General features: G+C 70.5%; 49 protein-coding genes and 3 rRNA genes (1 of these 52 only partly in view). 15 read left to right on the top strand and 37 right to left on the bottom strand.

The features are described 5' to 3' along the window. The 3 genes from cmk to aroH all read right to left on the bottom strand — a co-directional run. Window positions 1-610, bottom strand: partial view of a (d)CMP kinase gene (cmk, locus tag OG440_RS29470; protein ID WP_406009799.1) — the 5' portion only. Its footprint begins 77 nt before the window's first position; the window shows 610 of its 687 coding nt (coding positions 1-610); its start codon is at window positions 608-610; its stop codon lies off the left edge, out of view. Window positions 611-741: 131 nt separating this feature from the next. Continuing rightward, window positions 742-1827 (bottom strand): prephenate dehydrogenase, encoded by a 1086-nt coding sequence (locus OG440_RS29465; RefSeq protein ID WP_406009798.1) that lies wholly within the window; start codon window positions 1825-1827, stop codon window positions 742-744. Next, entirely contained in the window at window positions 1824-2186 is a 363-nt protein-coding gene (gene aroH / locus OG440_RS29460) for a chorismate mutase (RefSeq protein WP_020128171.1), read from the bottom strand. Before aroH ends, OG440_RS29465 begins: the two co-directional genes overlap by 4 nt. Before the next feature lie 201 nt (window positions 2187-2387). Here aroH and OG440_RS29455 point away from each other — a divergent pair, with 201 nt between their 5' ends. Genes OG440_RS29455 through OG440_RS29445 form a run of 3 tightly spaced genes read left to right on the top strand, consistent with a single transcriptional unit; the run spans window position 2388 to window position 4097 of the window. Then, on the top strand, window positions 2388-3053 hold the full coding sequence (locus tag OG440_RS29455) for a hypothetical protein (RefSeq protein ID WP_406009797.1): 666 nt from the start codon (window positions 2388-2390) through the stop codon (window positions 3051-3053). Window positions 3054-3090: 37 nt separating this feature from the next. After that, window positions 3091-3681, top strand: coding sequence for a DUF6529 family protein (locus tag OG440_RS29450; RefSeq protein WP_406009796.1), 591 nt, complete (start codon window positions 3091-3093; stop codon window positions 3679-3681). Then, entirely contained in the window at window positions 3678-4097 is a 420-nt protein-coding gene (locus OG440_RS29445) for a Rieske (2Fe-2S) protein (protein WP_406009795.1), read from the top strand. Before OG440_RS29450 ends, OG440_RS29445 begins: the two co-directional genes overlap by 4 nt. Before the next feature lie 48 nt (window positions 4098-4145). On the opposite strand, the gene OG440_RS29440 is transcribed toward OG440_RS29445, so the two are convergent. The 11 genes from OG440_RS29440 to OG440_RS29390 form a co-directional block, all read right to left on the bottom strand. Further along, the gene (locus OG440_RS29440; protein WP_406009794.1) at window positions 4146-5168 is read right to left on the bottom strand and encodes an ADP-ribosylglycohydrolase family protein; all 1023 of its coding nucleotides are present in this window, start codon (window positions 5166-5168) and stop codon (window positions 4146-4148) included. Continuing rightward, window positions 5165-5893, bottom strand: coding sequence for an NUDIX hydrolase (locus OG440_RS29435; protein ID WP_406009793.1), 729 nt, complete (start codon window positions 5891-5893; stop codon window positions 5165-5167). The genes OG440_RS29440 and OG440_RS29435 overlap by 4 nt, the downstream gene beginning before the upstream one ends. Window positions 5894-5966: 73 nt before the next feature. Then, entirely contained in the window at window positions 5967-7160 is a 1194-nt protein-coding gene (locus OG440_RS29430; RefSeq protein WP_406009792.1) for a pseudouridine synthase, read from the bottom strand. Continuing rightward, window positions 7157-7729 carry an SMC-Scp complex subunit ScpB gene (scpB, locus tag OG440_RS29425; RefSeq protein WP_385568347.1) on the bottom strand — a complete coding sequence of 191 codons (573 nt, stop codon included), beginning with the start codon at window positions 7727-7729 and terminating at the stop codon, window positions 7157-7159. Before scpB ends, OG440_RS29430 begins: the two co-directional genes overlap by 4 nt. A 53-nt stretch (window positions 7730-7782) precedes the next feature. Continuing rightward, window positions 7783-9000: a segregation/condensation protein A gene (locus OG440_RS29420; protein WP_406009791.1), complete on the bottom strand. Its 1218-nt coding sequence runs from the start codon at window positions 8998-9000 to the stop codon at window positions 7783-7785. A gap of 18 nt (window positions 9001-9018) precedes the next feature. Then, window positions 9019-9600, bottom strand: coding sequence for a hypothetical protein (locus tag OG440_RS29415; RefSeq protein ID WP_406009790.1), 582 nt, complete (start codon window positions 9598-9600; stop codon window positions 9019-9021). Beyond that, window positions 9585-10721 carry a ParA family protein gene (locus tag OG440_RS29410; RefSeq protein WP_406009789.1) on the bottom strand — a complete coding sequence of 379 codons (1137 nt, stop codon included), beginning with the start codon at window positions 10719-10721 and terminating at the stop codon, window positions 9585-9587. Before OG440_RS29410 ends, OG440_RS29415 begins: the two co-directional genes overlap by 16 nt. 415 nt (window positions 10722-11136) lie before the next feature. Then, the gene (gene ald, locus OG440_RS29405) at window positions 11137-12261 is read right to left on the bottom strand and encodes an alanine dehydrogenase (RefSeq protein WP_406009788.1); all 1125 of its coding nucleotides are present in this window, start codon (window positions 12259-12261) and stop codon (window positions 11137-11139) included. A 137-nt stretch (window positions 12262-12398) separates the two neighbouring features. After that, window positions 12399-14618, bottom strand: coding sequence for a tetratricopeptide repeat protein (locus tag OG440_RS29400; RefSeq protein ID WP_406009787.1), 2220 nt, complete (start codon window positions 14616-14618; stop codon window positions 12399-12401). Between the two features lie 239 nt (window positions 14619-14857). Further along, window positions 14858-15484 carry an NUDIX domain-containing protein gene (locus tag OG440_RS29395; protein WP_406009786.1) on the bottom strand — a complete coding sequence of 209 codons (627 nt, stop codon included), beginning with the start codon at window positions 15482-15484 and terminating at the stop codon, window positions 14858-14860. A gap of 92 nt (window positions 15485-15576) precedes the next feature. Continuing rightward, entirely contained in the window at window positions 15577-17241 is a 1665-nt protein-coding gene (locus OG440_RS29390; protein WP_406009785.1) for a CTP synthase, read from the bottom strand. A gap of 469 nt (window positions 17242-17710) precedes the next feature. Here OG440_RS29390 and OG440_RS29385 point away from each other — a divergent pair, with 469 nt between their 5' ends. The 3 genes from OG440_RS29385 to OG440_RS29375 all read left to right on the top strand — a co-directional run bounded on the left by OG440_RS29385 (window position 17711) and on the right by OG440_RS29375 (window position 22629). Then, window positions 17711-19513: a glycoside hydrolase family 15 protein gene (locus OG440_RS29385; protein ID WP_355705094.1), complete on the top strand. Its 1803-nt coding sequence runs from the start codon at window positions 17711-17713 to the stop codon at window positions 19511-19513. A 68-nt stretch (window positions 19514-19581) separates the two neighbouring features. Next, window positions 19582-20964, top strand: coding sequence for an FAD-binding oxidoreductase (locus OG440_RS29380; RefSeq protein ID WP_406009784.1), 1383 nt, complete (start codon window positions 19582-19584; stop codon window positions 20962-20964). A gap of 21 nt (window positions 20965-20985) precedes the next feature. Then, entirely contained in the window at window positions 20986-22629 is a 1644-nt protein-coding gene (locus OG440_RS29375) for a PucR family transcriptional regulator (protein WP_406009783.1), read from the top strand. Window positions 22630-22632: 3 nt separating this feature from the next. On the opposite strand, the gene OG440_RS29370 is transcribed toward OG440_RS29375, so the two are convergent. From OG440_RS29370 to OG440_RS29345, 6 genes are all read right to left on the bottom strand, one after another. Further along, window positions 22633-23760 (bottom strand): glycosyltransferase family 4 protein, encoded by a 1128-nt coding sequence (locus OG440_RS29370; RefSeq protein ID WP_406009782.1) that lies wholly within the window; start codon window positions 23758-23760, stop codon window positions 22633-22635. Between the two features lie 209 nt (window positions 23761-23969). Next, on the bottom strand, window positions 23970-24731 hold the full coding sequence (locus OG440_RS29365; protein WP_406009781.1) for a hypothetical protein: 762 nt from the start codon (window positions 24729-24731) through the stop codon (window positions 23970-23972). 83 nt (window positions 24732-24814) lie between these two features. After that, on the bottom strand, window positions 24815-26533 hold the full coding sequence (gene recN / locus OG440_RS29360) for a DNA repair protein RecN (protein WP_406011490.1): 1719 nt from the start codon (window positions 26531-26533) through the stop codon (window positions 24815-24817). 155 nt (window positions 26534-26688) lie between these two features. Further along, on the bottom strand, window positions 26689-27594 hold the full coding sequence (locus tag OG440_RS29355) for an NAD kinase (protein WP_406009780.1): 906 nt from the start codon (window positions 27592-27594) through the stop codon (window positions 26689-26691). Continuing rightward, a complete protein-coding gene (locus tag OG440_RS29350; RefSeq protein WP_406009779.1) occupies window positions 27591-28406 on the bottom strand; it encodes a TlyA family RNA methyltransferase in 816 nt (271 codons plus the stop codon). Before OG440_RS29350 ends, OG440_RS29355 begins: the two co-directional genes overlap by 4 nt. Window positions 28407-28460: 54 nt before the next feature. Then, entirely contained in the window at window positions 28461-28766 is a 306-nt protein-coding gene (locus OG440_RS29345; RefSeq protein ID WP_406009778.1) for a hypothetical protein, read from the bottom strand. 42 nt (window positions 28767-28808) lie between these two features. Here OG440_RS29345 and OG440_RS29340 point away from each other — a divergent pair, with 42 nt between their 5' ends. Next, complete coding sequence (locus OG440_RS29340) at window positions 28809-29156, top strand: SCP2 sterol-binding domain-containing protein (RefSeq protein ID WP_406009777.1); 348 nt, start codon at window positions 28809-28811, stop codon at window positions 29154-29156. Here OG440_RS29340 and OG440_RS29335 read toward each other — a convergent pair. The 4 genes from OG440_RS29335 to OG440_RS29320 form a co-directional block, all read right to left on the bottom strand. Next, a complete protein-coding gene (locus tag OG440_RS29335; RefSeq protein WP_406009776.1) occupies window positions 29140-30024 on the bottom strand; it encodes an ABC transporter ATP-binding protein in 885 nt (294 codons plus the stop codon). The two genes, OG440_RS29340 and OG440_RS29335, sit on opposite strands and share 17 nt — an antisense overlap. Further along, window positions 30021-31082 carry a FecCD family ABC transporter permease gene (locus OG440_RS29330; RefSeq protein WP_406009775.1) on the bottom strand — a complete coding sequence of 354 codons (1062 nt, stop codon included), beginning with the start codon at window positions 31080-31082 and terminating at the stop codon, window positions 30021-30023. Before OG440_RS29330 ends, OG440_RS29335 begins: the two co-directional genes overlap by 4 nt. Beyond that, a complete protein-coding gene (locus OG440_RS29325) occupies window positions 31079-32122 on the bottom strand; it encodes a FecCD family ABC transporter permease (RefSeq protein WP_406009774.1) in 1044 nt (347 codons plus the stop codon). The genes OG440_RS29330 and OG440_RS29325 overlap by 4 nt, the downstream gene beginning before the upstream one ends. Window positions 32123-32238: 116 nt before the next feature. Beyond that, window positions 32239-33267 carry an HAD hydrolase-like protein gene (locus OG440_RS29320; protein WP_406009773.1) on the bottom strand — a complete coding sequence of 343 codons (1029 nt, stop codon included), beginning with the start codon at window positions 33265-33267 and terminating at the stop codon, window positions 32239-32241. A gap of 73 nt (window positions 33268-33340) precedes the next feature. Here OG440_RS29320 and OG440_RS29315 point away from each other — a divergent pair, with 73 nt between their 5' ends. After that, window positions 33341-34624, top strand: a complete 1284-nt coding sequence (locus OG440_RS29315) for a DUF1015 domain-containing protein (RefSeq protein WP_406009772.1) — start codon at window positions 33341-33343, stop codon at window positions 34622-34624. 66 nt (window positions 34625-34690) lie between these two features. Here the strand turns inward: OG440_RS29315 and OG440_RS29310 are convergent, their stop codons facing one another. The 5 genes from OG440_RS29310 to OG440_RS29290 form a co-directional block, all read right to left on the bottom strand. Beyond that, window positions 34691-35533, bottom strand: coding sequence for a hypothetical protein (locus OG440_RS29310; RefSeq protein ID WP_406011489.1), 843 nt, complete (start codon window positions 35531-35533; stop codon window positions 34691-34693). Between the two features lie 1406 nt (window positions 35534-36939). Further along, a 5S ribosomal RNA gene (rrf, locus tag OG440_RS29305) occupies window positions 36940-37056 on the bottom strand. Between the two features lie 101 nt (window positions 37057-37157). Beyond that, a 23S ribosomal RNA gene (locus OG440_RS29300) occupies window positions 37158-40280 on the bottom strand. Window positions 40281-40594: 314 nt separating this feature from the next. After that, window positions 40595-42119 (bottom strand): 16S ribosomal RNA (locus tag OG440_RS29295). The 16S, 23S and 5S rRNA genes sit together here, the layout of an rRNA operon. Before the next feature lie 539 nt (window positions 42120-42658). Then, window positions 42659-43300, bottom strand: a complete 642-nt coding sequence (locus OG440_RS29290) for a DNA-3-methyladenine glycosylase (RefSeq protein ID WP_406009771.1) — start codon at window positions 43298-43300, stop codon at window positions 42659-42661. Window positions 43301-43451: 151 nt separating this feature from the next. Between OG440_RS29290 and OG440_RS29285 the strand changes: the two genes are divergently transcribed. From OG440_RS29285 to OG440_RS29275, 3 genes are all read left to right on the top strand, one after another. Next, window positions 43452-44234 (top strand): sporulation protein, encoded by a 783-nt coding sequence (locus tag OG440_RS29285; RefSeq protein WP_406009770.1) that lies wholly within the window; start codon window positions 43452-43454, stop codon window positions 44232-44234. Window positions 44235-44354: 120 nt separating this feature from the next. Then, window positions 44355-44894, top strand: a complete 540-nt coding sequence (locus OG440_RS29280; RefSeq protein WP_406009769.1) for a YbhB/YbcL family Raf kinase inhibitor-like protein — start codon at window positions 44355-44357, stop codon at window positions 44892-44894. A 197-nt stretch (window positions 44895-45091) separates the two neighbouring features. After that, a complete protein-coding gene (locus OG440_RS29275) occupies window positions 45092-45598 on the top strand; it encodes an HNH endonuclease (protein ID WP_020130380.1) in 507 nt (168 codons plus the stop codon). A gap of 68 nt (window positions 45599-45666) precedes the next feature. Here the strand turns inward: OG440_RS29275 and OG440_RS29270 are convergent, their stop codons facing one another. The 3 genes from OG440_RS29270 to OG440_RS29260 form a co-directional block, all read right to left on the bottom strand. Then, window positions 45667-46641: an SPFH domain-containing protein gene (locus tag OG440_RS29270; protein ID WP_406009768.1), complete on the bottom strand. Its 975-nt coding sequence runs from the start codon at window positions 46639-46641 to the stop codon at window positions 45667-45669. Between the two features lie 142 nt (window positions 46642-46783). Continuing rightward, the gene (locus tag OG440_RS29265) at window positions 46784-47215 is read right to left on the bottom strand and encodes an NfeD family protein (protein WP_406009767.1); all 432 of its coding nucleotides are present in this window, start codon (window positions 47213-47215) and stop codon (window positions 46784-46786) included. A gap of 53 nt (window positions 47216-47268) precedes the next feature. Beyond that, window positions 47269-48066, bottom strand: a complete 798-nt coding sequence (locus tag OG440_RS29260) for an ABC transporter ATP-binding protein (protein ID WP_406009766.1) — start codon at window positions 48064-48066, stop codon at window positions 47269-47271. Between the two features lie 153 nt (window positions 48067-48219). On the opposite strand from OG440_RS29260, the gene OG440_RS29255 reads away from it, so the two are divergent. Next, on the top strand, window positions 48220-49008 hold the full coding sequence (locus tag OG440_RS29255) for a hypothetical protein (protein WP_406009765.1): 789 nt from the start codon (window positions 48220-48222) through the stop codon (window positions 49006-49008). 180 nt (window positions 49009-49188) lie between these two features. Here the strand turns inward: OG440_RS29255 and OG440_RS29250 are convergent, their stop codons facing one another. The 4 genes from OG440_RS29250 to OG440_RS29235 form a co-directional block, all read right to left on the bottom strand. Next, window positions 49189-49428, bottom strand: coding sequence for a chaplin (locus tag OG440_RS29250; RefSeq protein WP_406009764.1), 240 nt, complete (start codon window positions 49426-49428; stop codon window positions 49189-49191). Between the two features lie 192 nt (window positions 49429-49620). After that, on the bottom strand, window positions 49621-49866 hold the full coding sequence (gene chpE, locus OG440_RS29245) for a chaplin ChpE (RefSeq protein ID WP_351764605.1): 246 nt from the start codon (window positions 49864-49866) through the stop codon (window positions 49621-49623). Window positions 49867-50056: 190 nt separating this feature from the next. Then, window positions 50057-50698 carry a response regulator gene (locus OG440_RS29240; RefSeq protein WP_406009763.1) on the bottom strand — a complete coding sequence of 214 codons (642 nt, stop codon included), beginning with the start codon at window positions 50696-50698 and terminating at the stop codon, window positions 50057-50059. After that, complete coding sequence (locus tag OG440_RS29235; protein ID WP_406009762.1) at window positions 50691-51836, bottom strand: GAF domain-containing sensor histidine kinase; 1146 nt, start codon at window positions 51834-51836, stop codon at window positions 50691-50693. Before OG440_RS29235 ends, OG440_RS29240 begins: the two co-directional genes overlap by 8 nt. A gap of 241 nt (window positions 51837-52077) precedes the next feature. Here OG440_RS29235 and OG440_RS29230 point away from each other — a divergent pair, with 241 nt between their 5' ends. The 3 genes from OG440_RS29230 (at window position 52078) to OG440_RS29220 (ending at window position 54927) form a co-directional block, all read left to right on the top strand. After that, window positions 52078-52773, top strand: coding sequence for an SDR family NAD(P)-dependent oxidoreductase (locus OG440_RS29230; RefSeq protein ID WP_406009761.1), 696 nt, complete (start codon window positions 52078-52080; stop codon window positions 52771-52773). After that, window positions 52770-53876: an S-adenosylmethionine:tRNA ribosyltransferase-isomerase gene (locus OG440_RS29225; protein WP_406009760.1), complete on the top strand. Its 1107-nt coding sequence runs from the start codon at window positions 52770-52772 to the stop codon at window positions 53874-53876. Before OG440_RS29230 ends, OG440_RS29225 begins: the two co-directional genes overlap by 4 nt. Window positions 53877-54177: 301 nt before the next feature. After that, complete coding sequence (locus OG440_RS29220; protein ID WP_406009759.1) at window positions 54178-54927, top strand: transglycosylase SLT domain-containing protein; 750 nt, start codon at window positions 54178-54180, stop codon at window positions 54925-54927. 71 nt (window positions 54928-54998) lie between these two features. Here OG440_RS29220 and OG440_RS29215 read toward each other — a convergent pair whose 3' ends face one another. Continuing rightward, window positions 54999-57524: an FHA domain-containing protein gene (locus tag OG440_RS29215; RefSeq protein ID WP_406009758.1), complete on the bottom strand. Its 2526-nt coding sequence runs from the start codon at window positions 57522-57524 to the stop codon at window positions 54999-55001. Window positions 57525-57671: the final 147 nt, after the last annotated feature.

The following is a 57671-nucleotide window of genomic DNA, read 5'->3' as shown; positions in this document are numbered from 1 at the left end:
CCACCTCGACGGCGTCGTCCGCCTTGGCGAGCGGGGAGGTCTTGCGGGAGGAGTCGGCCGCGTCCCGCTTGATCAGCGCCTCGCGGGTGGTGCGGATGTCCGCGCCCTTCAGTTCGCCGCTGCGCCGGGCGGCACGGGCCTCCGGGGACGCGGTCAGGAAGATCTTGAGGTCGGCGTCGGGCAGCACGGTCGTCCCGATGTCACGGCCCTCGACGACGATCCCCTTGTCCATGGAGGCCGCCAGCGAGCGCTGCAGCTCGGTGATCCGGGCCCGCACCTCGGGTACCGCGCTCACCGCGCTGACCTTGGCGGTGACCTCCTGGGTCCGGATCGGGCCGGCCACGTCGACGCCGTCGACCGTGATCGTCGGAGCCGCCGGGTCGGTGCCCGAGAGGATCTCCGCCTTCCCGGCGACGGCGGCGATCGCCGTGGGGTCCTCGATGTCGATCCCGTTGGTCACCATCCACCACGTGATCGCCCGGTACTGGGCGCCGGTGTCCAGGTAGCTCAGCCCGAGCCGGGCCGCGACGGCCTTGGACGTGCTCGACTTGCCGGTGCCCGAGGGTCCGTCTATGGCGACAATCACGGGCTGGGTGGCGCCGTTTTCCACGGGGGGACACCTTCCTGGTGCGAGGCGGTGGGTGTGCGGGGCGCGAACGTGCCCCGCACAAGGTTACCGGCCGCCCGTCACTCGTCCGGCCGGTACCTGTTCCGCACCCGGCGCCCGCGGCCCGGGACGCCCTACTGCCGGATCGCCCAGCCCCTCTCGCGCAACGCCGAGGACAGCACCACCGCGGACTTCGGCTCGACCATCAGCTGCACCAGACCCGCCTGCTGACCGGTGGCGTGCTCGATGCGTACGTCCTCGATGTTGACGCCCGCCTGTCCGGCGTCGGCGAAGATGCGGGCCAGCTGACCGGGCTGGTCGTCGATGAGCACCGCCACCACCTCGTACGCCCGCGGCGCGGCCCCGTGCTTGCCGGGGACGCGGACCTGGCCCGCGTTGCCGCGACGCAGCACGTCCTGGACGCCGTCGACGCCCCCGCGGCGTTTGGCGTCGTCGGAGGACTGCAGGGCGCGCAGGGACCGGACCGTCTCCTCCAGGTCGGCGGCCACGTCGGTGAGCAGGTCGGCGACCGGCCCCGGGTTCGCGGACAGGATGTCGATCCACATGCCGGGGTCGGAGGCGGCGATCCGGGTGACGTCCCGGATGCCCTGCCCGCACAGCCGTACGGCGGCCTCCTCGGCGTGCTCCAGACGTGCCGCGACCAGGCTGGAGACCAGGTGCGGCATGTGGGAGACGAGCGCCACCGCGCGGTCGTGGGCGTCCGCGTCCATGACCACGGGCACGGCACGGCAGTGCGAGACCAGTTCCAGGGCGAGGTTCAGCACCTCGGTGTCGGTGTCCCGGGTCGGCGTCAGCACCCAGGGGCGGCCCTCGAAGAGATCGCCGGTCGCGGCCAGCGGACCCGACTTCTCCCGGCCGGACATCGGGTGGGAACCGATGTACGCCGACAGGTCGAGGCCGAGCGCCTGGAGCTCACGGCGCGGCCCGCCCTTGACGCTGGCCACGTCGAGGTAGCCGCGGGCCACCCCCCTGCGCATCGCGTCGGCGAGCACGGCGGCCACGTGCGCGGGCGGAGCGGCGACGACGGCGAGATCGACCGGGCCCTCGGGCTCCGCGTCGGTGCCGGCGCCGAGCGCCGCCGCCGTACGGGCCTGCCCGGGGTCGCGGTCGGTGAGGTGGACGACGACGCCCCGCTGGGCCAGGGCGAGCGCGGCGGAGGTGCCGATCAGCCCGGTTCCGATGACGAGCGCGGTCCTCACTGGGCGATGTCCCTGCGCAGCGCGGCCGCGGCACCCAGGTAGACGTGGTTGATGTCGGCACGCGCCTTGTCGGACTCGACGTGCGCGAGGATGCGCACGACCCGCGGCATGGCGCCCGCGATGTCGAGTTCCTGGGCGCAGATCAGCGGTACGTCGACGATGCCGAGCTTGCGGGCCGCGGCCGCCGGGAAGTCGCTGTGCAGGTCGGGTGTGGCCGTGAACCAGATGCTGATCAGGTCGTCCGCGCCGAGCGAGTTCCGCTCCAGGACGGCGGTGAGCAGGGCTCCGACCTGCTCGTCCATGTGGCCGGCCTCGTCCCGTTCGAGTTGGACGGCTCCCCGGACCGCTCGTACCGCCACGGCGCTGCTCCTTGCTGACGTACCGACTGCCGACTACGGCTCCTGACACAGCCAGCCTAGTCAGCCCGTGCCGGTCCGGGGCGTGCCGCCCGCGTGCCGAGACGGGAACGCCTCCGTACGCCCTTTACGCCGGGTGCGGCCTGCGCTCTCATGGCACTCCGACGGCACCGACGGCAGGACCGGCATCGGGGAAGGCCCGACATGAAGCGTCCAGGACCCCTGCTCACCCTTCTCGCGGGACTCGTGCTCGGCCTGTTCCTGCTGACGCTCGACGTGACGACGGGGACGAGAACCGCCTCGTCCTCGTACGAGGAGAAGTCGCCGAGCCCGGCCCCCGCCCGGAGCACCGCCCCGACCGCGACCACCCCCGCCCCCGCGCCCTCCCCCTCCCGTGTCCCGGCCACCGACGCCGACTACGCCGGCCGCACGGACGACGACGCGGCGGCGATCGCCGTCTCCGTCGACGACGGCAAGGCGGTCGCGTACTACTGCGACGGCCACACCGAGGAGTCCTGGCTCAAGGGCGACGTCGAGGACGACGGCACGCTGCGGCTCACCGGCAGGCACGGCGCGAAACTGGACGGCACGCTCACGGACGGCGAACACGTCGACGGTACGGTCACCGTGGGCGGCGGGAAGCACGCCTTCTCGGCGGACCGGGCGACGAAGCCGTCCGGGCTGTGGCGGGCGACGGCCACCGTGCGCTCCGCGAAGATCGACGGCGGCTGGATCGTGCTCAAGGACGGCACCCAGGTCGGCATCCTCACCCGCGACGGCGAGCCCTCCCCCGCGCCCCGCATCGACCCGGAGACCGGCGCGGTGACGGTCGACGGACAGCAGCTCACGGCCCGCCCCGCCACGCCCTGATCCGCCACGCCCTGACCCCTTAGAGCAGGGAGCCACCATGACCGTCGACCCGAACGCCGCCACCCAGGGTTTCCCCGGCCCCGGCTCCGGTCCCGCGCGGCGCGGCCACCACCCGGCCCGTTACCTGGTCCCGGCGCTGGTCGCCGCCGCCGTGGCGCTCGCCCTCGGCGTGTACGGCAAGGTCCACGATCCGGCCGGGACGGCCTTCAACCTGGCCGGCTTCAGCAGCACCGGCGCGGTCAAGTCCTGGCTGGCGACGGCCGCGATGTTCTTCGCCGTGGTCCAGCTCGTCTCGGCCGCGATGCTCTACGGCAGGCTGCCGGGGCCCGCCTGGTCGGGCACGTTGCACCGCTGGTCGGGCCGGGCCGCCTTCCTGATCGCGGTGCCGGTCGCGGTGCACTGCCTGTACGCGCTTGGCTGCCAGACGTACGAAACGCGCGTGATGTGGCACTCCCTCCTGGGTTGCTTCTTCTTCGGCGCATTCAGTGCCAAGATGCTGCTGCTCCGTTCGGAGCGACTCCCGGGATGGCTGCTGCCGGTCCTCGGCGGACTCGTCTTCGCCGTACTCACGATCATCTGGCTGACCTCGGCCCTCTGGTTCTTCCGCACTTTCGGAGTGACGACATGACCCTCCCCGCGACACGCCGCACGGTCCTCCTGGCGACGGGCGGCGCGGCAGCCGCGTTCGCCACGGGCTGCGGCGAGTACGGCAACGAGGACGACTCCTCGTCCGAGCAGTCCCCCAAGGCCTCCGCCGGCCAGGAGCTGGCGAAGACGACCGACATCCCCGTCGGTGGCGGCAAGATCTTCGCGGAGGAGAAGGTCGTCGTCACCCAGCCGGCGAAGGGCGACTTCAAGGCGTTCTCCGCGGTCTGCACCCATCAGGGCTGCACCGTCGGCAGCGTCGCCGACGGCATCATCCACTGCCCCTGCCACAAGAGCGAGTTCCGCATCGCCGACGGCTCGGTGGCCGGCGGCCCGGCGACGAAGCCGCTTCCCGCGCAGCAGATCACCGTCGAGGGCGGCGCGATCAAACTGACCTGACCCCCGGGCCGGAGGGACATCGGGCGCTCGGCCGTCAGCCGCCGGCGGTCACTGGTCCCAGAGCGCCCCGAGTGTCACCAGCTCCCCCTGGTACTCGATCCGGTCCGCCCACGCCGTCGGCCAGGCGTCCGCCCCGGCGTACGCGCCCGCGAAGGCGCCCGTCAGACAGGCGATGGAGTCGGAGTCCCCGGAGGAGCAGGCGGCCCGGCGCAGCGCGGTCACCGGCTCGTCGGGGAAGAGCAGGAAGCACAGCAGGCCGGTCGCCATGGCCTCCTCGGCGATCCACCCCGCCCCCGTGGCCAGACACGGGTCGCTCTCGGGCGCGGGGTCCTCCAGCGCCTCCCGGAGGCGTTCCAGCACGCCGAGGCAGTCGTCCCAGCCGCGCGCCATGAAGTGCTCGGGGCTGGGGTCCTGGCTGCGGGTCCACAGGTCGCCGAGCCAGCGGTGGTGGTAGCGGGAGCGGTTGTCGACGGCGTAGGCCTTCAGGAGTCCGACCAGCGCCGCCGGCTCGGCCCCCTGCGTGAGCAGCCGCACGGCGTGGGCGGTGAGGTCGGAGGCGGCGAGCGCGGTGGGGTGCCCGTGGGTGAGGGCGGACTGGAGCTGGGCGGCACCGGCCCGCTGCTCCTCGCTGAGCCCGGGGGCGAGTCCGACGGGGGCGACGCGCATGTTGGCGCCGCAGCCCTTGGAACCGATCCGGCTGGCGTCCCGCCAGTCCCGCCGGTCGTCCTTGAGCAGGTTGCAGGCGGTCAGGCAGGTGCGCCCCGGGGCCCGGTTGTTGTCCGGTGACTGGTACCAGTCCACGAACTCCTCGCGCAGTGGGCGGGTGAGTGCCGTCGGCACCAGCAGCCCCCGGTCCATCGCGGTCCGCATGGCCCGCCCGACCGCGAGCGTCATCTGGGTGTCGTCGGAGACGAAGGCGCGCTTCGGCAGTTCCATCCGCCGCCAGGGACCGCACTTGGCGAGGATCGACGCGATGTCGTTGAACTCGGTCGGAAACCCGAGCGCGTCCCCGAGCGCGAGTCCCAGCAGGGACCCGGTGGCGCGCTTCCTGACGGTGGTCGAGGTGGTCATGCGGATCGTCCTTCCGGGGGCGGTCGCAGCAGGGGCGGGTGGAGCGCGGTGGCGGCGCCCGCACGGTAGAGGGCGGCGGGCTTGCCGCGGCCGCCGGTGAGGCGCGCGCCGCCCGGCACCGGCTCGACGAAGCCCGGGGTGGCCAGCACCTTGCGGCGGAAGTTGGGCCGGTCGAGGCCGGTCCCCCACACCGTCTCGTAGACCTGCCGGAGCTCGCCGAGGGTGAACTCGGGCGGGCAGAAGGCCGTGGCGAGGCAGGTGTACTCGAGTTTGGCGCCGACCCGGTCGTGGGCGTCGGCCAGGATCCGGTCGTGGTCGAAGGCGAGCGGCTTCGCGGCCTCGTACGGCAGCCAGCGCGCCTGGGCCGCGTCGCCGCCGCCCGTCGGTTCGGGGGCGTCGGGCAGCAGCGCGGCGAAGGCGACGGACACGACCCGCATCCGGGGATCGCGGTCGGGCTCGCTGTAGGTGCGCAACTGTTCGAGGTGCAGCCCGGAGACGTCCTTCAGGCCGGTCTCCTCGGCGAGTTCCCGCCGGGCGGCCGTCTCCGCGGACTCGTCCGGCAGCACGAAGCCCCCCGGCAGGGCCCACCGGCCGGCGTACGGCTCCTGGCCGCGCTCGACGAGCAGGACGTGCAGGGCGCCCGCGCGGAGCGTGAGTACGGCGAGATCGACGGTGACGGCGAAGGGTTCGTGGGCGTACTTGTCGTAACCGCGCACGACGAACACCCCCTTTTAATAGTCACCACGACTATAAAAAGGGGGTGCGGTCGCGCACAAGCCCTGGGAGCCCCAGGAGTCCTTAGAGCTCGACTTCCTTCATCAGCATGCCGACCTCGGTGTTGGACAGCCGACGCAGCCAGCCCGACTTCTGGTCGCCCAGGGTGATCGGGCCGAAGGCGACGCGGACCAGCTTGTCGACCGGGAAGCCGGCCTCCGCCAGCATCCGGCGCACGATGTGCTTGCGGCCCTCGTGCAGGGTCACCTCGACCAGGTAGTTCTTGCCGGTCTGCTCGACGACCCGGAAGTGGTCCGCCTTCGCGTACCCGTCCTCCAGCTGGATGCCGTCCTTCAGCTGCTTGCCCAGGTCACGCGGGATGGGACCCACGATGTGCGCGAGGTAGACCTTCTTCACGCCGTACCGGGGGTGGGTCAGCCGGTGGGCCAGCTCGCCGTGGTTGGTGAGCAGGATGACGCCCTCGGTCTCGGTGTCGAGCCGCCCGACGTGGAACAGCCGCGTCTCGCGGTTGGTCACGTAGTCGCCGAGGCACTGCCGGCCCTCGTTGTCCTCCATCGTGGAGACGACGCCGGCCGGCTTGTTCAGCGAGAAGAACTGGTACGACTGGGTGGCGACCGTCAGGCCGTCGACCTTGACCTCGTCGTTCTCCGGGTCGACCCGCTTGCCCTGCTCCAGGACGATCTCGCCGTTGACCTCGACCCGCGCCTGCTCGATCAGCTCCTCGCAGGCGCGCCGGGAACCGTAGCCCGCACGCGCGAGGACCTTCTGCAGCCGCTCGCCCTCCTGCTCGGCGCCCGGGAAGGTCTTGGGCAGCTTGATGTCCGGCTTGCCGGCGTACCGGTCCCGGTTGCGCTCCTCGGCGCGCGTCTCGTACTCACGGGAGCGCGCCGGCTCCGTGCGTCCGCCGCGCTGCTGGCCCTGCCTGGGGCCGCCCTTGGCACCGCCACGGGCGGCACCGCCGCGCCCGGCCTTGGGGCCCTCGTGGGTGGCGCCGGGGCCCACGTCGTAGCGACGCTCCTCGGGACGCGGCTTGCCCGGACGCTTCGGCCGGTCGTCGCGGCCTCCCGCGCTCTGCGGCCTGTCGTCACGGCCTCCGGAACCGCCCCTGGACCTGTCGTCGCGGCCTCCGGAGCCGCCCCTCTGCCGGTCGTCGCGGCCTCCCGAGCCGCCCCTCGGCTGGGAACCGCCCCCGCCGGTACCCCGGGGCTTGCCACGCCCGTTGTTCCTGCCACTGCCGCTGCCACTGCTTCGCATCAAAGTTCCGTCGTCGTCGTGTCGTCTGCATCTGCATCCGGTGCGTCCGGATCGAACGACGGGACCCCTTCCAGCATCTCGGCCTCGATCGCCTCCGCCTCGGGGAGAAAGGGCGCGAGCTCCGGGAGCTCGTCCAGGCCGCGCAGGCCCATCCGCTCCAGAAAGTAGTTCGTCGTCACGTACAGGATCGCACCTGTTTCGGGTTCCGCGCCCGCCTCCTCGACCAGACCGCGCTGGAGCAGGGTGCGCATCACGCCGTCACAGTTCACTCCGCGCACCGCGGAGACCCTGCTGCGGCTGACGGGCTGGCGGTACGCGACGACCGCCAGGGTCTCCAGCGCCGCCTGTGTGAGCCGGGCCTGCTGCCCGTCCAGCACGAAGCCCTCGACGGCCGCCGCGTACTCGGGCCGGGTGTAGAAACGCCAGCCCCCCGCGATGAGCCTGAGCTCGAAGCCACGCCCCTGCACGGTGTACTCGTCGGCCAGCTCGCGCAGCGCGTCCGCGATTTTGCGCCGGGGCCGCTGGAGGATCTTCGCCAGGTGTTCCTCGGTCGCGGGCTCGTCGACGACCATCAGGACGGCCTCCAGGGCCGGCTTGAGGTCGAGTGCGGCGACGCTCTCCTCGGTCACGTCCTCGTCTCCTTCTCGGGCTCCTCGGGCTTCTCGGGCGGCCGGTCGAACTCGTCCGTGACCATCGGCGGTGCGTCCCCGTCCCCGCCGGTCCAGCGCACCAGCAGCTCACCGAGCGCGGTCTCCTGGTCGAGCGCGACCGCCTTCTCCCGGTACAGCTCGAGCAGCGCCAGGAAGCGGGCCACGACGGTGAGCGTGTCCTCGGTGTCCGCCACCAGCGTCCGGAAGCTGGCCTCGCCGAGCTCCCGGAGCCGTGCGACGACGATCCCGGCCTGCTCCTGCACGCTCACCAGCGGCGCGTGGATGTGGTCGACGTACACCTGCGGCTTCGCCCTCGGCTGCATCGCCTTGACCGCGAGCCTCGCGAACCCCTCCGGGCCGATGCTGATGACGACCTCGGGCAGCAGCTCCGCGTGGTGCGGTTCCAGACCGACGGTACGGGGGTAGCGCCGGGCCTCGCTCTCCAGGCGCTGGGTGAAGATGTCGGCGACCCGCTTGTAGGCCCGGTACTGCAGAAGCCGGGCGAACAGCAGGTCACGGGCCTCCAGCAGGGCAAGGTCGGCCTCGTCCTCGACCTCCGCGGCGGGCAGCAGCCGGGCCGCCTTGAGGTCGAGCAGCGTGGCGGCCACGACCAGGAACTCGGTCGTCTGGTCCAGGTCCCAGTCGGGCCCCATCGCCCGGATGTGCGTCATGAACTCGTCGGTCACCTTCGACAGCGCGACCTCGGTGACGTCCATCTTGTGCTTGGAGATCAACTGGAGCAGCAGGTCGAAGGGCCCCTCGAAGTTGGCGAGACGCACCTTGAAAACGCCGTCGGGAGCTTCCGGGGACTCACCCCCGGATTCCGGACCGACAGACCCCGGCACCACGGGTTCCGGCACGACCGGCGCCGGCTCGACCGACGCCGATGCCACCGATGGCGGCGCGGCGGGCTCCGCCACCACCGCCTCGGACACGACGGCTTGCGGAACGAAGGGTTCCGAGTCCAGGGATTCCGGCTCCGGTACGACGGATTCCGCTTCCACCGGCTCCGGTACGACCGGTTCCGGTCCGACGGGCTCCGGCATCACGGGGTCCGGCACCGGTTCGGGTGCGGCCGGCGCTCCGGAATCCGGTTCCGGCTCGGCGGGTACCGGTGCCGTCCCGGGTCCCCGTCCCAGCGCACGCCGACGGCCGGCTGCTGCGCCGGGGACGGGAGCGTCGTTCGAGGTCATGGCCCTCGCAGGCTACCGCTACCGCCCGCGAAGCCGTCGTACGAGGATGCTGGCGTCCCCGCGGCTCTCCAGGTCGGCGAGGACCACGGCGACCGCCTCGCGGACGATGCGTCCCCGGTCCACGGCCAGCCCGTGCTCACCGCGGAGCACCAGCCGGGCGTGCTCCAGGTCCATGAGCTCCTCGGCGGAGACGTAGACGGTGATCTTCTCGTCGTGCCGCTCCCGGCCGCTGGGCCTGCGGGACGGCTGCCGTGCGCGCTTGCGCGACTGGCCGTCGGCGGCGGAGGCAGAACCTTCCTGCGGGCCCTGGCGCCGCTCGGGGCGCTCCCCGGGGGCGCCCCGGGTGCGGGACTCCCCGGCGTCGCCCTGACCCGCGTCGGTCGCCACGTGCTCGGCGCCCTCGCCGTCACCGCCCTGCGCGGGTACGGCCTGCGGCGCGTCCTCCGCGCCACCGGCCGCGATCCCGTCGCTCTCGCCGGCCGGCGCCGGAACCCGGGCCTCGCCGTTGGCGGGGCGCCGGGGCGCGGACGACTGAAGCGCCATTCCCCCTGTCGTACGGAAGAGTTCGTCGGCCCCCGGCAGACTCACTCGGCGTGACACCGGGCGAGCACCTCCCTGGCGAGCTGACGGTAGGCGGCGGCGCCGACGGAGTTGGAGGCGTACGTGGTGATCGGCTCACCGGCGACCGTGGTCTCCGGGAAGCGGACCGTGCGCCCGATGACCGTGTGGTAGACGTGGTCGTCGAAGGCCTCGACGACCCGCGCGAGCACCTCACGGCTGTGCACGGTGCGCGAGTCGTACATCGTCGCGAGGATCCCGTCGAGCTCCAGTTCCGGGTTGAGCCGTTCCTGGACCTTCTCGATGGTCTCGGTCAGCAGCGCGACACCCCGGAGGGCGAAGAACTCGCACTCCAGCGGCACTATCACCTTGTGAGCGGCCGTCAGGGCGTTCACGGTGAGCAGACCGAGCGAGGGCTGACAGTCGATGACGATGTAGTCGTAGTCGTCCATCAGCGGCTTGAGCGCACGCTGGAGCGTGGACTCGCGCGCGACCTCGGAGACCAGCTGGACCTCGGCGGCCGACAGGTCGATGTTGCTGGGCAGCAGGTCCATGTTCGGGACCGCTGTCTTCAGGAGCACCTCGTCCGCCGCCATGCCCCGCTCCATGAGCAGGTTGTAGACGGTGAGGTCGAGCTCCATCGGATTGACGCCGAGACCGACCGACAGCGCGCCCTGCGGGTCGAAGTCCACGAGCAGCACGCGCCGGCCGTACTCCGCGAGCGCGGCACCCAGGTTGATGGTCGACGTGGTCTTGCCCACGCCGCCCTTCTGGTTGCACATCGCGATGATCGTCGCGGGGCCGTGCTGGGTCAGCGGGCCCGGGATCGGGAAGTACGGCAGCGGGCGTCCGGTCGGACCGACGCGCTCACGGCGCTGTCGGGCCGCGTCGGGCGCGAGCGTGGCCGCGTACTCCGGATCCGGCTCGTATTCGGCATCGGGATCGTAGAAGTGCCCTTCGGGCAGTTCGTCGTAGTCGGCGAAGTGGTTGCGGGGCGCGCCACTTCCGTCGCCGGCCATGGCGTTCACGTAATGGCCATCCATGCTCTGGTGTGCTGACAGAGCCATATGGGGGCTGCGCTGGCTCTGGTGGGCTGCGAAGGTTCGGACAGCGACGGAGCCGACAGCCTCGTGCCCCGCGGAGACCTGGGCCCGCGTCGGCATTCCTGGTTGACCACCCCCGGGAGCAAATGTCGACTCATTCACAAGTCGTCTTACCTCCTTGGTGACCAGGAAACTTCTAGACAAGGTCAGCGTGGCACCATGCCGACAGTCGGCGACTCTATGGCGTGTCGGGTGTTCGCAGCAACACAATCCGCCGGACCCGGCCCGATGTGTCGGCAATGAAACATCCCGCTGTCAAGGGCGTACGGCCGTCGCACGGCAGGTTTCGCCGGTGTACGAATCGGTCGAAGCGTTACGTTCGAGGCGAGTTGGCCGAGAGCCGCAAAGTGACCATACACACATCCGGCCGGACCTTGTCGGGCAAGGTCCGGCCGGGTGTGCGGGGTTGACGACCTGTGTTGACGTATCGCCTTTTCCCCCGGGGCGACTTGGCCGATCGGCTCGGCGCGGCGGCTCAGCCGAGCAGCTGGTCGAGCTCCATGTGCTCCAGGCCGTGCGCCTCCGCGACCTCGCGGTAAACGACCTTGCCGTCATGGGTGTTGAGGCCCTTGGCCAGCGCGGCATCGCGGCGCAGCGCCTCCACCCAGCCCTTGTCGGCGAGTTCGACGATGTACGGCAGCGTGGCGTTGGTGAGCGCGTAGGTGGAGGTGTTCGGGACCGCGCCGGGCATGTTGGCGACGCAGTAGAAGACCGACTCGTGGACCGGGAAGGTCGGCTCGGCGTGGGTGGTCGGACGGGAGTCCTCGAAGCAGCCGCCCTGGTCGATCGCGATGTCGACAAGGACACTTCCCGGCTTCATCCGGGACACGAGCTCGTTGGTGACCAGCTTGGGAGCCTTGGCGCCCGGGATGAGGACGGCGCCGATGACGAGGTCGGCGTCGAGGCAGGCCTTCTCCAGCTCGAAGGCGTTGGAGACGACCGTCTGGATCTTCGTACCGAAGATCTTGTCGGCCTCCTTGAGCTTGTTGATGTCGCGGTCGAGCAGCGTCACGTGGAAGCCCATGCCGATGGCGATCTGCGCCGCGTTCCAGCCGGAGACGCCGCCGCCGATCACGACCGCCTTGGCGGCCAGCACACCCGGTACGCCGCCGGGCAGCACACCGCGGCCGCCGTTGGCGCGCATCAGGTGGTAGGCGCCGACCTGGGGGGCCAGCCGGCCCGCGACCTCGGACATCGGGGCGAGCAGCGGCAACGCGCGGCTCGGCAGCTCGACCGTCTCGTAGGCGATCGCCGTGGTGCCGGACTCGACGAGGGCGTCCGTGCACTCCTTGGACGCGGCCAGGTGCAGGTAGGTGAACAGCGTCTGGTCCTTGCGGAGGCGGTGGTACTCCTCGGCGATGGGCTCCTTGACCTTCAGCAGCAGGTCGGCGGTGGCCCACACCTCGTCGGCGGTCTCGAGGATGCGCGCGCCGGCGGCCACGTACTCCTCGTCCGTGATGGACGAACCGACACCGGCGTTGCGTTCGACGACGACCTGGTGGCCGTGGCGCACCAGTTCGTGCACACCGGCGGGGGTGATGGCCACCCGGAACTCGTTGTTCTTGACCTCGCGGGGGATGCCGACCTTCACGTGGATCACGGTCCTTGGCTCAGAAGATGTGGGGGCACAGCAAATGACATACCCGGAGATACAGGGCACACCGGGATGCACCGCAGGAGAACGTGCGGCAGAGCCAGTTTAATGAAGGCGTTCCCGCTGTCTAGCCTTTCATTGCATCAATCTTCAGCGGATGCACTACGGATTTCGTAGGTGTTAGCGCGGTGTTCCGTGTGATCAGGCCTTTCCGCCCCTGCTGTCGGCCCTGCTTCGGGCTCTGTTGTCGGCTCAACCGCCGGCTCCGCGGGCCCTGCCGGCCCTGCTCCGAGCTCCGTCGCCGGCTCCGGTCCCGACTCGGGAACGGGTCCCGGTTGCGGTTGCGGTTGCGGTCCCGGCTCCGGATCGCGGTCCGGGAGCTCCTCTCCCAGGATGCGCTCGGCCGCGCCCCGGTGCAGGGCGGCCGCGATCGGGTCGCCGAGGCGCTCCAGGGTGTCGGCCAGCCTCAGCTGCACCGCGGCCTGGAGCCGCGCGTCCTCCGCGCGCCGGGCCCACTCCACCGCCTCCTCGCAGGTGCGCAGCGACTCCTCGGGGCGCCCCGCGTACTCCTGGACCCGGGCCAGCTCGCTCAGTGCCCGCGCGTGCGCGCCGACGTCGTCGTTCTTGCGGTGCCCGGCGGCCGCGGCCCGCCAGGCCCGCTGCGCCTCGCCGTAGCGGCCCGCGTAGGTGTGCGCGGTGGCGATACGGCCGTAGAGCCGGGCGGCGTCCGCGCGCTCGTCGCGGGCCAGCCGCTGGGCGAGGGCGCGTCCGAACCAGTCGGCGGCCCGGTCGTAGTCCCCGAGCTCGAGATGCGCGCCGCCCACGGATTCCATCGCGCGACCGATCGCGTACGGGTCGTTCGCCTCGCGTCCGGCGTCCAGGGCGGCCCGATAGCGCACCAACGCCTCCGCCGTGCGACCGGTCCTGGCGTCGACGTCGGCGAGGTTCAGCAGGGCGGCGGCCTTCTCGCGGGGCAGGTTCCGGCGCCGGGCCACGTCCAGGACGAGCTGATGGACGCCGTACAGGTCGGGCGCGGCCGCCTGGGTGCCGAAATGCGCGACCATCGCCCTGACCAGCTGGGACATCAGACGGCGGGCCAGGGTGTCCAGCTCGCCGTCGGCGACCGCGAGGCGCGCCGAGGCGAGCAGGGCGGGCCGGCGGACCCGCAGCCATTCGGCGGCCGCGCGCGGGGTGGGGAAGCGCAGGGCGCCGGGGATGCCCTGGAGCTTCTCGCGCGCCTGGGGGGTGTCGGTCTCGGTGACGGCCCGGCAGGACTGGAGCAGCCGTACCGTCCGCTCCAGCATGCGGGCGCGGGCCAGCTGGAGCTCGGCGGGGCGGTCGTGGGTCTCGGCGGCGGCCCGCAGCAGCGGGTACAGGCAGGCGGGTACCTCGTACTGGGGCAGCGGGGAGTCCAGGGGCCGCAGCAGGCCCAGCGCGGCGAGGTCGTCCAGGGTGGTGCGGGCGGCGCCCACCGAGCAGCCGGCGAGCGCGGAGGCGGTGTGCGGGTCCGCCAGGCCGGCCGGGGCCAGGCAGAGCAGTCGCAGTACCCGGGCGGCGGGGGCGGGCAGCGCGGCGTGCACGAGCCGGAAGACCCGGCTGAGCGGGGAGCCCTCGTCGCCCTCCGCGTTGAGCTGCTTGGCGAGGTCGGCGACGGCCGCCTTGGGACGGGCGGCGAGCCACCCGCCGGCCAGGTTCAGCGCGGCGGGCTGGCCCTGGCAGGCCTCCACGAGGCCCTCGGCGGAGCGCGGGTCGACGGTGATGCGGACCGAGCCGGTGTACCGGCTCAGCAGTTCGAGGCCCGACTTGGTGTCCAGGCCGCCCAGGGTGCAGGGGCGGACGTCCGCGATGCCGGTGAGTGGTCCGGCGGAGACGGCGACCAGGAGGCACTGGGGGGTGTCCGGGAGCAGCGCGTCGACCTGTTCGGCGCCGGCCGCGTCGTCGAGCAGGAGCAGCACGCGGCGCTTCGCGAGGGCCTGGCGCAGGAGGGCCGAGAGATCGTCCTCGTCGGCGCCGGGCGGGGCCGGCACGTCGAGCGCGGCGAGCAGTTCACGGGCGGCCCGCTCGACGGGCACCGGAGTGCCGTCGGGTTCGGCGAGGCGGGCGCGCAGGACGCCGTCCCGGTAGCGGTCGGCGACCTGCCGGACGAGCTCCTCGGCGAGCGCCGTGCGTCCCGAGCCGGGCCGCCCGGCGATGAGGAGCACGCGCGCGCGTGGCGCCTTCTTCCCCGAGATGGTGTCCAGCCCCGTGCGCTCGATGTCCGCGCGCAGTTCTTTCAACTCCCGGAATCTGCCCAGGAAATGGCCCTCCGTCGCAGCGTGTCCCGACAGCTGCACGCCGCCTGTGTCCACTGCCTGATCCGTCACGGGCCACACTCCCGTCCCACCGCACGCGCAAGCCCGCCGGGACTCCGGATCGGGCGATTCCCGAGCCTAGTTCACGCTCTGCGACGTTCCGGGTGGAGTAGGGCGGGCGTCGCCGAGACGTCCCCCGATCGGATCAGCCGATCGTCACACCGGACGGGGGTGGGGCGGCGCCGGAAGAGGCTCGCGGGGACGGTCTCCGGAGGTCGGACGAGGGCGGACGCGGAGCGCCGAGGTGTGCCTCACGCCTCGAACGGGCGCGCCGGCCAGGGCGCCTCGGCCGGACGCAGCGCGTCGAGACCGTCGCCGGTGCGCGCGGCGATCAAAGAGAGGACGCCCACGACGAGGCAGTTGCTGTGCACGTCGCCCGCGAGCACACTCCGCACGAGCTCGTCGACCGGCACGCGCGCGTGCTCCATGTCGGCCTCCTCGTCCTCCACCGCGAAGCGGTCCCCGTCGGCCTCGGACAGGTCGCGGGCCAGGAAGACGCGCACCGACTCGTCACAGCCGCCCGCGGTGGGGTAGACGTCGGTCAGCACCCGCCAGTCCTCGGCCTTGACGTGCGCCTCCTCGTACAGCTCGCGCTGGGCGGCGTGCAGCGGGTTCTCGCCGGGCACGTCGAGCAGACCGGCCGGGATCTCCCACAGCTTCTGCCGTACGGGGTGGCGGTACTGCTTGATGAGCAGGACACGATCCTCCTCGTCGAGGGCGAGGACGGCCACGGACCCCGGGTGCACCTGGTAGTCCCGGCGGACCACCGAGCCGTCGGGCATGACCACCTCGTCCGTGCGGACGGAGGTCTTGTTGCCGACGAAGGGGGTCTCGCTCGACCGGATCTCCCACGCCTCGGCGGTGTCCTTGATCGTCATGCCATGCGTCCTTCCACGTGCCACGTGCGCAAACGAAAACCGGGGTGCCCACCCTTGAAGGTTTGCACCCCGGCCACCGTACAACTGGTGTGTTACTTCGACGTCTTCTCCGCCTCGACGGCCCGCTGGACCGCCGCCTTCACCAGGCCGGCGAACAGCGGGTGCGGACGCGTGGGCCGCGAGCGCAGCTCCGGGTGGGCCTGCGTGGCGACCAGGTACGGGTGGACGTCGCGCGGGTACTCGACGTACTCGACGAGCTTGCCGTCCGGCGAGGTGCCGGAGAACAGGATGCCCGCCTTCTTCTCGAGCTCGGCGCGGTAGGCGTTGTTCACCTCGTAGCGGTGACGGTGCCGCTCCTCGACGTACTCCTTGTCGTCGTAGACCTCACGGACGATGGAGCCCTCGGCCAGCTTGGCCGGGTACATGCCCAGGCGCATCGTTCCGCCCATGTCGCCCTCGCCCGCCACGATGTCGAGCTGCTCGGCCATGGTGGAGATGACCGGGTGGCCGGTCGCCGGGTCGAACTCGGTGGAGTTGGCGTCGCCGATGTCGGCCAGGTTGCGCGCGGCCTCGATCACGATGCACTGCAGGCCCAGGCACAGGCCGAGCAGCGGAATCCGGTGCTCACGGGCGTAGCGGATCGCGCCGACCTTGCCCAGCACGCCGCGGTCGCCGAAGCCGCCCGGGATGCAGATGCCGTCGACGTCCTCGAGCTGCGCCTTGGCGCCCGCCGGGGTCTTGCAGTCGTCCGACGTGACCCACTTGATCTTCACCCGGGCCTTGTTGGCGAAGCCGCCGGCGCGCAGTGCCTCGGTGACCGAGAGGTAGGCGTCGGGCAGGTCGATGTACTTGCCGACCAGCGCGAGGGTGATCTCGTGGTCGGGGTTGTGGACGCGGTCGAGCAGGTCGTCCCAGGTCGTCCAGTCCACATCACGGAACGGAAGGTCCAGCTTGCGGACGACGTAGGCGTCCAGGCCCTCGCCGTGCACGGTCTTGGGGATGTCGTAGATCGAGCGGGCGTCGGGGCAGGCCACCACCGCGTCCTCGTCGACGTCGCACATCAGCGAGATCTTGCGCTTGATCGCGGTCGGCACCTCGCGGTCGCAGCGCAGCACAATCGCGTCCGGCTGGATACCGATGTTCCGCAGCGCCGCGACCGAGTGCTGGGTCGGCTTGGTCTTCAGCTCACCCGAGGGACCGATGTACGGCAGGAGCGAGATGTGCACCACGAAGACGTTGTCCCGGCCGACCTCGTGACGGACCTGGCGGACCGTCTCCAGGAACGGCAGCGACTCGATGTCGCCGACCGTGCCGCCGACCTCGGTGATCACGACGTCGACCTCGTCCGTGGCCATCCGGCGGATACGGTGCTTGATCTCGTTGGTGATGTGCGGGATGACCTGCACGGTGTCACCCAGGTACTCGCCACGTCGCTCCTTGGCGATCACCGTCGAGTAAACCTGACCGGTGGTGACATTGGCGGAGCCGTCCAGGTCACGATCGAGGAAGCGCTCGTAGTGGCCGATGTCCAGGTCGGTCTCGGCGCCGTCGTTGGTGACGAACACCTCACCGTGCTGGAAGGGGTTCATCGTGCCCGGGTCGACGTTCAGATACGGGTCGAGCTTCTGCATCACGACGCGCAGACCCCGCGCTTTCAGCAGCATGCCGAGGCTGGAAGCCGTCAGGCCCTTGCCGAGCGAGGAGGCGACACCCCCGGTGACGAAGATGTGCTTGGTCGTCGTGGATTTGGGCGTCATGGCCAAGAGGGGGCTCCCGTGGTCGCGATTCGGAGGTGCGGTTCGGGGGCTTCGAGACCACCGGTCCACGGGCTACCAGGGTATCAGCGCCTCAGGGAGATGGCTTCCGGCCACGCTCCGCGCACGGGTCGACACGGGCGGCCCCCGCGCACCGGTTTCTCACCCGTTGCTCACCCGTTCGGCCCACCCAGGTTGTCCGGAGCGGCACGCAGATCATCTACGTGCGTCGTATCCTGCTCGGACACTCGCTGCCGAGCCCGGTCGGCAAGACGGCACACCCCAGTCCGTATCCCCACCGGAACAACGAGAGCTCGTCAGTTCGTTGAGCAGGAATCGGCGTTTTGCCCAGAGGGCTGAGCGGCTGCTTTGCTTCAGCGCTCAACGACGCATTACAAACGACCCCTTGACCGCACTAGCGACAGCCCCCGTTCCACATGGGGGTGACGTGGCCGTTCGACTGGAGTTGCACGTGGCCGGGCGCATCGAAGATTACGCACTCATCGGAGACATGCAGACCGCCGCACTGGTCTGCCGGGACGGCACAGTCGACTGGCTGTGCCTGCCCCGCTTCGACTCGCACGCGATCTTCGCAGGTCTGCTCGGCACCGAGGAGCACGGGTTCTGGCGCCTCGGCCCCGCGCACGCCTCCGACGCGCCGCCGCCGCGCGCGGCCCGGCGCACCTACCGGGGCGACTCGCTCATCCTGGAGTCCGAGTGGGACACCCCGCGCGGCACGGTTCGGGTGACCGATTTCATGCCCCCTCGCGACGGCGCGCCCCAGCTGATCCGGATCGTCGAGGGCGTCTCGGGCCGCGTCCCGATGCGCTCCGCGCTGCGGATGCGGTTCTCCTACGGCCGGGTCGTGCCGTGGGTGCACAAGCACGAGGGCCGTACGGTGGCCGTCGCGGGCCCCGACTCCGTGTGGTTCGACACCGAGTGCGAGACCTACGGAAAGTCGCTGACCACGTACGCCGACTTCACGGTCGCGCCGGGTGACCGGATCGCGTTCACGATCTCGTGGGAGCCCTCGCACAAGCAGCCGCCCCCGCTGCCCGAACCCGAGCAGTCGCTCCAGGCGACCGAGGACTTCTGGCGCGAGTGGGTCGAGCACTGCACGTACCACGGCCCCTACCGCGAGGCCGTGATCCGCTCGCTCATCACGCTCAAGGCGCTGACCTACGGGCCGACCGGCGGCATCGTCGCCGCGCCCACCACCTCGCTGCCCGAGGACATCGGCGGTGTCCGCAACTGGGACTACCGCTACACCTGGCTGCGCGACGCGGCGATCACGCTGTCCTCGCTGCTGCGCACCGGCTACCGCGAGGAGGCCCGCGCCTGGCGCGAGTGGCTGCTGCGGGCCGTCGCCGGCGACCCCGAGAACCTCCAGATCATGTACGGCATCGCGGGCGAGCGCGAGCTGGGCGAGGCCGAGCTGGACTGGCTGCCCGGCTACGAGAACTCCGGCCCGGTCCGGGTCGGCAACGGCGCCGCGCACCAGCTCCAGCTGGACGTCTACGGCGAGGTCACCGAGGCCCTGCACCTGGGCCACATGACGGGTCTGGCCCGCAACGACTACGCCTCCCTGCTCCAGCTCAAGCTGATCCGCTACCTCGAGCAGCACTGGGACGAGCCGGACGAGGGCATCTGGGAGGTGCGCGGCCCGCGCCGTCACTTCGTGCACTCCAAGGTCATGGCCTGGGTCGCCGTCGACCGCACGATCAAGCTGATCGAGTCCGGCGACGCGGACGGCCCGCTGGAGAAGTGGCGCGAGCTGCGCGACGACATCCACCGGGACGTCTGCGAGAAGGGCTACGACAAGGAACGCAACACGTTCACGCAGTCCTACGGCTCCAAGGAGCTGGACGCGTCCCTGCTCCTCATCCCGCAGATGGGCTTCCTGCCCCCGGACGACAAGCGCGTGATCGGCACCATCGAGGCGATCCAGCGCGAGCTGTCCACCCCGGACGGCTTCATCCTGCGCTACCCCACGTCGGGCGGCGACGAGGGCGTCGACGGCCTGCCCGGTGACGAGGGCGCCTTCCTGGCCTGCTCGTTCTGGATGGCGGACGACCTCGCGATGATCGGCCGGGTGGACGAGGCCCGCAAGCTGTTCGAGAAGCTGCTGTCCCTGCGCAACGACCTCGGCCTGCTCGCCGAGGAGTGGGACCCGCGCCTGCAGCGCCAGGTAGGCAACTTCCCGCAGGCCTTCAGCCACGTCCCGTTGATCGACACGGCCCTGCGTCTGACGGCGTCGGGGGCGTACGGCGGCTGAACAGGACCGGCACGGCCCGCCCGCCTAGGCTGGGAGACCACAGCCCCTTTCCGGAAGGGGGCGCCCCCATGGCCTCCCCATCGAAGGCGGGCGCGGCTCTGTCCGCGCTGCGCGAGGAACTGGTCGGCGACGTGTTCGCCCCGGAGGATCCCGGTTACGACGAGGCCCGGACGGTCTTCAACTCGATGATCGACCGCCGGCCCGCGGTGATCGCCCAGTGCGTGGACGAGTCCGACGTCGTGCGGTCGGTGCGCTTCGCCCGTGACCTGGACCTGCCCATCGCGGTACGCGGCGGCGGACACAGCGTCGCGGGCATGGCACTGGGCGACGGGGCCCTGGTGGTGGACCTGCGTCGTCTGCGCGCGGTCACCGTCGATCCCGCCTCCGAAGCGGTACGGGTAGCGGGCGGGGCCACGATGAGCGACCTGGACCGCGCCTGCCAGCCCCACGGACTGGCCACGACCGGCGGACGGGCCTCCACCACCGGCGTCGGCGGCTTCGTCCTCGGCGGCGGCACCGGCTGGCTGGACCGCTCGTACGGGCTGGCCGTCGACAACCTGCTCGGCGTCGAACTGGTCACCGCCGAGGGCCGGCAGGTGCACGCGAACGCCGACGAGAACCCGGACCTGTTCTGGGCACTGCACGGCGGCGGCGGCAACTTCGGCATCGCCACCGCGCTCACCCTGAAGCTGCACGAGCTGCCCGAGTTCTCCATCGCGCTGCTGCTGTACCTGCCCGAGTTCGGCGCCGAGGTCACCCGCACCTACCGGGACGTCATCGCGTCCGGTCCGGACGAGGCGGGCGGCGCCGTCATCTACCTCTCCGGCCCGCCCGAGGAGTTCGTCCCGCCGCACCTGGTCGGCTCGCTGCTGTGCGGGGTGCTGCTGACGTACGCCGGCGCCGAGGCGGACCTGCGCAAGCTCGCCGAACCGCTGCTGGCGATGCCGCACGAGACGGAGGTCGTCGGGGCGATGCCGTACGCCGACGTCCAGTGCATGATCGACGATCCGCCCGGGATGCGGAACTACTGGTCGGCGGAGTACCTGACGGGCGCCCCCGACGACTTCGTGGACGTGTACTGCGCCCGCGGCCGGGCCATGCCCGTGCCGACGGGCACCATGCACGCGCTGTTCCCGCAGGGCGGCGCGATCGCCGCCGGCCCGCACGAGTACCCCGTGCCCTACCGTGACGCGCCCTGGGGCGTGCACCCCTTCGGGCTGTGGGAGGACCCGGCGGACGACGAGCGGTGCGTGCAGTGGGTGCGGGACGTCCGGGCGGACGTACAGCCGTGGAGCACGGGCGCGGTCTACCTCAACTTCATCGGCGACGAGGGCACCGACCGGGTCGTGGCGGGCCTGGGCGAGACGAACCACCGGCGGCTCGCGGACGTCAAGCGGGCGTACGACCCCGACAACGTCTTCCGCTTCAACCACAACATCCGACCGGCCTGAACGCCAGGTAGCGTCCGCTGCATGGACAGCCGCACGGACCACCGATTCGACAGCCAGAGCGCCGGCATCACCGTGCGACGCGCGCTGGAGCTGCCCGGCCTGCGCAGCGGGCTCCCCGAGATCCTCGCGGGCGCCGACCGGCTGGGCCGCACGGTGCGCTGGGTGCACGCGGGCGAGGTCCCGAACATCGCCTCGCTGCTCAAGGGCGGCGAGCTGCTGCTGACCACGGGCTACGGGCTCGGCACCCGTCCGGCGGAGCAGCGGGTGTTCGTCCGCACGCTGGCCGAACGGGGCATCGCGGCCCTGGTGATCGAGCTGGGCCCGCGCTTCACCCGGCTGCCCGCGGCCCTCGTCGAGACGGCGCGCGCTACCGGGCTCCCCCTGGTGCAACTGCACCGCGAGGTGCCGTTCGTGACCGTCACGGAGGAGATCCACACCGAGATCGTCAACGGGCACTACACGCTGCTCCAGCAGGCCGAGGAAGTGCACCGGCGCTGCACGGAAGCGCTGCTCGGCGGGGGCGGGATACCGCAGGTCCTGGGCATTCTGGCGGACTTCGGCGGCAACCCCGTCTTCCTGGAGACGACCGACGGCCAGCTCCTGTACGCCGCCGGAGCCGGGCCCGAGGGCGCGGACCCGCTCCAGGTGTGGGAGGGCCTGCGGGGGCCGCACAAGGACGCGCCGCCGCCCGCCGGCTCGGTGCTCGTGGACGTGCCCGGGGGCGGGCCGGGGGCGGGTTCGGTACGCGCCCGGCTCGTGCTGCTGCCTGTGCGCGCCCCGCTCGCACCGGTGCACCGGATCGCCGCCGAACGGGCCGCCGGCATCCTGGCCGTGGTGCTGATGCAGGCCCGCCAGGAGGAGGAGCTCGCGGCACGCGGCCGGGGCGACTTCCTCACCGACCTCGCGGAGGGCCGGATCGCCGCGGAGGACGCCCCGGCGCAGGCGCGCGTCCTCGGCTTCAAGCCCGGAGCCGGTCCGCTGCTCCCGGTCGTCATGCGGCTGGGCGACGGCCTCTCCCCGGGCGGGGGCTGGGCGGTGCTGGCGCGGGCGGTCGCCGAGGAGCTGGCGTCGGTGGGCGTACCGGTGCTGCTGGGCGTGCGGCCGGTGGAGGGCCGGGTGCCATTGCTGCTGGGCCTGCGCTCGGAGTCGGAGCGCTCCGCGGTGGCCGACCGGGTCGCGGCGGCGCTGCGGGCCGGGGTGGAGCGGGCCGGGATGCAGCGGCCGGGCGCCCAGCCGCCGGTGGTGGTGGTCGGGGTGGCGGGCGGCTGGGCGGGCGCCTCGGCGGGCCTCAGACACGCGGCGGAGACGGCGACCGCCGCGCAGGGTCTGCCGGACCGGCCCTGGTACGACGCCCGCCGCCTGGACATCGACCTCCTGTTGTGGCGGCTGCGCGAACACCCGGACCTCGCGGCCTTCGTGGACCGCGCGATCGGCCCGGTCCGCGACCACGACCAGCGCTCCAAGCCGCCCCTGCTCCCGACCCTGGAGACCTACCTGGCGCACGCCGGCCGCAAGGCGGAGACGGCCCGTGAGCTGCACCTCAACCGCCAGACGCTGTACAACCGTCTCGCCCGCATCGGTGAGTTGCTCGGCACCGACCTCGACGACCCGCAGACCGTGCTGGCGTTGAGCCTGGCGCTGCGGGCGCGGCGGCACGTGACGTAGGGCTCAGATCATCGGCAGGGGCCGCGTCAGCTCGTCGTACACGCTGAGGACCTGGGCGACGGTCTCGTCCTCGGTGGGCCAGCCGGCGGCCTGCCGGGTGCCGAGATCCCGCAGGAGTTCGGCCCGTCCGGGGTCGTCGAGGAGGCGTACGACGGCTGCGGCGAAGGCCTCCGGGTCGTGCGCGGGGACCAGTTCGGCCGCGTCGCCGACGAGTTCGCGGACGCCGCCGGTCAGGGCGGCGACGAGCGGCACGCGCGCGTACAGGGCCTCCTGCGCCAGGACCGACCGGGACTCCCCGCCGCCGGGCAGCAGCGCGAGGTCGGCGGCGGCGAGCAGTTCGCTCACGTCGTCGCGTCGCCCCAGCAGCCGGACCGGCAGCTCCTCGTCCTCGATGCGGCGCTGGAGCTCCGCCCGCCGCGGCCCCTCCCCCGCGACCACGACCAGCGGCAGGGGGTCGAGGCCGCGCCACACCCGCGCGGCGTCCAGCAGCAGGTCGTGTCCGCGGTGGCCGTCCAGGGAGCCGACGGCCAGGAACAACGGGCGCCCCATGGCGCCGAGTTCGGCCCGGAGTTTCGAGGGCGGCGACTCGGACTCCTCGTTCCCCGCGGTCCGGCGGGACCCGGGCAGCGCCACGGCGGCGAGCCGTGCGTCGCGCGCGCCGGTCCCGCGGGCCCGGTCGACGAGGTCGGAGGTGGTGCCGAGGACCACGGTCGCCGCCCTCGCGACCCGCCGTTCCAGCAGCCGCAGCAGATGGGCGCGAGCTCCCTCGGCGTGCGCGCGGTTGTGCCAGGTGACGATGAGCGGGGTACGCCGGCCGCTGAGCGCGAGGACGGCCCGGAACGAGGCGTGCAGTCCGTGCGCGTGGACGAGGTCGGCGTCCGTGCAGGCCGCGCGGAGCGCCGCCACCGACCCGGGATCGCTGCTGCGCGGCACGTGCACGTGTTCGGCGCCGGCCCCCGTGAAGTCGTAGGTGTCATCCGCCTCGCCGGGGGCGCACACCGTCACTCGCACGCCCCGCGCGACGAGCCCGGCGGCCAGGGAACGCACGTGCGCGCTGCTGCCGGCGTTGCCGCCGCCCAGCACCTGCACGGTGCGCAGCGACGACTGGCCGTGCGGTGAGTGGCTGCTCACGTGGCCGGGGCTCCTGGTTCGGCGTGGGACGGTCACGAAGAAACGTACAGAAGGACCGGGCGGAGGGGTGGACCGCCGACTTTCCTCCACGTACTACGCCCAAGGATGCCAGCACGTACGGGTGTTCCGTGCCGTCGAGCGCCCTGACACCCGGTCACAGGCCCCCTGGCCGCACCCACACGGGTGAAAGAAGCCGGGGTTCCGTTCGATTACCCGAGTGCCGACCTCGCCGCCTCGCTCACCTGCTCCCCGTACACCGCCGCGACCACGACGGCGGCTGCGTGCGCCACCAGGCCGGCCCGGCCGTTGCCGGCCACCACCGCCGCCCCCAGCAGCGCGCCGAGCGCGTGTGCCCCGCAGTCGCCGAGCATGTCCCGCCCGCCCAGATCGTCGGGGAGAACGGCCGCGGCGGCTCCGACCGCCACGGCGGACAGCTCGCCCGCCGCCCCCGCGCGCAGCAACCCCGGCGCGCCCAGGGCGAGCACGGCGCCGGCGGCCCGTCCGGGGCGCACGTCCACAAGGTTCACGAAGTGGGCGGCCCCGGCGATCACCACCCCGGCCAGCACCTGCTCCGGGAGCCGGTCCTTCAGCAGCGCCCCCGCCACCAGCCCGGCCGCCGACACCCCGAACAGCTTCACGGCGCCGCTGGTGACCTCGCCCGTCCGCAACGCGCCCAGATGGGCCCGGAAGCCCCGCCGCGCGTCACCGGCGCCGACGACATCGTCGTACGCCCCGCAGATCCCGGCGGCGGCGACGGCGAGCGCGGCGGCCGGCGCCGTCCGTCCCGCCGCGAGCGCGCCGGCCAGGGCGGTGGCGGGACCGGAGTACAGCCCGACCGTCCGCCCCGCGTGGTTCTCCCGCTCCCAGCGTGCGCGCCCGCCGGGCGCCGCGGCGCGCAGGGCCGCCGCCGTCGCCCGGGTCAGCCCGGCCGTCAGCGCGAACGCCGGACCCCGTCCCCTCAGTGTGAACATGCCCTCACCCTAGGGAACGGCCGCCCCGGGGATTCCACGGCGGTCGCCCGGCACCCGACCGGACGGCAGGGCGCCGGACGTCTCTAGCCGTCCGCGCGGGCGGTGGCCAGCAGCTCCTCGGCGTGCGCCCGGGCCGTCTCGGAGTCCTCCTGCCCGGCGAGCATCCGGGACAGCTCCCGGATGCGCTCCTCGCCCTCCAGGACCTTCACGCCGGACCGGGTGACCGACCCGTCGTTGGTCTTCTCGACCAGCAGCTGCCGGTCGGCGAAGGCGGCGACCTGCGGGAGGTGGGTGACCACGACGACCTGGGCGGTCTTGGCGAGCCGGGCGAGGCGCCGCCCGATCTCGACCGCCGCCTTGCCGCCGACGCCCGCGTCGACCTCGTCGAAGAGATACGTCGGCACCGGATCCGTCCCCGCGAACACCACCTCGACGGCCAGCATCACGCGCGAGAGCTCACCGCCGGACGCGCCCTTGGCGATGGGCCGGGCCGGCGCGCCCGGGTGCGGGGCGAGCAGCAGCTCGACCTCGTCCACGCCGGCCGGACCGTAGGCGACCGGACGTCCGCCGACCTCGACGCCCTCCGGGTCCTCGGTCTGCCGGATGTCGAACGACACGCGCGCGTGCGGCATGGCGAGAGAGGCCAGCTCGGCGGTCACGGCGGCGGCGAACCGCTCGGCGGCGTCCGTGCGCGCGTCCGTCAGCGTCTGCGCCAGCCCGCCGAGTTCCTCGCGCAGCGCGTCCCGTTCGGCGGTCAGCTCGTCGACGCGCCCGTCGTCGCCGTCCAGCTCGGTGAGCCGGGCGGCGCTCTGCTCGGCCCAGACCAGCACGGCGTCCACGTCCTGCCCGTACTTGCGGGTGAGCGCGGTCAGCGCGGCCCGCCGCTCCTCGACGGCCGACAGCCGCAGCGGGTCGGCGTCGAGGTCGTCGGCGTACCCCGCGAGCTCGCCCGCCACATCGCCCAGCAGGATCCCGATCTCGCCGATCCGGTCGGCGAGCGCGGCCAGCGCCGGATCGTGCGACCTGACGGCCTCCAGGGCCCGCTGCGCGCCCGCGACGAGCGTCGTGGCCTCGATGCCCTCGGGATCCTCCGGATTGCCGGCGAGCGCGGCGTGGGCGGCCGTGGCGGCGGACGACAGCGCTTCCGCGTGCCCGAGCCGTTCGGCCTCCTCCGCCAGCTCCACGTCCTCCCCGGCGCGCGGTTCGACGCCGGCGATCTCGTCGAGACCGAAACGCAGCAGGTCGGCCTCCTGGGCCCGCTCCCGCGCGCGGGTGACGATCTCCTCCAGCTCGACGGCGACGGCCCGCAGCCGCCGGTAGGCCTCGGTGTACTTGGCGAGCGGCACGGTCACCGCGTCGCCCGCGTACCGGTCGAGGGCCTGCCGTTGCCGGGACAGCTTCAGCAGCCCCTGCTGGTCGGTCTGCCCGTGGACGGCGACCAGCTCGTCGGCGAGCTCGGCGAGCACGCCCATGGGCACACTCCGTCCGCCCACGTGCGCCCGCGACCGCCCCTCGGCGGAAACGGTACGGCTGATGAGTAGCGCCCCGTCGTCCAGCTCGGCCCCGGCCTCCTCGGCCCGTACCACCGCCGAGGCGTTCGCGGGCACGGTGATGCGCCCCTCCACGACCGCCTTCTCGGCGCCGATCCGCACGAGCGCGGGATCAGCGCGCCCGCCCAGCAGCAGCCCGAGGCTCGTGACCACCATGGTCTTGCCCGCGCCCGTCTCACCCGTGACAGCGGTGAAGCCTGGTGACAGCTCCACGACCGCGTCGTCGATGACTCCGAGCGACCGTATCCGCATCTCCTCCAACACGGACAAGACCTTACGAGGTCGGGGGGAGGAAGTGCGACGCCCCCCGGCCCCGGAAGGGGAACCCGCAGGTGAAGAATGTGTATCGACGGCGCCGTGTCACCCGGGTGAGTGGAGTCGCGCCGGGGGCGCGGGCCTGCGAACCGCTAGTGCCGGGCTCCCCGCCACCCGGAGACGGGCAGCGCGAACTTCGCCACCAGCCGGTCCGTGAACGACGCGTGGTGCAGCCGCGCGAGCCGGACCGGCACGGCTCCCCGCCGCACCTCCACCCGGGCCCCGGCGGGCAGCTCGACGGTCCGCCGCCCGTCGCACCACAGGACACCCGGCGGAATGTGCGGCAGCACCTCCACCGCGAGCACGGAGTCGGGCGAGGTCACGAGCGGCTTCGCGAACAGCGCGTGCGCGCTGATCGGCACCATCAGCAGCGCCTCGACCTCGGGCCACACCACGGGACCGCCCGCCGAGAACGCGTAGGCGGTCGACCCCGTCGGCGTGGACAGCACGATCCCGTCGCACCCGAACCCGGTGACCGGCCGCCCGTCGATCTCCAGCACGACCTCCAGCAGCTTCTCCGCGCCCGCCTTCTGCACGGCCGCCTCGTTCAGCGCCCAGTCGGTGTGCACGATGTCGCCGTTGCGGTGCACGACGACGTCGACGGTCATCCGCTCCTCGACCTCGTACGCCTTCGTCACCACCCGGTCGACGACCTTGTCGAGGTCGTCGCGCTCGGCCTCGGCGAGGAAGCCGACGCTGCCCAGGTTGACGCCGAGCATCGGCACCCCCGAGGCCCGCGCGAATTCCGCGCCGCGCAGCAGCGTGCCGTCGCCGCCGAGCACGATGAGCAGCTCGCACCCCTCGAGGCACTGCGGAGTGGCCTCGGCGACCAGCTCCACCTCCTCGGGCAGGGGCAGGTCGGCGGCCTCGTACTCCAGGACGCGCACCCCGATGCCCTCACGCAGCAGTCCCTTGACGACCAGCTCGGCGCTGCGGATGGCCGCCGGCCGCCCCGTGTGGGCGAGCAGGAAAACAGTACGAGCTCGGTTCTGAGTCAACGCGGCCCCTCCGCAACTGCACGGTCAACGTCGGCCGGGTCGAGGGCAGGCGCCCCGGCCCTGAGCCACAGAAAGTACTCGACATTGCCCGAAGGTCCGGGCAGCGGGCTGGCGGTGACACCCTTCACGCCGAGCCCCAGGTCCCACGCCTTCCCGGCCACGCCCCGCACCGCCTCGGCCCGCAACTGCGGACTGCGCACCACACCCCCGCTGCCGAGCCGTTCCTTCCCCACCTCGAACTGCGGCTTGACCATCATCACCAGGTCCGCGTCCGGCTCGGTGCACCGTGCCAGGGCCGGCAGCACCAGCCCCAGCGGGATGAAGGACAAGTCCCCCACGACAAGATCCACAGGCTTCCCATCGATCGCTTCAAGCGTCAACTCGCGTACGTTCGTACGGTCCTTGACGGTGACGCGTTCATCGCTGCGAAGAGACCACGCGAGTTGCCCGTATCCGACGTCGACGGCGACCACGTGCACGGCCCCCGCGCGCAGCAGCACATCGGTGAACCCGCCGGTCGACGCGCCGGCGTCCAGCGCCCGCCGCCCCTCCACCACGAGCCCCAGCGGCACGAACGCGGCGAGCGCGCCGGCGAGCTTGTGGCCGCCCCGGGACACGTAGTCGGGGTCGTCGCCGTCGACGGCGACGACGATCGCGGCCGCCGTCTCGACCTGGGTGGCGGACTTGGTCGCGACGGTCTTGTCGACGGTGACCCGCCCGGCGGCGATCAGCTGGCCGGCATGCTCGCGCGAGCGCGCGAGCTTGCGGCGGACCAGCTCCGCGTCCAGACGGCGTCGTGCGACTCCTGCCACGTTCGGTTCAGCTCCTAGTGCCGTACGTCATGCGCGAGGTGGCCCCGAAGGGTCTCATCGCGGGGTGGTGGTCGGGTGACCGGCGGGAGCCGGCGGTCCCGGGCGGGTGTCGAGCGCGGTGAGCGCGTCGCGCAGCCCCCGGTGTACATCCTCGTACACCTCGACGTGTCCGTCGGTGGCGAGGTGGTCGGCGTCGGCCAGCCGGTCCAGCAGGGCGTCCACCTCCGCGTTCCCGGTGGGATCGGCGGGGACCTCCAGCGGGGCGGGAGCCGCGGGATCGTACTCCCGCTCCTGCTCCTGTCCCTCGGGCACGGTCTCCGGGGCGGTCCGCGTCCCCGTCTCCGGCGCTGTGTCGCTCATGCGAAGACGCTACCTCGAACGCCTGGGGTAACGTCGATCGCGATGGCCACGATCGAGGAGTGCCACGCCGCACTCGAGAAGCTCTCCGACAGCATGCGCAGCGCCGAAGGTGACGTCCGGACCGCCGCCGCCCTGGACCGTTCGGTGAGCTGCCGGATCACCGACCTCGACGTCACGTTCGTCGGCCGGATGACGGACGGCAGGATCGTCGTGCAGGACACCCTTCAGGGTCCTCCCGTGGAGAAGGCCCAGATCAGGCTGGCCATGACCGGCGACGATCTGGTCGCGCTGGTCGCCGGCGAGCTGAACTTCGCGAAGGCCTGGGGCTCGGGGCGGGTGAAGCTGGACGCGGGCCTGCGCGATCTGTTCCAGCTCAGGAAACTTCTGTAGCGACCGCCCGCTCGACCCGGGCACGTGTCCTGCGCGCCGCCGGAACCACCAGCGGGGTGCCCGTCTCCGGGTCCTCGATGACCTGGCAGCGCAGCCCGAACACCTCCTCCACCAGCCCGGCGGTGACGATGTCGTTCGGCGCGCCCTGGGCGATGACCTCGCCGCCCTTCAGCGCGATCAGGTGGGTGGCGTACCGGGCCGCGTGGTTGAGGTCGTGCAGCACGGCGACGAGCGTGCGCCCCTGCTCCTCGTGCAGCTCCGCGCACAGGTCCAGTACGTCGATCTGGTGCTGGATGTCGAGGTAGGTCGTCGGCTCGTCGAGCAGCAGCAGCGGGGTCTGCTGGGCGAGGGCCATCGCGATCCACACCCGCTGGCGCTGGCCGCCGGACAGCTCGTCGACATAGCGGTCGGCGAGCTCGGCGACCCCGGTCTGTGCCATGGACTCCCGCACCACCCGCTCGTCCTCGACCGACCACTGGCGCAGGATGCCCTGGTGCGGGTAGCGGCCGCGGCCCACGAGGTCGGCGACGGTGATCCCGTCGGGCGCGATCGACGACTGCGGCAGCAGGCCCAGCGTCCGCGCGACCTTCTTCGCGGGCATCGACTGGATGACCTGTCCGTCGAGGAGCACCCGGCCCCGGCTCGGCTTCAGCATCCGCGACAGCGCCCGCAGCAACGTCGACTTGCCGCACGCGTTCGGACCGACGATCACCGTGAAGGAGTTGTCCGGTATCCCCACCGACAGCTGTTCGGCGATGACCCGCTGGTCATAGGCGAGGGTGACGTTCTCGGCGGACAGGCGGTTCACGGTGCTCCTTCGGTTGTTCTGATCGGCCGGGCGGCCGTGGTCGTCGACCGCGCGGCTCATATCCGGCCCGCCCTGCGCTCGGTGACGAGGAGCCACAGCAGGTACACCCCGCCCAGCACCCCGGTGACCACGCCCACGGGCAGCTGTCCGTCGCCGAAGAGCCGTTGCGATGCCCAGTCGGCGGTGACCAGCAGCGCGGCGCCCATGCACAGGGACGGCACCAGGTTGGGCCCGGGCGAGCGGGTCAGGCGCCGGGCGAGCTGCGGCGCGGTGAGCGCCACGAAGCTGACCGGGCCCGCGGCGGCGGTGGCGGCCGCGGTGAGCAGCACGGCGGAGACCATCACCACCAGCCGGACGCGCTCCACGCGGACCCCCAGCGCGTGGGAGACGTCGTCGCCCATCTCCGTCATCCGCAGCCCGCGCGCGTTGGCGAGCACGAGCGGCACGAGCACACAGGCCAGGGCGAGCAGCGGCCAGACCTGCTTCCAGTCCCGGCCGTCGAGGGTGCCGGTCATCCACACGACGGCGCGGGCCGCGTCGACGAAGTCGGCCTTGGTCATCAGATAGCCGTTGACCGCCGTGGCGATCGCCGAGATGCCGATGCCGACGAGCACCAGCCGGTAGCCGTGAACGCCCCGCTTCCACGCCAGCAGGTAGATGAGGGCCCCGGTCACCAGGCCGCCGACCAGCGCGCCGACGGTCACCTGGGCGGCGCTCCCGGAGAACAGCACGATCATCACGAGGGCGCCGGCCGTGGCGCCCTGGCCGAGCCCCAGCACGTCCGGGCTGCCCAGCGGATTGCGCGACACGGCCTGGAAGAGCGCGCCGCCGAGCCCCAGCGAGGCCCCGACGAGCAGACCCACCAGGACCCGCGGCAGCCGCAGTTCGTTGACGATGAACTCCTGGCCGGCGTCGCCGTCGCCCAGCAGCGTCCTCACCACGTCCCCGGCCGGGATCGGGAAGTCGCCGGTGCCGATCAGCACCACGCTCGCGGCGAGCGCGGCCACCACCAGCAGGGCGACCACGATCAGCGCTCGCGGCTCCAGCCGGACGGAGAACCCACCGGGGGTGCGCAGCGCCCGAGGACGGCCGTGGGGGGTCTTCTGCTCGGTCTTCACAGCTGGGCCGCCCTCCGCCGTCGTACGAGAAAGATGAAGACCGGGCCGCCGATGATCGCGGTGATGATGCCGACCTGGACCTCCGAGGGCCGGGCGACGACCCGGCCGACGACATCGGACCCGAGCAGCAGCACCGGCGACAGGACGGCCGCGTACGGCATGATCCAGCGCAGGTCGGGGCCGGTGAACGAGCGGACGATGTGCGGGACCATCAGCCCGACGAACACGATCGGCCCGCAGGCGGCGGTCGCGGCCCCGCACAGCACGGTGGCGGCCAGCATCGACAGCGCCCGGGTGCGGTTCAGGTTCGCGCCGAGCGCCTTGGCGGTGTCGTCGCCCATCGCCAAGGCGTTCAGCGGCCGGGCGAGGGCGAACGCGAGGAGGGTGCCGACGACCAGGAAGGGCAGCACCTGCCGGATGGTCTCGTCGGTGGCCGTCGACAGCGAACCGACCGTCCAGAACCGCATCCTGGCGAGCGCCGCGTCGTCCATGATCATCACGGCCTGGAGATAGCCGTACAGCGCGGCACTGATCGCCGTGCCGGCGAGCGCGAGCCGCACCGGCGTGGCTCCCCGGCTCCCGCCGAGGAACCAGACCAGCGCGCCGACGGCGGCCGCCCCGAAGAAGGCGAACCACACATAGCCGGTCAGGCTCGTGACGCCGAAGTAGGTGATCGCGGTGACGACGGCCGCCGAGGCGCCCGCGTTGATTCCGAGCAGCCCGGGGTCGGCCAGCGGATTGCGCGTCAGCGCCTGGAGCACGGCACCGGACAGCCCGAGCGCGGCCCCGACCAGCAGCCCCAGCACGGTCCTGGACAACCGCTCGTCGACCACGACGTCCGCGTAGGTCCCCGAGTCCTGGAACAGCCCGTGCATCACCTGCGCCACGGACAGCTCCTTGGCGCCGACGGCGATACTCGCCACCGCCACCAGCAGCAGGACCGCCACGGCGGCGAGCAGCCCGACGGGCCGTATCGCCCGGCGTTTCGGAGGCGCGGGGGCGGTTTCCGCGCGTTGTTCGGGAACACTGTCGACCAACACGCAGTTAGGTTAGCCTACCCTGCCAACCCGCCTCGATCCCTGGTCACGGCCCGCACCAGGGGCCACTGCTGCACCACTGCGCGGCCCCACCGCCCACTCCTCCTCTGCCCGCCGGTTCACCAGCCCAGCCGCGCCAGCGCCTTCCCCCCGTCCAGCTCACACGCCCCGTCACCGGCCGCCGTCCAGGCCGCCGCGCACAGCGCCCGCAGCCCGTCCAGGGCCTCGCCGTCCCCCGTCAACTCCAGGCTCTCGGCACCCGCCTTCGCCGTCCAGCCACCGCACCGGAAGCCGTCCCCGTCCTCGGCGACCTCGGGCTGACCGGTGAGCATCCCCCGCAGATCGCCGTCGACGTACGTCGGCCGGTGCTGCGGCGGCGCGGCGAGCAGCTGCGCCCCGTCGGTGACGCCGGTGAGGACGAGCAGCGAGTCGACCTCGCCGTTGAACGCCCCCTCGATGTCCGTGTCCAGCCGGTCCCCGACGACCAACGGCCGCTCGGCGCCGGTCCTCAGGATCGTCTCCCGGTGCATGGGAGGCAACGGCTTCCCCGCGACCTGCGGTTCGGCACCGGTCGCGATCCGCACGACCTCCACCGCCGCGCCGTTGCCCGGCGCGATGCCACGCCCGCTGGGAATCGTCAGGTCGGTGTTGGACGCGAACCACGGCACCCCGCGCGCGACGGCGTACGAAGCCTCCGCGAACCGGCCCCACGGCAGATCGGGCCCGCCGAACCCCTGCACCACCGCCGCCGGATCGTCGTCCGCCGACTCCACCGGCTCGAGTCCGCGCTCGCGCAGCGCCACCCGCAGTCCCTCCCCGCCGATCACCAGCACCCGCGCGCCCGCCGGCACCTGCTCAGCGATCAGCCGCGCGACCGCCTGCGCCGAGGTGATGACATCGTCGGCGCCCGTCGGTATCCCCAGCTCCGTCAGATGCCCGGCCACCGCGTCCGGCGTCCGCAGCGCGTTGTTGGTGACGTACGCGAGACGCATCCCGCCCGCGCGCGCGGTGGCCAGCGACTCGACGGCGTACGCGATCGCCTCGCCCCCCGCGTACACCACCCCGTCCAGGTCGAGCAGCGCCGTGTCGTACGCCTCGCTCAGGGCCTGCCCACTGCCCTCGGGCCTCGTCCTGACGCTCCGGCTCATTCCACATCGCTCCTCGTTCGCTCCGCTTTCCCCCGATCATCCCGCATGCCACCGACAGACGTACGATGCCGGGATGAACTCAGCAGGTCACTCGGAAGCAACGGCGCCCCGAGGCCTGGAACTCACCCCGTTCCGAGGCCTGCGCTACGACCCCGACCGGGTCGGCAGTCTCGCCGCCGTCACCTCCCCGCCGTACGACGTCGTGGTCCGCCCCGACGGCCTGCACCACCTTCAGGACGCCGACCCGTACAACATCGTCCGGCTGATCCTGCCCGAGGCCATCACCCCCGCGGCGCGCAACGAACAGGCCGCCGACACTCTGCGCCGCTGGCTGTCCGAGGGCGTCCTGACCACCGATCCCGAGCCGGCCCTGTACGTCTACGAGCAGCGGCACTCCGACGGCATGCTCCAGCGCGGCCTGATCGGCACGCTCCGCGTCTCGGAACCCTCGGAGGGCATCGTCCTCCCCCACGAGGACGTCATGCCGCACGTCGTCGCGGACCGCGCGGCCCTGATGCGCGCCACGCACGCGAACCTCGAACCTCTCCTCCTCACCTACCGCGGCGACGGCACGGCGGCCGAGATCGTGGACCGCGCGGCGGAAGACGCCCCGCTCCTGTCCACCACCACCGAGGACGGTTACAGCCACCGCCTCTGGGCGATCACCGACCCCGCCGAGACGGCCCGGGTCCTCGCGGACCTCGCCCAGCACCAGGCCCTCATCGCCGACGGCCACCACCGCTGGGCGACCTACCTGCGGCTCCGCGCGGAGCACGCGTCCCCCAGCCCCTGGGACCACGGTCTGGTCCTTCTGGTCGACACCGCCCGCTACCCCTTGCGCGTCCGCGCCATCCACCGCCTCCTGCACGGCCTTCCGGTCGCCGACGCCCTGGCCGCGCTCGACGGCCGGTTCCGCGTCCAGCGCCTGGACGTCCCTCTCGCCCAGGCCCTCGACGCCCTCGCGGACGCGGCCTGCGCGGGCAACGGTTTCCTCCTGGCGGGCGACGGCGCCTTCCATCTCGTCGACCACCCGGACCCGGCGCTGCTCGACCGCACGATTCCCGCCGACTTCCCGCAGGCCTGGCGCACCCTGGACGCCACGGTCCTGCACGCCACGCTCCTCGACCACATATGGCACATCCCCGAGGACGACCCCACCCGCATCGCCTACATCCACGACACGGCCGCGACGGTACGCAAGGCGGAACGCGACGGCGGTACGGCGGTCCTCCTGCATCCCGTCCGCGAGGAGGTCGTCCGCGATCTCGCCCGGCAGGGCGTCACGATGCCCCGCAAGTCGACGTCGTTCGGCCCGAAGCCCGCATCGGGCCTGGTCCTGCGCGCACTCGACCTCTGAACGCACGAAGGGGCGGGACCCGGTCGATACCCGGGTCCCGCCCCTTGCCGCTGCTACCGGCGTGTGTCAGTCCTCGTCGCGGTCGGCCACACCGCGCTCGACCACACCGCGCTCGGCCTCGTCACGGTCGTCCGTGACCTCGTCCGTGTCCTCGACGTCCGCGGTGTCCGGCGCTTCCTCGACGACGATCTCGTCGGCCCCGGTTTCGCGCGCGCTCTCGGTCTCGTCCTCGTCCAGGGCGTCGACGAAGTCCACCCCGTCCAGCTCGGCGAGCCGGTCGGAGGCGTCCGTGCTGCCGTCCCGGTCGGCCTCGAGGGCCTTCGCGAACCACTCCCGTGCCTCGCCCTCACGCCCTGCGGCGAGCAGCGCGTCGGCGTACGCGTACCTCAGCCGCGCGGTCCACGGCTGGACGGATCCGGCGGCGAGCTCGGGGCTCTGCAACGTCACGATGGCCGCGTCCAGTTGCCCCATGTCACGCCGGGCACCCGCCGCGACGAGCCGCATCTCCACCTGGCCGGCCTTGTCGAGCTTGTGCACCTCGGGAGCGCCGGCCATGTCGAGCGCCTTCTCCGGCCGCCCGAGCCCACGCTCGCAGTCGGCCATGACGGGCCACAGCTCGACACCGCCGCTCATCCGCCGCGCGGCCCGGAACTCGGCAAGCGCCTCGCTGTACTTCTGGTTGGCGTACGCGGCGAACCCGGCAGCCTCCCGCACGGCAGCGACACGCGAAGCGAGCCGCAGGGCCACCTTCGAGTACCCGTAGGCACCCTCGGGGTCCTCGTCGATCAGCCGGGCGACCATCACCAGGTTCTTGGCGACATCCTCGGCGAGCGTCTTGGGCAGGCTCAGCAGCTCCTGCCGGACGTCCTTGTCGATCTCGTCACCGGTGACGTCCTCCGGAATCGGCAGCCGCTTGATCGGCTCCCGGTCCCGGTCCCGCTCGTCACGGAAACGAGGCCCGCCACCCTGGCGGTCGTCCCGACGGTCGTCACGGCCGCGGTATCCACCGGACCCGCCGGGCCGTCCACCACGGTCGTCCCTACGGGGACCACGGGCATCCCGGTCGTCCCGAGACCCACGGAATCCACCGCGCTCGCCCCGGTTGTCGTCACGCCGGCCGTAACTCCCACGGTCGTCACCCCGACGGTCGTCGCGGCGGTCGTCCCTACGGTCGTCACGCCGAACGAAGCCGCCACCACGGTTGTCGTCCCGACGGAAGGGAGGACGCTCGCCCCGGTCGTCACGCCGCTCATCACGCCGGTCGTCACGTCGATCGTCCCGACGGAACGCAGGCCGCTCACCTCGGTCGTCCCGGCGGAACGGGGGGCGCTCGCCGCGGTCGTCGCGACGGAACGGCGGACGCTCACCCCGGTCGTCCCTGCGCGGACCACGGTCGCCCCGGTCGTCGCGCTGGAACGCCGGACGGGAAGAACCGCGGTCGCCGTCACGACGGTCATCACGACGATCGTCCCTCGGCCCACGGAAGCCACCGCGGTCACGGTCACCGGACCCACCGCGGTTGTCATCGCGCCGGAAGCCACCGCCACGGTTGTCGTCCCGACGGAAGGGAGGACGCTCGCCCCGGTCGTCCCGTCGATCATCCCGTCGGTCGTCCCGACGGAACGCAGGGCGCTCGCCGCGGTCGTCGCGACGGAACGGCGGACGCTCACCGCGGTCGTCCCGGCGCGGACCACGGTCGCCCCGGTCATCGCGCGGGAACGCCGGACGGGAAGAACCACGGTTGTCATCGCGGCGGAAGCCACCACCACGATTGTCGTCACGCCGGTCGTCCCGACGGAACGCAGGGCGCTCGCCGCGGTCGTCGCGACGGAACGGCGGACGCTCACCGCGGTCGTCCCGGCGCGGACCACGGTCGCCCCGGTCATCGCGCGGGAACGCCGGACGGGAAGAACCACGGTTGTCATCGCGGCGGAAGCCACCACCACGATTGTCGTCACGCCGGTCGTCCCGACGGTCGTCGCGAGGACCACGGAACCCACCGCGGTCACCACGATCACTTCGGCCTCGGTCGTCGCGACGGTCGTCACGCCGGTCGGAACCACCGCGGTCGTTGTCGCGGCGGAAGCCGCCACGGTCCCCGCGGTTACCGCCGCGGTTGTCACGGTCCCCACTACTGTCCCGTCGCCGCTGGTCGCGCTCCGGTCGATCGTCGGGAGAGTTGGTGGACATCGGTGACTCCTGTCTTCGGTACCGCAAACATTCTCGCGCACCCGGGTACCCGGCGCGCTCCAGAAAAACGAAAAGGACCCCTGGTCCCAGCTGAACGCTGGGACCAGGGGTCCTTTCCAAAGATTGTTCGGCGGTGTCCTACTCTCCCACAGGGTCCCCCCTGCAGTACCATCGGCGCTGTAAGGCTTAGCTTCCGGGTTCGAAATGTAACCGGGCGTTTCCCTCACGCTATGACCACCGAAACCCTAATGGTTTCGAGCGAACAAGCACACTTTTTACTTGTTTTCAGCTCTAGCCGGCAACAGTCGTTGCCTCAGAACTAACACAGTGGACGCGAGCAACTGAGGACAAGCCCTCGGCCTATTAGTACCAGTCAGCTTCACCCATTACTGGGCTTCCACATCCGGCCTATCAACCCAGTCGTCTACTGGGAGCCTTAACCCCTCAAGGGGGTGGGAATACTCATCTCGAAGCAGGCTTCCCGCTTAGATGCTTTCAGCGGTTATCCCTCCCGAACGTAGCCAACCAGCCATGCCCTTGGCAGAACAACTGGCACACCAGAGGTTCGTCCGTCCCGGTCCTCTCGTACTAGGGACAGCCCTTCTCAATATTCCTGCGCGCGCAGCGGATAGGGACCGAACTGTCTCACGACGTTCTAAACCCAGCTCGCGTACCGCTTTAATGGGCGAACAGCCCAACCCTTGGGACCGACTCCAGCCCCAGGATGCGACGAGCCGACATCGAGGTGCCAAACCATCCCGTCGATATGGACTCTTGGGGAAGATCAGCCTGTTATCCCCGGGGTACCTTTTATCCGTTGAGCGACGGCGCTTCCACAAGCCACCGCCGGATCACTAGTCCCGACTTTCGTCCCTGCTCGACCCGTCGGTCTCACAGTCAAGCTCCCTTGTGCACTTACACTCAACACCTGATTGCCAACCAGGCTGAGGGAACCTTTGGGCGCCTCCGTTACTCTTTAGGAGGCAACCGCCCCAGTTAAACTACCCATCAGACACTGTCCCTGATCCGGATCACGGACCCAGGTTAGACATCCAGCACGACCAGAGTGGTATTTCAACGACGACTCCACAACCACTGGCGTGGCCGCTTCAAAGTCTCCCACCTATCCTACACAAGCCGAACCGAACACCAATATCAAACTGTAGTAAAGGTCCCGGGGTCTTTCCGTCCTGCTGCGCGAAACGAGCATCTTTACTCGTAGTGCAATTTCACCGGGCCTATGGTTGAGACAGTCGAGAAGTCGTTACGCCATTCGTGCAGGTCGGAACTTACCCGACAAGGAATTTCGCTACCTTAGGATGGTTATAGTTACCACCGCCGTTTACTGGCGCTTAAGTTCTCAGCTTCGCCACCCCGAAGAGTGACTAACCGGTCCCCTTAACGTTCCAGCACCGGGCAGGCGTCAGTCCGTATACATCGCCTTACGGCTTCGCACGGACCTGTGTTTTTAGTAAACAGTCGCTTCTCGCTGGTCTCTGCGGCCACCCCCAGCTCGAGGAGCAAGTCCTCTCACCAGTGATGGCCCCCCTTCTCCCGAAGTTACGGGGGCATTTTGCCGAGTTCCTTAACCATAGTTCACCCGAACGCCTCGGTATTCTCTACCTGACCACCTGAGTCGGTTTAGGGTACGGGCCGCCATGAAACTCGCTAGAGGCTTTTCTCGACAGCATAGGATCATCCACTTCGCCACAATCGGCTCGGCATCAGGTCTCAGACTATGTGAACGGCGGATTTGCCTACCGTTCGTCCTACACCCTTACCCCGGGACAACCACCGCCCGGGATGGACTACCTTCCTGCGTCACCCCATCACTCACCTACTGCAAGTCTGGTTCGTCGGCTCCACCACTTTCCTTTCCCCGAAGGGTCCGGAACGGCTTCACGGACTTAGCATCGCCTGGTTCGATGTTTGACGCTTCACAGCGGGTACCGGAATATCAACCGGTTATCCATCGACTACGCCTGTCGGCCTCGCCTTAGGTCCCGACTTACCCTGGGCAGATCAGCTTGACCCAGGAACCCTTAGTCAATCGGCGCACACGTTTCTCACGTGTGTATCGCTACTCATGCCTGCATTCTCACTCGTGAACCGTCCACAACTCGCTTCCGCGGCTGCTTCACCCGGCACACGACGCTCCCCTACCCATCCATACAGGCGTTGGCCCTATTGTATGAATGACACGACTTCGGCGGTACGCTTGAGCCCCGCTACATTGTCGGCGCGGAATCACTAGACCAGTGAGCTATTACGCACTCTTTCAAGGGTGGCTGCTTCTAAGCCAACCTCCTGGTTGTCTGTGCGACTCCACATCCTTTCCCACTTAGCGTACGCTTAGGGGCCTTAGTCGATGCTCTGGGCTGTTTCCCTCTCGACCATGGAGCTTATCCCCCACAGTCTCACTGCCGCGCTCTCACTTACCGGCATTCGGAGTTTGGCTAAGGTCAGTAACCCGGTAGGGCCCATCGCCTATCCAGTGCTCTACCTCCGGCAAGAAACACACGACGCTGCACCTAAATGCATTTCGGGGAGAACCAGCTATCACGGAGTTTGATTGGCCTTTCACCCCTAACCACAGGTCATCCCCCAGGTTTTCAACCCTGGTGGGTTCGGTCCTCCACGAAGTCTTACCTCCGCTTCAACCTGCCCATGGCTAGATCACTCCGCTTCGGGTCTTGAGCGTGCTACTGAAACGCCCTATTCGGACTCGCTTTCGCTACGGCTGCCCCACTCGGGTTAACCTCGCAACACACCGCAAACTCGCAGGCTCATTCTTCAAAAGGCACGCAGTCACGAGACGAAGAGCAAGCTCTCCGTCCGACGCTCCCACGGCTTGTAGGCACACGGTTTCAGGTACTATTTCACTCCGCTCCCGCGGTACTTTTCACCATTCCCTCACGGTACTATCCGCTATCGGTCACCAGGGAATATTTAGGCTTAGCGGGTGGTCCCGCCAGATTCACACGGGATTTCTCGGGCCCCGTGCTACTTGGGTGTCTCTCAAACGAGCCGTTGATGTTTCGACTACGGGGGTCTTACCCTCTACGCCGGACCTTTCGCATGTCCTTCGCCTACATCAACGGTTTCTGACTCGTCTCACAGCCGGCAGACTGTGAAAGAGAGATCCCACAACCCCGCACACGCAACCCCTGCCGGGTCTCACACGTATACGGTTTGGCCTCATCCGGTTTCGCTCGCCACTACTCCCGGAATCACGGTTGTTTTCTCTTCCTGCGGGTACTGAGATGTTTCACTTCCCCGCGTTCCCTCCACACTGCCTATGTGTTCAGCAGCGGGTGACAGCCCATGACGACTGCCGGGTTTCCCCATTCGGAAACCCCCGGATCAAAGCCTGGTTGACGACTCCCCGGGGACTATCGTGGCCTCCCACGTCCTTCATCGGTTCCTGGTGCCAAGGCATCCACCGTGCGCCCTTAAAAACTTGGCCACAGATGCTCGCGTCCACTGTGCAGTTCTCAAACAACGACCAGCCACCCATCACCCCGCCACACTCGGCGAGTTCACTGGGGCCGGCACTGAAGGCAGCCATACGGCCATACCCTCAGATACCCAACAGCGTGCCCGGCACCCTCGCCACTCATGATCATGCTTTCCACGCTCCGAAGAACAGTACTTGCAGCCCGAGATGACTGAGAATGCCGAATAATCAACGTTCCACCCATGAGCAACCAGCATCGGACGTACGCCGATGTACTGGCCTCTGACCTCACCCCGAAGGGATCGGTAAGAAGTGCTCCTTAGAAAGGAGGTGATCCAGCCGCACCTTCCGGTACGGCTACCTTGTTACGACTTCGTCCCAATCGCCAGTCCCACCTTCGACAGCTCCCTCCCACAAGGGGTTGGGCCACCGGCTTCGGGTGTTACCGACTTTCGTGACGTGACGGGCGGTGTGTACAAGGCCCGGGAACGTATTCACCGCAGCAATGCTGATCTGCGATTACTAGCAACTCCGACTTCATGGGGTCGAGTTGCAGACCCCAATCCGAACTGAGACCGGCTTTTTGAGATTCGCTCCACCTCACGGTTTCGCAGCTCTTTGTACCGGCCATTGTAGCACGTGTGCAGCCCAAGACATAAGGGGCATGATGACTTGACGTCGTCCCCACCTTCCTCCGAGTTGACCCCGGCAGTCTCCTGTGAGTCCCCATCACCCCGAAGGGCATGCTGGCAACACAGAACAAGGGTTGCGCTCGTTGCGGGACTTAACCCAACATCTCACGACACGAGCTGACGACAGCCATGCACCACCTGTACACCGACCACAAGGGGGCACTATCTCTAATGCTTTCCGGTGTATGTCAAGCCTTGGTAAGGTTCTTCGCGTTGCGTCGAATTAAGCCACATGCTCCGCTGCTTGTGCGGGCCCCCGTCAATTCCTTTGAGTTTTAGCCTTGCGGCCGTACTCCCCAGGCGGGGAACTTAATGCGTTAGCTGCGGCACCGACGACGTGGAATGTCGCCAACACCTAGTTCCCACCGTTTACGGCGTGGACTACCAGGGTATCTAATCCTGTTCGCTCCCCACGCTTTCGCTCCTCAGCGTCAGTAATGGCCCAGAGATCCGCCTTCGCCACCGGTGTTCCTCCTGATATCTGCGCATTTCACCGCTACACCAGGAATTCCGATCTCCCCTACCACACTCTAGTCTGCCCGTATCGAATGCAGACCCGGGGTTAAGCCCCGGGCTTTCACATCCGACGTGACAGACCGCCTACGAGCTCTTTACGCCCAATAATTCCGGACAACGCTTGCGCCCTACGTATTACCGCGGCTGCTGGCACGTAGTTAGCCGGCGCTTCTTCTGCAGGTACCGTCACTTTCGCTTCTTCCCTGCTGAAAGAGGTTTACAACCCGAAGGCCGTCATCCCTCACGCGGCGTCGCTGCATCAGGCTTTCGCCCATTGTGCAATATTCCCCACTGCTGCCTCCCGTAGGAGTCTGGGCCGTGTCTCAGTCCCAGTGTGGCCGGTCGCCCTCTCAGGCCGGCTACCCGTCGTCGCCTTGGTGAGCCATTACCTCACCAACAAGCTGATAGGCCGCGGGCTCATCCTTCACCGCCGGAGCTTTTAACCTCCACCCATGCGAGTGGAAGTGTTATCCGGTATTAGACCCCGTTTCCAGGGCTTGTCCCAGAGTGAAGGGCAGATTGCCCACGTGTTACTCACCCGTTCGCCACTAATCCCCACCGAAGTGGTTCATCGTTCGACTTGCATGTGTTAAGCACGCCGCCAGCGTTCGTCCTGAGCCAGGATCAAACTCTCCGTGAATGTTTTCCCGTAATCGGGACGACACCACGAGAGCGGAACAGCCAGGCGGAATAAGCCCGGCCGTTCACAGCGTCCTCGCTGTGTTTTGTTTCAAAGGAACCTCATCTCCGGCTATCACTGCCGGGGACGGGGTATCAACATATCTGGCGTTGATTTTTGGCACGCTGTTGAGTTCTCAAGGAACGGACGCTTCCTTTGTACTCACCCGAGAGACTCTCTCAGGCTTTCCTCCGGGCGCTTCCCTTCGGTCTTGCGTTTCCGACTCTATCAGATCCTTTTCCTGATCCGATTCCCTGTCGGGGGGATTGTCTTGGGCTTTCGGCTTTCGCCTGTCGGCCTTTCGACATTCACTACGTTAGCCGATTCCCTCCGCAACTCATAATCGAGTTCCGCCGGGTTGGAATTCGGGCATGCAGGCATGCCGAATTCGCTCCCGCTGAGGGGCGTCGTAGGTAGTGGGTTGGCCGCTTCCGACTGCCGGCGAATGCCGTACCCGGTTCAAGCGGCTCGGGCTACGTTACGCGCCGGCCAACAGCGAGTCAACTTCGGCGGCGCCTGGGCACATGGGCCCTGTAGGGGCTCACCGTCGGGTCGTCGGCGACCCAGTACCGCCAGGGATGGACCGCCCCGTCGCCGGAGACTCCGGTTCGCGGGCCGTTGCGTACCTGGTCGGAGGGGACCGGGGTGCCGGTCAGGATCCTCAGCGGGGTGTCCCCCGTCGCGCAGGCGTCCGTGCCGTCCAGGGCGCGGTCCACGTCCAGGGCGGTCGCCAGGCGGGCGGGCCCTTTGGCCAGTTCCTTGTCGTTTCGGGCCGAGAGTCGACGTTTGCGGGCCGACTCGGCGCCCTCGACGATCTCGCCGGCGCGGAGCAGGACGGCGCTCGCCCTTCCTTCCGGGCCGCAGACGAGGTTCATGCAGTGCCACATGCCGTAGGTGAAGTAGACGTACACATGTCCGGGCGGACCGAACATGACGCCGTTGCGGGCCGTGGGACCGCGATAGGCGTGGGAGCCGGGGTCGTTCGGGCCGTCGTAGGCCTCGACCTCCGTGATGCGCAGGGTGATCGGACCGTCGGGGGTCGTACGGACGAGGAGACGGCCGAGCAGATCCTGCGCCACCTCCAGGACAGGGCGGTCGAAGAAGGTCCTGGGCAGGGGCGTACGGTCGGGGGTCGCGATCATGCCCTCCGAGCGTAGTGCAGACGTGTGGGTGCGTCGGGGTGGTCAGCGGTCGTCCGACTTGCCAGGGTGTGGGGCACGGAACCGGCCGCGCCGGGATCGCGTATGTAGGGGTCGAGGGATCCCGTAAGAAGAAGGTCGTAGAGGGAGAGACATGGCGTTCAAGAAGCTGCTCGCGAGTCTGGGGGCCGGCGGGGCTTCGGTCGAGACGGTGCTGACCGAGGTCAACGTCGTTCCGGGCGGTGTCGTACAGGGTGAGGTGCGGATCCAGGGCGGGTCCGTGCCGCAGCAGATCGAGGGGCTTTCGGTCGGGCTTCAGGCCAAGGTCGAGGTCGAGAGCGGCGACCAGGAGTACAAGCAGGACATCGAGTTCACGAAGCTGCGGCTCGGTGGTGCCTTCGAGCTCCAGGCCGGTGCCGTGCACGCGGTGCCGTTCGGGCTCGAGATCCCGTGGGAGACGCCGGTCACGACGATCGACGGCCAGACGCTGCGCGGCATGAACATCGGCGTGACCACGGAGCTGGAGATCGCCCGCGCGGTGGACTCCGGTGACCTGGACCCGATCAACGTGCACCCGCTGCCGGCGCAGAAGGCGATCCTGGACGCCTTCATCCAGCTGGGCTTCCGCTTCAAGAACGCCGACCTGGAGCGCGGGCACATCCGCGGTACGCGGCAGAAGCTGCCGTTCTACCAGGAGATCGAGTTCTTCCCGCCGTCGCAGTACCGGGGGCTGAACCAGGTCGAGCTGAGCTTCGTGGCCGACGAGCACACGATGGACGTCGTGCTGGAGATGGACAAGAAGCCCGGGCTGTTCAGCGAGGGCAGTGACACCTTCCGCTCGTTCCAGGTGGGTCTGCACGACTACCAGGGGACCGACTGGGCGGCGTACCTCAACCAGTGGCTGTCCGAGGTCGGCAGCAAGCGCAACTGGTTCTGAGACCTGCGAGGGGCCCGGAGCGCCGTACGGCGTTCCGGGCCCCTCGTGCGTGCTCGCGCGGGGCGCGGAGGTCGTAGGCTCCGAAGGGAGTGCCTTGCCGATCGATCAGGAGGTGTCGAAGTGACCGAGCCGAAGAGGCGGCCACTGCCCCACGATTTCCATCCGCCTGTGCCGTCGTTCACGGTCACGAGCGAGGATGTGGGGGCGGGGGCGACGCTCAAGGAGGCCCAGGTCCACGCGGCGGGCAACACCTCGCCGCAGCTGCGGTGGGAGGGTTTCCCGTCCGGGACCAGGAGTTTCGCGGTGACCTGCTACGACCCCGACGCTCCGACGGGCAGCGGGTTCTGGCACTGGGTCCTGTTCGACATCCCGGCCTCGGTGACCGAGCTGCCCGCGGGGGCGGGCGGCGGCAAGTTCGAGGGGCTGCCCCAGGGTGCCGTGCACGCGCGCAACGACTACGGCGACAAGGAGTTCGGTGGCGCCGCTCCGCCGCCGGGGGACGGGCCGCACCGGTACGTCTTCACCGTGTACGCGGTGGACCAGGAGAAGCTCGGCCCGGACGCCGACGCCTCGCCCGCCGCCGTCGGATTCAATCTGCGGTTCCACACGATCGCCCGCGCCCAGTTGATCGGTGCGTACGAGATTCCCTCGGAGGGATGAGTCAGCTCATCGTTCACTGAACGTTTGCCCGCCTCTGGTCTTGGAAGTGATCAGAGGCGGGCATTTTTGTTGCCGGGGGTCGCGGGGGTCACCCCCCGTGGAGCAGCAGATATTGCGTTGTCCATCTCGGCGTGCCCGGCCAGAGTTGATCCCAGCCCGCCAGGGGGTGGGCCGGTGCACACAGGAGGTGGGCTGGTATGCGGGACACGCTGGTACTGAACGCGAGCTTCGAGCCGCTGTCGACGGTGACGTTGAACCGTGCCGTCGTTCTGGTGCTTCAGGACAAGGCCGTCGTCGAGCAGGCCCACCCCGAACTGCGGATGCGCGGAGCCGAGGTCGACATCCCGGCGCCTCGCGTGATCAGGCTGTGCAGATACGTACGGGTGCCGTTCCGAAGACAAGCTCCGTGGTCGAGGCGGGGTGTGCTGATACGGGACCGGCACCGGTGCGCCTACTGCGGTCGCCGGGCGACGACCGTGGACCACGTGGTGCCGCGGGCGCAGGGGGGTCAGGACGTGTGGCTGAACACCGTCGCCTCGTGCGCGGAGGACAATCACCGTAAAGCGGACCGGACTCCGGAGCAGGCGCAGATGCCGTTGCTGCGGCAGCCGTTCGAGCCGACGCCGGCGGACGCGATGCTGCTGGCCCTGGGGCAGGACGACCTGGCCGCGCTGCCGGAGTGGCTGACCATGGACGCGGCGTAGCCCGGGATCCGCGGACACGACCGGGGCCCACCTTCGTTCGGAAGGTGGGCCCCGGTCGTGTCCGCGGATCAGTCGATCGACGGCTTCTCGCGGCGCTCGCTGCCGCCGCCGTTGCCGTTGCCGTTGCCGTTGCCGTTGCCGGAGTTGTTGCCGCCCGAACCGCCGCCGAAGTTCCCGAAGTTGCCCATCGCGCCGGACAGCCCCTTGAGGGCGTCGCCGATCTCGCTGGGGACGATCCAGAGCTTGTTGGCGTCGCCTTCGGCGATCTTCGGGAGCATCTGGAGGTACTGGTACGAGAGGAGCTTCTGGTCCGGGTCACCGGCGTGGATGGCCTCGAAGACCGTCCGCACGGCCTGGGCCTCGCCCTCGGCGCGCAGGGCGGCTGCCTTGGCCTCACCCTCGGCGCGCAGGATCTGGGACTGCTTCTCGCCCTCGGCGGTGAGGATGGCGGCCTGGCGCGTGCCTTCGGCGGTGAGGATCGCGGCGCGCTTGTCACGGTCGGCGCGCATCTGCTTCTCCATCGAGTCCTGGATGGAGGTCGGGGGCTCGATGGCCTTCAGTTCCACGCGGTTGACGCGGATGCCCCACTTGCCGGTCGCCTCGTCGAGGACTCCGCGCAGGGCCGCGTTGATCTCCTCGCGGGAGGTCAGGGTCCGCTCGAGGTCCATGCCGCCGATGATGTTGCGGAGCGTGGTGACGGTGAGCTGCTCGATCGCCTGGATGTAGCTGGCGACCTCGTAGGTCGCGGCCCGGGCGTCGGTCACCTGGTAGTAGATGACGGTGTCGATGTTCACGACCAGGTTGTCCTGGGTGATCACCGGCTGCGGCGGGAACGGGACGACCTGTTCGCGCAGGTCGATGCGGTTGCGGATGGTGTCTATGAACGGGACGACGATGTTGAGACCCGCGTTGAGTGTGCGCGTGTAGCGGCCGAACCGCTCCACGATGGCGGCACTCGCCTGCGGGATGACCTGGATCGTCTTGATCAGGGCGATGAAGACCAACACCACCAGAATGACCAGGACGATGATGACCGGTTCCATCGCGGCTCCCCGTACCTTTCTCCGCCTCGGCGCTTTCGGAAGATCTTATGCCTGTTGAAGATCTTGCTGGACGAGTGTGACAGACCGTCGTACGGCTCGTGAGGTGTTCTGTTCACTTACGTCGTGCGGGAGTTGAGCAGGGTCAGATGACGATCGCCGTGGCACCCTCGATGTCCACGACGTCGACCTCCTGCCCCACGTCGTAGGCGCGGTCGGTGTCGAGGGCGCGTGCCGACCAGATCTCTCCGGCGAGTTTGACGCGGCCGCCCGAGCCGTCGACCCGCTCCAGTACGACGGCCTGCTTGCCCTTCAACGCGTCGATGCCGGTGGCGAGTTGGGGACGCTGTCTGGCGTGCCGGGTCGCGATCGGGCGTACGACGGCGATCAGTGCGACGGAGATGACGATGAAGACGAGCACCTGGGCGACGGCTCCGAAGCCGAGGCCTGCCGCGACGGCGGCGGCCACCGCGCCGACCGCGAGCATGCCGAACTCGGGCATGGCGGTCACCACGAGCGGGATTCCGAGCGCTGCCGCGCCGACGAGCCACCACACCCACGCGTCGATGTCGTTCACACCGTCATGGTAGGGCCGCACGTCCTGCCGGGGACAGGGCGCACGAGGAGCGGTCAGGACATCGGAAGGCCCTGGGCCGTCCAGCGGTCGCCGACCTGTTCCACCACGAGCGGGAGGCCGAAGCAGAGGGAGAGGTTGCGGGAGGTGAGCTCCAGCTCGACCGGGCCCGCGGCGAGGACCTTGCCCTGGCGGATCATGAGGACGTGGGTGAAGCCGGGGGCGATCTCCTCGACGTGGTGGGTCACCATGATCATCGAGGGGGCGATGGGGTCGCGCGCGAGGCGGCCGAGGCGGCGTACGAGGTCCTCGCGGCCGCCGAGGTCCAGGCCGGCGGCGGGCTCGTCGAGGAGCAGCAGCTCGGGGTCGGTCATCAGGGCGCGGGCGATGAGGGTGCGCTTGCGTTCGCCCTCGGAGAGCGTGCCGAACTTGCGGTCCAGGTAGTCGCTCATGCCGAGGCGGTCGAGGAAGGCGCGGGCGCGCTGCTCGTCGATGTCCTCGTACTCCTCCTGCCAGCCGGCCGTCATGCCGTACGCGGCGGTCAGCACCGTCTGCAGGACGGTCTGGCGCTTGGGGAGCTTGTCGGCGAGGGCGATGCCGGCCATGCCGACGCGGGGGCGCAGCTCGAAGACGTCGGTACCGGGGCTGCCGAGGGTCTCGCCGAGGATGGAGACGGTTCCGGCGCTGGGGAAGAGGTAGGTGGAGGCGATGTTCAGGAGGGTCGTCTTGCCGGCCCCGTTGGGACCGAGGATGACCCAGCGCTCGCCCTCCTTGACCGACCAGGAGACCTGGTCCACCAGAGCCCGGCCCTCACGGACCACAGATACGTCCTGAAGCTCCAGAACATCGCTCATGAGCGCGTTGTCTCCCCTTGCAGTGTGGCCGGTCGGTTGTCGCGGGCGCCGGTGGCTCGGACCGCCGCGCGTGGGTGGGCGCGGCCTCTCCGGGAAAATCTACGCCACCGGTCGGGCGGCCCGTTCCATCGGTCCGGTCCTTAGGGTGGGGGCATGCTCTCGGAACCGCGCTCTGGTCGCCTCGCCGCTTGGGGAAATGCCCTGTTGGCCGGAATTGTCTCGCCGGATGACGCCGTGCTCGCCATCGTCGGCGAGGACGCCGTGCACCGGATGGAGGGGCTGCCCGGTGAGTCGGCGCCCGTCGGGCTCACGCTCGCGCTGGGGCGGCTGCGGGCGCTCGGGGTGAGCGGGCTGCGGGTCGCGCTGCCCGCGCCGGGACATCCGCTGGGGCTGAGCGGACCGCCGGAGTTCAACACGCGGGCGCTGGAGGCGGAGGAGGCCGTGGTCTGTCACGGCGCCGGGTACGGGCTGGTGCCGGAGGTGTACGAGGCCGGTCCCGACGGTGACGTGCATGTCGAGGTCGTGTGGCACTGCCTGCCGGTGCGGGAGGCTCCGCCGGCCGACGTGCCGTCGCTGGGCGAGGCGGAGCGGGAGCTGGCGGAGGCGCTGCGGGACGCCACGGCGGTGCTGGCACGGTTGGACCTCGCCGGGTCGGGGCCGGTGGCCGAGGCGGCGATCGACGCGTACCGGGCTCGGGCCGAGCGGGGGCGGGAGGTCCTGGCGCCGGGGTATCCGCCCCGGGCGGTGCGGGTGCTGGAGCTGGCGCAGCGGGTGGGGCTGCTGGTGTCCCTCGCGCAGGAGAACGGGCCCGGGGGCGCGGTCAGTTCGGCGGAGATGGCGGTGCGCTCGGAGGCGCTGCGGCCGGTGGAGCGGACGGCTCGGCGGGCTCTGGTCGCCGCGTACAACTCCGTGGTGGAGGAGCGGGAGCGAGGGGTGCGGTGAGTGCCGGTGCCGGGGTGCCCCGGGCGGGGTGAACCGGTGGGGGCTGTGCCCGGGGGCTCCCGGACGGGCCCGGTTGCCGGGCGGCGACTGAAGGCGGGGCGGCCGGTTTCGGCGGAAGTGGCGGCATGCGGAGGGGCCCACACGTCGACGTGTGGGCCCCTCCCTGGTGCGGCTGCGATCTCAGTCGTTGACGCAGGTGTTGCCGAACGCCGGGTTCAGCACGCCGATCACGTTGATCGTGTTGCCGCAGACGTTGACCGGGATGTGCACCGGGACCTGGACGACGTTGCCCGAGACGACGCCCGGCGACTTCACGGCCGCGCCTTCGGCACCGGCGTCGGCGACGGCGGCACCGGCGGAGGCGCCTGCGGCGATACCGGCGACGGTGAGGGCCACGGCGGCCTTCTTGGCGATGTTCATGGGAAGAGTTCCTCCTGCGGTTGCGTGTCCGACCCGGCCGCGGGTCGTGCGCTGTCCAACGCGGCAGTGCGCGAGGACGGTGCGGGGGCCGCCGGTAAGACACCTCGTTCGGATCATTGGAGCGACAAACAGACCGGCCTCCCCGGTGGGGGCCCGGGGAGGCCGGACGTCACCGCGGGTGCGGGCGGGACCTCAGTGGTTGAGGCCCAGGTTGCCGAAGGCCGGGTTCAGCACACCGATGACGTTCACGCTGTTGCCGACCACGTTGACCGGGACGTGCACCGGGGCCTGGACGAGATTGCCCGAGACGACGCCCGGCGAGCCCTTGGCCTCGCCGAGGGCGGTGGCGCCGTCGCTGGCGGAGGCCATACCGGCGCCCGCGGCCATCAGCCCGCCGGCCACCATCGTCACAGCCGCCGCCTTCTTCAGGTTCTTCACTACTGACCCCTCCTAGCGATCACCGCGGCAGTCGCCGCGGCACGCACTGGAGAACGGCGGCGCGCCCCGAAGGATGCGCCATCCGGGGGACATTCCCACGACGGTATGAATCTCGGATCGGAAGTTAACCTTCCGGCTCGTCCCCGCCGGGGCGCCCCGCGACGCTCCGGGTGGTGCGCCGGAGCGTGTCTCAGCGGGTCATGCCGTGGCGCACGGCCCACAACGCCGCCTGGGTACGGTCCGCGAGGTCGAGCTTCATCAGGATGTTCGAGACGTGTGTCTTGACGGTCTTCTCGGAGAGGACCAGGGTCCGGGCGATCTCCCGGTTGGAGCGGCCGTCCGCTATCAGTCCGAGCACCTCGCGCTCGCGTTCGGTGAGCGTGCCGCCCCTGCCCTGGCCCGAGGTGCCCTCGTCCTGGGAGAGGAGCGCCCCGGCGACCTCCGGCTGGAGCAGGATGTGACCGGCGTGGACCGAGCGGATGGCGCCGGCGAGGGCGTCGGGGTCCACGTCCTTGTAGACGTATCCGGCGGCGCCCGCGCGCAGGGCCGGGACCACCGTGCGCTGCTCGGTGAAGCTGGTGACGATCAGCACGCGCGCGGGGTTGGCCAGGTCGCGGAGTCTGCGGAGGGCCTCGACGCCGTCCATGCCGGGCATCTTGACGTCCATCAGGACGACGTCGGGCCTCAACTCCTCGGCGAGGGCGACTCCTTCGGCGCCGTCGGCGGCCTCGCCGACGACCTCGATGTCGTCCTGCACCTCCAGGAAGGTGCGCAGGCCCCGGCGGACGACCTGGTGGTCGTCGACGAGCAGCACCTTGATTGCGTCAGCCACCGGGAGCCTCCATCTCGATCGTGGTGCCCTCGCCGGGCGCCGATTCCACCGTGAGCGTGCCACCGACGCCGCCCGCCCGGTCCCGCATCGACACCAGTCCGAGATGGCGGCCGGCCCGGCGGACCGTCGTCGGGTCGAAGCCCGCGCCGTCGTCCGTGACGCGCAGGACCGTGCCCGGGCCGCGCTTGCCGAGGGTCACCTCGACGCGTCCCGCCCCGGAGTGGCGCAGCGCGTTGTGCAGCGCCTCCTGGGCGACCCGCAGCAGGGCCTCCTCCTGCGCCGCGGGCAGGGCGCGGACGCCCTGGCTGGTGAACGTCACGCGCGCGGTGTGGGCGCGGTCCAGGACCTGGATGTGGGTGCGCAGGGTGGCGACGAGGCCGTCCTCGTCGAGTGCGGCGGGACGCAACTCCACCACGGCGGCGCGCAGTTCGTCGGCGGCCTCGGCGGCGAGCGCGGCGACCTGTTGCAGTTCGTCCTTGGCGCGCGCGGGGTCGCGGTCGACGAGGGCGGTGGCGGCCTGGGCCGTCAGGCGCAGGGAGAACAGCTTCTGGCTGACCGCGTCGTGCAGTTCGTGGGCCAGCCGGGAGCGTTCCTCGGCGATCGTCAGTTCCCGGCTGCGCTCGTACAGGCGGGCGTTGGTGAGGGCTATCGCGGCGTGCTGGGCGAGGATCGAGAGCAGTTCCTCGTCGTCCTCGGTGAAGCCGCAGCCGCCCTGGGGCTTCACGCAGTTCTTGTTGGCCAGGAACAGGGCGCCCAGCACCTCGTCGCCGTCCCGGACGGGCAAGCCCAGGAAGTCGGACATCTCGGGGTGGGCGGACGGCCAGCCCTCGAAGCGCGGGTCCTCGCGGACGTCGGCGAGCCGCTGGGGCCGCGCCTCCTGGAGCATCGCCGCCAGGATGCCGTGCTGGCGGGGCAGCGGGCCGATGGCCTTCCACTGGTCCTCACCGACACCGTCGACGACGAACTGGGCGAAGCCGCCGTGATCGTCGGGCACGCCGAGGGCGGCGTACTGCGCGTCCAGCAGCTCGCGGGCGGAGGCGACGATCGTCTTGAGCACGTCGCGGACCTCGAGGTGCCTGCTCATGGCCAGCAGCGCGGAGCTCACCGCGGCGAGGCCGGACCGGGGGCCTTGACTCATGTCCTCACGGTACCGGCGGGGTGTGACAGCGCGGATCGGACCTGTGACGGCCCCGGACCGGGGCGGAAGACCTAGGACCGAGGTCCCCGGTACCCCGGCCTAGGGCCCGGGGACCAGGTGCGCGGGCGTACGACGAAGGGCCCGCTCGGCTCCCGTCCCGCGTCCGAGGCGGGGGCGGGGGGCCGGTTCCTACGTTGGGATCACCGCCGGACGGAGGCGGTCGGACGAGGGGACGGTTGTCATGCCGGTTGCGATCATCACGGGCGCGTCGAAGGGGCTGGGGCGGGCGCTGGCCGAGGCGCTGGCCGCACGGGGCTGGGATCTGGTGCTCGACGCCAGGACCGCGGAGGTGCTGAAGGAGACGGCGGCGGCCGTGGCGGTGCACGGGACCCGGGTCGAGGCCCGCGCGGGGGACGTGACGGATGCGGCGCACCGGGCCGAGCTGGTGGCGGCCGCAAGCCGGCTCGGGGGCTGCGACCTGCTGGTGAACAACGCGAGCGCGCTGGGCGCCGAGCCGCTGGTGCGGCTGGCCGAGCTGCCCCTGGACGGGCTGCGGCGGGCCCTGGAGGTGAACGTCGTGGCGGCGCTGGGGCTGGTGCAGGAGGCCCTGCCGTTGCTCGGGGCGCGGGCGGGCGCGGTGATCACCGTCAGTTCGGACGCGGCGGCCGAGGCGTACGAGACCTGGGGCGGCTACGGGGCGTCGAAGGCGGCGCTCGACCATCTCGCGGCGGTGCTGGGCGCGGAGGAGCCGGGGCTGCGGGTGTGGGCGGTGGACCCCGGGGACATGGCGACGGACCTGTACGCGGCGGCCGTACCGGACGACGACGGTCCGCGCCCGGATCCGGCGGCGGTGGCGCCGGCCTTCCTGCGGCTGCTGGACGAACGGCCGGCGAGTGGGCGGTACGGGGCTCCGGCCCTGCTGGAGGGACGGCGATGACGCTGGCCGTGCAGCGGGTTCCCGAGGAGCTGTCCGCGCGGGTGCCGGCCGAGCAGCGCGGCCCGGGGCGGGGCCGGGACGACGTACGGCTGCTGGTGTCGCGGGGGACGGAGGCCACGCATCACACGTTCCGGGAGCTGCCGTGTCTGCTGCGGGCCGGGGACGTGCTCGTGGTGAACACCTCGCCGACACTGGCGGCGGCCGTGGACGGGCGGGTCGGGCACGCGCGCGTGGTGGTGCACTTCTCCACCCGCGGTGACGACGGACGGTGGGCCGTCGAGCTGCGGGACCCGGACGGGACGGGTACCACCCGCGCGCGGCCCGGCGGGCCCGCGGGGACCGAGGTGCGGCTGGCCGGGGGTGTGCGGCTGGCGCTGGAGGAGCCGCTGAGCCCGGGGAGCGGACGGCTGTGGTGGGCGCGGGTGTCTCCTGGCGGGGCGGTGCCCGGGCTGCTGCGCGCGCAGGGACGGCCCATCCGCTACTCCTATACGGAGCGGGATCAGCCGCTGTCCGTCTATCAGACGGTGTTCGCGCTGCCGTCGGCCGACGGGGCGGGCAGCGCGGAGATGCCAAGTGCGGCGCGGCCCTTCACCGCGGCCCTGGTGGCGGAGCTGGTGAGCCGGGGGGTGCAGTTCGCGCCGATCACGCTGCACACCGGGGTGGCCTCGGCCGAGGTGCACGAGCCGCCGTATCCGGAGCGGTTCGTGGTGCCGGAGGCGTCGGCGCGGCTGATCAACACGGTGCGCGGTGGTGTGGGGGGACGGACGGGCGGGCGGGTGATCGCGGTGGGGACGACCGCCGTGCGGGCGGTGGAGTCGGCGGCCGGGGCGGACGGGGTCGTACGCGCGCGTGCGGGTTGGACGGACCTGGTCGTCACTCCCGCGCGCGGGGTGCGGGTGGTGGACGGTCTGCTGACCGGGCTGCACGAGCCGGAGGCCTCCCATCTGCTGATGCTGGAGGCGGTGGCGGGGCGGGCCGCGATCAGCCGCGGCTACGACGAGGCGCTGGCGGGGCGCTACCTGTGGCACGAGTTCGGGGACGTGCACCTCCTCATCCCGGCGCAGAACGTTGACGCAGAGCATTGCTCGGGCAACTACCAGTGAGAACGCGGTGGGGTCCATGTGAGCCCGCACATAGGGCGCGGATCACGTACTACGGGCAATAGGAGATAAAGGGGACGCGATGAACGGGGCAGATGGTTCTATCTGTCCCGATTTGCCCTTCCCTGATCTACTATCGGGGATCGTACGTCACACCTTTGCCTGGGCATTTTGCGGCCGCTAACAATGGCTCTCGTCGCTCAGCGCCGTGGGTTCTCCCCCGGCGGCGCTCGTGCCTCAAGCACCCGCTGTCCGCCGTGGACGAAGTGAGCGACCTCCGCGCTATTCGAAGAGGTCCTTCCGCATGCCCAAGAACACTCGCAAGATCGCGATCGCCGGTGCCGCCACGCTCGGTGCCGCCGCCCTCGCCTTCTCCGTGGTGCCGGCCGACGCGCAGGCCACTACGGACGCCGTCTCCTCGGCCCGGGTCGCCTACAGCACGACGCAGGTGCAGGCTGTCAAGGCCAGCGTGACCGACCAGCTGGCCACGACGAGCGTGAAGGTCGACGCCATCGAGGCCAAGAAGAAGGCCGCCGCGGCCGCCGCGGCGAAGAAGAAGGCCGCCGCGGCCGCCGCGGCGAAGAAGAAGGCCGCCGCCGAGGCGGCCGTCGCGAAGAAGAAGGCGGCCGCCGCGGCCGCCGCCAAGAAGGCCGCCGCCGCCCGCAAGGCCAAGGAGGCCGCGAGCCGGTCCGCCAAGCGCGTCGCCGTCAAGCAGGCCGCCACCAAGACGTACGCCAACAACCTCGACGGCTGGATCAAGCACTCCCTGGCCATCATGAAGGCCAAGGGCATCCCGGGCTCCTACAGCGGCCTGCACCGCAACATCATCCGGGAGTCCTCGGGCAACCCCAAGGCGATCAACAACTGGGACATCAACGCCATCAACGGCATCCCGTCCAAGGGCCTGCTCCAGGTGATCCCGCCGACCTTCACCGCCTACCACGTCGCCGGAACGTCGTGGAACATCTACGACCCGGTCGCCAACATCACCGCCGCGGCGAACTACGCGGCCGACAAGTACGGCACGATCGACAACGTCGACAGCGCGTACTGAGCCACCTGCGACACGCCGATGGGCGGCACCCCGTTCGAGGGGTGCCGCCCATCGGCGTACTTCGGCGGTGACTACTTGCGCATGACCTCGGGCTCGTGGCGGCGCAGGAAACGGGCCACGAAGAAGCCGCAGATCACACCGAGGACGATCAGCGCGACCATGTCCAGGCCCCAGGCGCCGACGGTGTGCTCCCACAGCGGGTCCGTCTCGCCGCCGTCCTTGGGCGGGCTGATCTTGTTGAAGTCCAGCGTGGCGCCCGCGGCGGCGACCGCCCAGCGCGAGGGCATCAGGTACGAGAACTCGTTGACGCCGACCGCGCCGTTCAGGGTGAACAGACAGCCGGTGAACACGACCTGGATGATCGCGAACATGACCAGCAGCGGCATGGTCTTCTCGGCCGTCTTCACCAGCGACGAGATGACCAGGCCGAACATCATCGAGGTGAAGCCCAGCGCCATGATCGGGATGGAGAGCTCGAACATGGTCGCGCTGCCGAGGACCAGGCCCTCGGTCGGGATCTCCCGGCTCGCGAAGCCGATCACGCCGACCAGCAGGCCCTGGAGCACGGTGACCACACCGAGCACGAACACCTTGGACATCAGGTACGCGGACCGGGACAGGCCGGTGGCGCGTTCGCGCTCGTAGATGACCCGTTCCTTGATGAGCTCGCGGACCGAGTTGGCCGCGCCCGCGAAGCAGGCGCCGACCGCGAGGATCAGCAGGACGGTGGTGGCCGTGCCGTTGGGGATGATCCGGCCGGTCTTCGGGTTGACCGGGTTGGGCAGCAGACTGTTCCCGGAGTCGATCAGCAGGCTCACCGCGCCGAGGACGGCCGGCAGGATCACCGTCAGGGCGAGGAAGCCCTTGTCCGAGGCGATCACCGAGACATAGCGGCGCACCAGCGTGACGAACTGGGACATCCAGCCCTGCGGCTTCGGCGGCTTCATCGCCTGCATCGGGGGCATCTGTACGGACTGCGGCGCGATGGCGTCGATGTCCGCGGCGTACATCTGGTAGTGCTGCGAGCCCTTCCAGCGGCCCGCCCAGTCGTAGTCGCGGTAGTTCTCGAAGGCGGAGAAGACGTCGGCCCAGGTGTCGTAGCCGAAGAAGTTCAGCGCCTCCTCGGGCGGGCCGAAGTAGGCGACGGCGCCGCCCGGCGCCATCACGAGCAGCTTGTCGCAGATCGCGAGTTCGGCCACCGAGTGCGTGACGACCAGGACCGTGCGGCCGTCGTCGGCGAGGCCGCGCAGCAGCTGCATGACATCGCGGTCCATGCCCGGGTCGAGGCCGGAGGTCGGCTCGTCCAGGAAGATCAGCGACGGCTTGGTGAGCAGCTCCAGGGCCACCGAGACGCGCTTGCGCTGGCCACCGGAGAGGGAGGTGATCTTCTTCTCCTTGTGGATGTCCAGCTTGAGCTCGCGCAGCACCTCGTCGATGCGGGCGTCGCGCTCGGCGCCCGTGGTGTCGGCGGGGAAGCGGAGTTTGGCCGCGTACTTCAGGGCCCTCTTGACGGTCAGTTCCTTGTGCAGGATGTCGTCCTGCGGGACCAGGCCGATGCGCTGGCGCAGCTCGGCGAACTGCTTGTACAGGTTCCGGTTGTCGTAGAGCACGTCGCCCTGGTTGGCCGGGCGGTAGCCCGTCAGTGCCTTGAGCAGCGTCGACTTGCCGGACCCGGACGGTCCGATGACCGCGATCAGGGACTTCTCCGGGACGCCGAAGGAGACGTCCTTGAGGATCTGCTTGCCGCCGTCGACCGTGACGGTCAGGTGGCGCGCCGAGAAGGAGACCTCGCCGGTGTCGACGAACTCCTCGAGCCGGTCGCCCACGATCCGGAACGTCGAGTGGCCGACGCCGACGATGTCCGTCGGGCCGAGCTGGACCGAGCCGCCCTTGGGGATCGGCTGGCCGTTGACGTAGGTGCCGTTGTGCGAGCCGAGGTCGCGGATCTCCATACGGCCGTCGGGCGTCGAGTGGAACTCGGCGTGGTTCCGCGAGACCTGGAGGTCGGAGACGACCAGCTCGTTCTCCAGGGCACGGCCGATGCGCATCACGCGGCCGAGGGAGAACTGGTGGAACGTGGTCGGGCTGCGGTCGCCGTAGACCGGCGGCGCCCCCGCGCCTCCACCGGGCACCTGCTGCACATACGGCTCGCTCGGCCCCTGCTGCTGCGGGACCTGCGGCGGCGCGCCCTGCTGCGGCGGCGGCCAGCCGGCCTGCGGCGCCTGCTGCGGCGGGGCCTGCTGGGCCCAGCCCGGGTTCGCTGCCTGCGCCGCGTACGGCTGCTGCGGCTGCGCGGCCGGCGCCTGCGCTCCCGAGAGGTTCACGCGCGGCCCGTCGGTCGCGTTGCCCAGGTGCAACGCCGATCCGGGGCCGATCTCCAGCTGATGGATCCGCTGCCCCCGCGCGAACGTGCCGTTGGTGCTCCCGTGGTCCTCGACGACCCAACTGCGCCCGTTGAAGCTGACCGTGGCGTGACGCCAGGAGACCCTGGCGTCGTCGAGGACGATGTCGCCCTGCGGATCACGTCCGAGGGTGTATGGCCTGGACGGGTCGAGCGTCCAGGTGCGTCCGTTCAATTCCAGTACGAGTTCCGGCACTCCAGCCCCACTGAGTTGTCCCCCGAGTTAGCCCCATCAACGGGGAGTCTAGGGATGTCGAACATCGGGGGGAACTATTTCAGTAGCGGCCCCCTGACCGAAAGTCGGGCCTTGTGAAGAGCGTGCGCGAGCGTATCGGCCGTTCCC

It is taken from the genome of Streptomyces sp. NBC_00637 (genome assembly GCF_045161545.1).
GTDB lineage: Bacteria > Actinomycetota > Actinomycetes > Streptomycetales > Streptomycetaceae > Streptomyces.
Note: the sequence above shows the minus strand (reverse complement) of the source record. Positions and strands in the feature narration are given on the sequence as shown.

Bases quoted from the DNA above. Each gene is read 5' to 3' on its own strand.
- OG440_RS29340 (WP_406009777.1), top strand. From the start codon at position 28,809: ATGGCCACGATCGAGGAGTGCCACGCCGCACTCGAGAAGCTCTCCGAC.
- scpB (WP_385568347.1), bottom strand. From the start codon at position 7,729: ATGGTCGTCGACGAGCCCGCGACCGAGGAACACCTGGCGAAGATCCTC.
- OG440_RS29315 (WP_406009772.1), top strand. From the start codon at position 33,341: ATGAACTCAGCAGGTCACTCGGAAGCAACGGCGCCCCGAGGCCTGGAA.
- OG440_RS29235 (WP_406009762.1), bottom strand. From the start codon at position 51,836: ATGAGTCAAGGCCCCCGGTCCGGCCTCGCCGCGGTGAGCTCCGCGCTG.
- OG440_RS29335 (WP_406009776.1), bottom strand. From the start codon at position 30,024: ATGAGCCGCGCGGTCGACGACCACGGCCGCCCGGCCGATCAGAACAAC.
- OG440_RS29345 (WP_406009778.1), bottom strand. From the start codon at position 28,766: ATGAGCGACACAGCGCCGGAGACGGGGACGCGGACCGCCCCGGAGACC.
- OG440_RS29450 (WP_406009796.1), top strand. From the start codon at position 3,091: ATGACCGTCGACCCGAACGCCGCCACCCAGGGTTTCCCCGGCCCCGGC.
- OG440_RS29285 (WP_406009770.1), top strand. From the start codon at position 43,452: ATGGCGTTCAAGAAGCTGCTCGCGAGTCTGGGGGCCGGCGGGGCTTCG.
- OG440_RS29220 (WP_406009759.1), top strand. From the start codon at position 54,178: ATGCCCAAGAACACTCGCAAGATCGCGATCGCCGGTGCCGCCACGCTC.
- OG440_RS29420 (WP_406009791.1), bottom strand. From the start codon at position 9,000: ATGACCTCGAACGACGCTCCCGTCCCCGGCGCAGCAGCCGGCCGTCGG.
- OG440_RS29375 (WP_406009783.1), top strand. From the start codon at position 20,986: ATGGACAGCCGCACGGACCACCGATTCGACAGCCAGAGCGCCGGCATC.
- OG440_RS29255 (WP_406009765.1), top strand. From the start codon at position 48,220: ATGCTCTCGGAACCGCGCTCTGGTCGCCTCGCCGCTTGGGGAAATGCC.
- OG440_RS29230 (WP_406009761.1), top strand. From the start codon at position 52,078: ATGCCGGTTGCGATCATCACGGGCGCGTCGAAGGGGCTGGGGCGGGCG.
- OG440_RS29250 (WP_406009764.1), bottom strand. From the start codon at position 49,428: ATGAACATCGCCAAGAAGGCCGCCGTGGCCCTCACCGTCGCCGGTATC.
- OG440_RS29445 (WP_406009795.1), top strand. From the start codon at position 3,678: ATGACCCTCCCCGCGACACGCCGCACGGTCCTCCTGGCGACGGGCGGC.
- recN (WP_406011490.1), bottom strand. From the start codon at position 26,533: ATGCGGATACGGTCGCTCGGAGTCATCGACGACGCGGTCGTGGAGCTG.
- OG440_RS29270 (WP_406009768.1), bottom strand. From the start codon at position 46,641: ATGGAACCGGTCATCATCGTCCTGGTCATTCTGGTGGTGTTGGTCTTC.
- OG440_RS29380 (WP_406009784.1), top strand. From the start codon at position 19,582: ATGGCCTCCCCATCGAAGGCGGGCGCGGCTCTGTCCGCGCTGCGCGAG.
- OG440_RS29290 (WP_406009771.1), bottom strand. From the start codon at position 43,300: ATGATCGCGACCCCCGACCGTACGCCCCTGCCCAGGACCTTCTTCGAC.
- OG440_RS29320 (WP_406009773.1), bottom strand. From the start codon at position 33,267: ATGAGCCGGAGCGTCAGGACGAGGCCCGAGGGCAGTGGGCAGGCCCTG.
- OG440_RS29455 (WP_406009797.1), top strand. From the start codon at position 2,388: ATGAAGCGTCCAGGACCCCTGCTCACCCTTCTCGCGGGACTCGTGCTC.
- OG440_RS29390 (WP_406009785.1), bottom strand. From the start codon at position 17,241: ATGACGCCCAAATCCACGACGACCAAGCACATCTTCGTCACCGGGGGT.
- OG440_RS29395 (WP_406009786.1), bottom strand. From the start codon at position 15,484: ATGACGATCAAGGACACCGCCGAGGCGTGGGAGATCCGGTCGAGCGAG.
- OG440_RS29275 (WP_020130380.1), top strand. From the start codon at position 45,092: ATGCGGGACACGCTGGTACTGAACGCGAGCTTCGAGCCGCTGTCGACG.
- OG440_RS29410 (WP_406009789.1), bottom strand. From the start codon at position 10,721: ATGCCGACGCGGGCCCAGGTCTCCGCGGGGCACGAGGCTGTCGGCTCC.
- OG440_RS29260 (WP_406009766.1), bottom strand. From the start codon at position 48,066: ATGAGCGATGTTCTGGAGCTTCAGGACGTATCTGTGGTCCGTGAGGGC.
- OG440_RS29225 (WP_406009760.1), top strand. From the start codon at position 52,770: ATGACGCTGGCCGTGCAGCGGGTTCCCGAGGAGCTGTCCGCGCGGGTG.
- OG440_RS29365 (WP_406009781.1), bottom strand. From the start codon at position 24,731: ATGTTCACACTGAGGGGACGGGGTCCGGCGTTCGCGCTGACGGCCGGG.
- OG440_RS29440 (WP_406009794.1), bottom strand. From the start codon at position 5,168: ATGACCACCTCGACCACCGTCAGGAAGCGCGCCACCGGGTCCCTGCTG.